The 57,671-nt window shown below is 39.7% G+C and carries 50 protein-coding genes, 1 tRNA gene and 1 rRNA gene (1 of these 52 running past the window's edge); 51 read left to right on the top strand and 1 reads right to left on the bottom strand.

Translation table 11 applies throughout. The features are described from left to right. The 42 genes from KI375_RS23820 to hslO form a co-directional block, all read left to right on the top strand. Window positions 1-1,128, top strand: the 3' portion of a protein-coding gene (locus KI375_RS23820; RefSeq protein WP_212975879.1) for a resuscitation-promoting factor. 171 nt of this gene lie to the left of the window's left edge; only the last 1,128 of its 1,299 coding nucleotides appear in the window; its start codon lies off the left edge, out of view; it ends in the stop codon at window positions 1,126-1,128. Between the two features lie 240 nt (window positions 1,129-1,368). Continuing rightward, a complete protein-coding gene (rnmV, locus tag KI375_RS23815) occupies window positions 1,369-1,926 on the top strand; it encodes a ribonuclease M5 (RefSeq protein WP_212975878.1) in 558 nt (185 codons plus the stop codon). Then, on the top strand, window positions 1,926-2,807 hold the full coding sequence (gene rsmA, locus KI375_RS23810; protein WP_212975877.1) for a 16S rRNA (adenine(1518)-N(6)/adenine(1519)-N(6))-dimethyltransferase RsmA: 882 nt from the start codon (window positions 1,926-1,928) through the stop codon (window positions 2,805-2,807). Before rnmV ends, rsmA begins: the two co-directional genes overlap by 1 nt. A 92-nt stretch (window positions 2,808-2,899) precedes the next feature. Beyond that, window positions 2,900-3,760 carry a sporulation peptidase YabG gene (yabG, locus tag KI375_RS23805; protein ID WP_212975908.1) on the top strand — a complete coding sequence of 287 codons (861 nt, stop codon included), beginning with the start codon at window positions 2,900-2,902 and terminating at the stop codon, window positions 3,758-3,760. Window positions 3,761-4,161: 401 nt separating this feature from the next. Beyond that, window positions 4,162-4,431, top strand: a complete 270-nt coding sequence (veg, locus tag KI375_RS23800; RefSeq protein ID WP_207452987.1) for a biofilm formation stimulator Veg — start codon at window positions 4,162-4,164, stop codon at window positions 4,429-4,431. Window positions 4,432-4,777: 346 nt separating this feature from the next. Then, window positions 4,778-4,963, top strand: a complete 186-nt coding sequence (locus tag KI375_RS23795; protein WP_207452986.1) for a small, acid-soluble spore protein, alpha/beta type — start codon at window positions 4,778-4,780, stop codon at window positions 4,961-4,963. A gap of 525 nt (window positions 4,964-5,488) precedes the next feature. Next, the gene (ispE, locus tag KI375_RS23790) at window positions 5,489-6,340 is read left to right on the top strand and encodes a 4-(cytidine 5'-diphospho)-2-C-methyl-D-erythritol kinase (RefSeq protein WP_212975907.1); all 852 of its coding nucleotides are present in this window, start codon (window positions 5,489-5,491) and stop codon (window positions 6,338-6,340) included. Between the two features lie 321 nt (window positions 6,341-6,661). Continuing rightward, complete coding sequence (purR, locus tag KI375_RS23785) at window positions 6,662-7,495, top strand: pur operon repressor (protein ID WP_212975876.1); 834 nt, start codon at window positions 6,662-6,664, stop codon at window positions 7,493-7,495. A 44-nt stretch (window positions 7,496-7,539) separates the two neighbouring features. Then, window positions 7,540-7,917 carry a RidA family protein gene (locus tag KI375_RS23780; protein WP_374706902.1) on the top strand — a complete coding sequence of 126 codons (378 nt, stop codon included), beginning with the start codon at window positions 7,540-7,542 and terminating at the stop codon, window positions 7,915-7,917. A 141-nt stretch (window positions 7,918-8,058) separates the two neighbouring features. Continuing rightward, window positions 8,059-8,352 carry a septation regulator SpoVG gene (spoVG, locus tag KI375_RS23775; protein ID WP_207453015.1) on the top strand — a complete coding sequence of 98 codons (294 nt, stop codon included), beginning with the start codon at window positions 8,059-8,061 and terminating at the stop codon, window positions 8,350-8,352. Window positions 8,353-8,767: 415 nt separating this feature from the next. After that, a complete protein-coding gene (gene glmU, locus KI375_RS23770) occupies window positions 8,768-10,141 on the top strand; it encodes a bifunctional UDP-N-acetylglucosamine diphosphorylase/glucosamine-1-phosphate N-acetyltransferase GlmU (RefSeq protein WP_212975874.1) in 1,374 nt (457 codons plus the stop codon). Window positions 10,142-10,154: 13 nt separating this feature from the next. Then, window positions 10,155-11,114: a ribose-phosphate diphosphokinase gene (locus KI375_RS23765; protein WP_212975873.1), complete on the top strand. Its 960-nt coding sequence runs from the start codon at window positions 10,155-10,157 to the stop codon at window positions 11,112-11,114. Between the two features lie 609 nt (window positions 11,115-11,723). Beyond that, a complete protein-coding gene (locus KI375_RS23760; protein WP_212975872.1) occupies window positions 11,724-12,263 on the top strand; it encodes a glycerol-3-phosphate responsive antiterminator in 540 nt (179 codons plus the stop codon). Window positions 12,264-12,490: 227 nt separating this feature from the next. Next, a complete protein-coding gene (locus tag KI375_RS23755; protein ID WP_212975871.1) occupies window positions 12,491-13,825 on the top strand; it encodes an ABC transporter substrate-binding protein in 1,335 nt (444 codons plus the stop codon). 189 nt (window positions 13,826-14,014) lie between these two features. Next, window positions 14,015-15,394 carry an ABC transporter substrate-binding protein gene (locus KI375_RS23750; protein ID WP_212975870.1) on the top strand — a complete coding sequence of 460 codons (1,380 nt, stop codon included), beginning with the start codon at window positions 14,015-14,017 and terminating at the stop codon, window positions 15,392-15,394. Between the two features lie 188 nt (window positions 15,395-15,582). Continuing rightward, window positions 15,583-16,209, top strand: a complete 627-nt coding sequence (locus KI375_RS23745; protein WP_212975869.1) for a 50S ribosomal protein L25/general stress protein Ctc — start codon at window positions 15,583-15,585, stop codon at window positions 16,207-16,209. Between the two features lie 544 nt (window positions 16,210-16,753). Further along, window positions 16,754-17,314 (top strand): aminoacyl-tRNA hydrolase, encoded by a 561-nt coding sequence (gene pth, locus KI375_RS23740; protein ID WP_212975868.1) that lies wholly within the window; start codon window positions 16,754-16,756, stop codon window positions 17,312-17,314. Between the two features lie 70 nt (window positions 17,315-17,384). After that, entirely contained in the window at window positions 17,385-17,615 is a 231-nt protein-coding gene (gene fin, locus KI375_RS23735) for an anti-sigma-F factor Fin (protein ID WP_207452975.1), read from the top strand. 376 nt (window positions 17,616-17,991) lie between these two features. Beyond that, the gene (mfd, locus tag KI375_RS23730) at window positions 17,992-21,507 is read left to right on the top strand and encodes a transcription-repair coupling factor (RefSeq protein WP_212975867.1); all 3,516 of its coding nucleotides are present in this window, start codon (window positions 17,992-17,994) and stop codon (window positions 21,505-21,507) included. Window positions 21,508-21,717: 210 nt separating this feature from the next. Next, window positions 21,718-22,254: a stage V sporulation protein T gene (gene spoVT / locus KI375_RS23725; protein ID WP_207452973.1), complete on the top strand. Its 537-nt coding sequence runs from the start codon at window positions 21,718-21,720 to the stop codon at window positions 22,252-22,254. A gap of 256 nt (window positions 22,255-22,510) precedes the next feature. Beyond that, entirely contained in the window at window positions 22,511-23,341 is an 831-nt protein-coding gene (locus KI375_RS23720) for an AraC family transcriptional regulator (protein ID WP_212975866.1), read from the top strand. Between the two features lie 112 nt (window positions 23,342-23,453). Beyond that, a complete protein-coding gene (locus KI375_RS23715; RefSeq protein ID WP_212975865.1) occupies window positions 23,454-24,860 on the top strand; it encodes a sucrose-specific PTS transporter subunit IIBC in 1,407 nt (468 codons plus the stop codon). Between the two features lie 19 nt (window positions 24,861-24,879). After that, window positions 24,880-27,117 (top strand): beta-glucosidase BglX, encoded by a 2,238-nt coding sequence (gene bglX, locus KI375_RS23710; protein ID WP_212975864.1) that lies wholly within the window; start codon window positions 24,880-24,882, stop codon window positions 27,115-27,117. 3 nt (window positions 27,118-27,120) lie between these two features. Then, window positions 27,121-28,572 (top strand): glycoside hydrolase family 32 protein, encoded by a 1,452-nt coding sequence (locus tag KI375_RS23705; RefSeq protein WP_212975863.1) that lies wholly within the window; start codon window positions 27,121-27,123, stop codon window positions 28,570-28,572. Between the two features lie 401 nt (window positions 28,573-28,973). Then, window positions 28,974-29,471, top strand: coding sequence for a PTS sugar transporter subunit IIA (locus KI375_RS23700; protein WP_212975862.1), 498 nt, complete (start codon window positions 28,974-28,976; stop codon window positions 29,469-29,471). Between the two features lie 155 nt (window positions 29,472-29,626). Then, window positions 29,627-31,348: a phosphoenolpyruvate--protein phosphotransferase gene (ptsP, locus tag KI375_RS23695; RefSeq protein WP_212975861.1), complete on the top strand. Its 1,722-nt coding sequence runs from the start codon at window positions 29,627-29,629 to the stop codon at window positions 31,346-31,348. Between the two features lie 302 nt (window positions 31,349-31,650). Next, the gene (locus KI375_RS23690; RefSeq protein WP_212975860.1) at window positions 31,651-33,240 is read left to right on the top strand and encodes a putative polysaccharide biosynthesis protein; all 1,590 of its coding nucleotides are present in this window, start codon (window positions 31,651-31,653) and stop codon (window positions 33,238-33,240) included. Window positions 33,241-33,251: 11 nt separating this feature from the next. Continuing rightward, on the top strand, window positions 33,252-34,709 hold the full coding sequence (gene yabN, locus KI375_RS23685) for a bifunctional methyltransferase/pyrophosphohydrolase YabN (RefSeq protein ID WP_212975859.1): 1,458 nt from the start codon (window positions 33,252-33,254) through the stop codon (window positions 34,707-34,709). 32 nt (window positions 34,710-34,741) lie between these two features. After that, window positions 34,742-35,011 (top strand): RNA-binding S4 domain-containing protein, encoded by a 270-nt coding sequence (locus KI375_RS23680; protein ID WP_212975906.1) that lies wholly within the window; start codon window positions 34,742-34,744, stop codon window positions 35,009-35,011. Window positions 35,012-35,212: 201 nt separating this feature from the next. Next, entirely contained in the window at window positions 35,213-35,515 is a 303-nt protein-coding gene (gene yabP / locus KI375_RS23675; protein WP_212975858.1) for a sporulation protein YabP, read from the top strand. Then, window positions 35,512-36,138, top strand: coding sequence for a spore cortex biosynthesis protein YabQ (gene yabQ, locus KI375_RS23670; protein ID WP_212975857.1), 627 nt, complete (start codon window positions 35,512-35,514; stop codon window positions 36,136-36,138). The genes yabP and yabQ overlap by 4 nt, the downstream gene beginning before the upstream one ends. 18 nt (window positions 36,139-36,156) lie before the next feature. Then, entirely contained in the window at window positions 36,157-36,552 is a 396-nt protein-coding gene (locus KI375_RS23665; RefSeq protein WP_207453772.1) for an FtsB family cell division protein, read from the top strand. Between the two features lie 73 nt (window positions 36,553-36,625). Next, window positions 36,626-37,057 carry a S1 domain-containing RNA-binding protein gene (locus KI375_RS23660; RefSeq protein WP_212975856.1) on the top strand — a complete coding sequence of 144 codons (432 nt, stop codon included), beginning with the start codon at window positions 36,626-36,628 and terminating at the stop codon, window positions 37,055-37,057. A gap of 229 nt (window positions 37,058-37,286) precedes the next feature. Beyond that, window positions 37,287-37,360, top strand: a tRNA-Met gene (locus tag KI375_RS23655). A gap of 672 nt (window positions 37,361-38,032) precedes the next feature. Next, entirely contained in the window at window positions 38,033-40,513 is a 2,481-nt protein-coding gene (gene spoIIE, locus KI375_RS23650) for a stage II sporulation protein E (RefSeq protein WP_212975855.1), read from the top strand. Between the two features lie 161 nt (window positions 40,514-40,674). After that, window positions 40,675-41,409 (top strand): VWA domain-containing protein, encoded by a 735-nt coding sequence (locus KI375_RS23645; RefSeq protein WP_212975854.1) that lies wholly within the window; start codon window positions 40,675-40,677, stop codon window positions 41,407-41,409. Further along, a complete protein-coding gene (locus KI375_RS23640) occupies window positions 41,378-42,325 on the top strand; it encodes a protein kinase domain-containing protein (RefSeq protein ID WP_212975853.1) in 948 nt (315 codons plus the stop codon). The genes KI375_RS23645 and KI375_RS23640 overlap by 32 nt, the downstream gene beginning before the upstream one ends. 147 nt (window positions 42,326-42,472) lie before the next feature. After that, entirely contained in the window at window positions 42,473-43,882 is a 1,410-nt protein-coding gene (gene tilS, locus KI375_RS23635; RefSeq protein WP_212975852.1) for a tRNA lysidine(34) synthetase TilS, read from the top strand. 163 nt (window positions 43,883-44,045) lie between these two features. Beyond that, entirely contained in the window at window positions 44,046-44,591 is a 546-nt protein-coding gene (hpt, locus tag KI375_RS23630; protein ID WP_212975851.1) for a hypoxanthine phosphoribosyltransferase, read from the top strand. A gap of 99 nt (window positions 44,592-44,690) precedes the next feature. Beyond that, on the top strand, window positions 44,691-46,694 hold the full coding sequence (gene ftsH, locus KI375_RS23625; RefSeq protein ID WP_212975850.1) for an ATP-dependent zinc metalloprotease FtsH: 2,004 nt from the start codon (window positions 44,691-44,693) through the stop codon (window positions 46,692-46,694). A 210-nt stretch (window positions 46,695-46,904) separates the two neighbouring features. Then, complete coding sequence (locus KI375_RS23620; RefSeq protein WP_212975905.1) at window positions 46,905-47,669, top strand: type III pantothenate kinase; 765 nt, start codon at window positions 46,905-46,907, stop codon at window positions 47,667-47,669. A 14-nt stretch (window positions 47,670-47,683) separates the two neighbouring features. Next, window positions 47,684-48,559 carry an Hsp33 family molecular chaperone HslO gene (hslO, locus tag KI375_RS23615; RefSeq protein ID WP_212975849.1) on the top strand — a complete coding sequence of 292 codons (876 nt, stop codon included), beginning with the start codon at window positions 47,684-47,686 and terminating at the stop codon, window positions 48,557-48,559. A gap of 208 nt (window positions 48,560-48,767) precedes the next feature. On the opposite strand, the gene KI375_RS23610 is transcribed toward hslO, so the two are convergent. After that, window positions 48,768-50,117, bottom strand: a complete 1,350-nt coding sequence (locus KI375_RS23610) for an ABC transporter substrate-binding protein (RefSeq protein WP_212975848.1) — start codon at window positions 50,115-50,117, stop codon at window positions 48,768-48,770. 522 nt (window positions 50,118-50,639) lie between these two features. On the opposite strand from KI375_RS23610, the gene KI375_RS23605 reads away from it, so the two are divergent. The 9 genes from KI375_RS23605 to KI375_RS23565 form a co-directional block, all read left to right on the top strand. After that, a complete protein-coding gene (locus KI375_RS23605; RefSeq protein WP_212975847.1) occupies window positions 50,640-51,446 on the top strand; it encodes an AraC family transcriptional regulator in 807 nt (268 codons plus the stop codon). A 126-nt stretch (window positions 51,447-51,572) separates the two neighbouring features. Beyond that, window positions 51,573-52,499: a cysteine synthase A gene (gene cysK / locus KI375_RS23600; protein WP_212975846.1), complete on the top strand. Its 927-nt coding sequence runs from the start codon at window positions 51,573-51,575 to the stop codon at window positions 52,497-52,499. A gap of 255 nt (window positions 52,500-52,754) precedes the next feature. Beyond that, window positions 52,755-53,576 carry a dihydropteroate synthase gene (gene folP / locus KI375_RS23595; RefSeq protein WP_244853025.1) on the top strand — a complete coding sequence of 274 codons (822 nt, stop codon included), beginning with the start codon at window positions 52,755-52,757 and terminating at the stop codon, window positions 53,574-53,576. Then, on the top strand, window positions 53,569-53,931 hold the full coding sequence (gene folB, locus KI375_RS23590) for a dihydroneopterin aldolase (protein ID WP_212975845.1): 363 nt from the start codon (window positions 53,569-53,571) through the stop codon (window positions 53,929-53,931). The genes folP and folB overlap by 8 nt, the downstream gene beginning before the upstream one ends. Then, a complete protein-coding gene (folK, locus tag KI375_RS23585) occupies window positions 53,931-54,458 on the top strand; it encodes a 2-amino-4-hydroxy-6-hydroxymethyldihydropteridine diphosphokinase (RefSeq protein ID WP_212975844.1) in 528 nt (175 codons plus the stop codon). The genes folB and folK overlap by 1 nt, the downstream gene beginning before the upstream one ends. Further along, complete coding sequence (locus tag KI375_RS23580; RefSeq protein WP_207453745.1) at window positions 54,410-54,628, top strand: helix-turn-helix domain-containing protein; 219 nt, start codon at window positions 54,410-54,412, stop codon at window positions 54,626-54,628. The genes folK and KI375_RS23580 overlap by 49 nt, the downstream gene beginning before the upstream one ends. An 11-nt stretch (window positions 54,629-54,639) precedes the next feature. After that, window positions 54,640-55,632 (top strand): tRNA dihydrouridine synthase DusB, encoded by a 993-nt coding sequence (gene dusB / locus KI375_RS23575; protein ID WP_212975843.1) that lies wholly within the window; start codon window positions 54,640-54,642, stop codon window positions 55,630-55,632. A 136-nt stretch (window positions 55,633-55,768) separates the two neighbouring features. Next, window positions 55,769-57,256 (top strand): lysine--tRNA ligase, encoded by a 1,488-nt coding sequence (gene lysS, locus KI375_RS23570; RefSeq protein WP_212975842.1) that lies wholly within the window; start codon window positions 55,769-55,771, stop codon window positions 57,254-57,256. 305 nt (window positions 57,257-57,561) lie between these two features. Further along, a 16S ribosomal RNA gene (locus tag KI375_RS23565) occupies window positions 57,562-57,671 on the top strand; the annotation flags it as partial.

Raw genomic sequence — 57,671 nt, 5'->3', positions numbered from 1 at the left:
ACCCATGCTAGCACCGTGGGAGATATTCTAGATGAGCTTGAAGTTCCGGTAAAAGATACGGATTACTTATCTCATTCGAAGGATACAGCTGTAAAAGACCATCTAAAGGTGGTATGGGAAAAAACAAAGCGAGTCGCTGTGAAGATTGATGATGAAGAGAGTGTATACTGGACAACAGCTGAAACAGTAGATGATTTCTTGGATGAAGAGAAAATTGAAATCAATGAACATGATGAAATTGACTTTTCTATGCAGGATGCTATACAAGATCAGTTGGAGCTAAATATAGATCGCGCCTTTCTTTTAACTCTTCAAAATGGGAAGAAAAAGGAAGACGTTTGGACTACTTCGACTACGGTCGCTGACCTTTTAAAGCAACAAGACATTGAGCTTGGTGATTTGGACCGTGTAGAACCGAATTTAAAAGAAGACGTGGAACCTGAATCAGTTGTAAAAATTACCCGCGTTGAAAAGGTCACCGATGTGGTGGAAGAGTCTATTGATTATGCGCTTGTAACCAAAAAGGATTCGGATCTGGAGCAAGGGACTGAAAAGGTTGTTCAAGATGGAAAAGAAGGTCTCTTGAAAAAGGAATATGAAGTAATAAAAGAAAATGGCAAAGAAGTAAAACGTAAACTCGTGACAGAGGAAACTGTGAATGATAGCCAAGACAAGATTGTGGCTGTAGGAACGAAAGTGTTAGTTGCGCAGGTGTCACGCGGCAAAGAAAGCAATACTACTTCTACAACAAGCAATAGCGCTTCCAACAGCACTCCAGAAAAAAGTGCTACGAAAAAAGAAGCCACGAATGAAGAAGCTGCTGCTGCCCCACAAGAGGGAAATGAGATTACAATGAGTGCAACAGCATATACAGCTGGTTGCAATGGTTGTTCTGGTGTCACGGCTACAGGAATCGATTTGAAATCAAATCCTGATGCAAAAGTCGTTGCTGTTGATCCAAGTGTCATTCCCCTAGGCTCCAAAGTATGGGTGGAGGGTTATGGGCATGCAATTGCAGGTGACACGGGTGGTGCAATCAAAGGAAATCGTATTGATTTATTTGTCCCAGATAAAGATCAAGCCTATCGCTTTGGACGGAAAAACGTGAAAGTACGGGTATTGAATTAAATAGATCTAATGAGCAGAGAATTAATTTCTCTGCTTTTTCATGTTAAGAAAATATTTTCTTAACATTTTTGTCCTTTTTGGAAAGGAAAGTTATAATTTAAAAAGCAATTCCTTTAAAAGACGATTATCTTTTGTTCCACTGGCATGATCCAAAAGATAATCGTCAGGAAGATAGGGGAAAACTATCTTACTATATAAGACGTATTAGAATCAAAAACGTTTCACTTTTTTGGAGGAAAAATGAAAATAAAAGAAATAATTGTTGTAGAAGGTAAAGATGATACCCGAGCTATCCATAAATCAGTTGATGCAGATACGATTGAAACGAATGGTTCTGCCGTAACTCGAGAAACGATTGAGAAGATTAGACATGCACAGGAGGTAAGGGGTGTAATTGTTTTAACTGATCCCGATTTTCCAGGTGAAAAGATCCGAAAAATCATTTCTGAACAAGTGCCAGGCTGTAAACATGCTTTTATTGAGAAGCAAAAGGCCATCGCTCATAATGGAAAGGGCCTCGGTGTGGAGCATGCATCCGTAGAAGTGATCCAGGAGGCATTAAGAGAGGCGCAGCCAATGTTAGAGGCGCAACCAGAGGTCATTACCAAAGAGGATCTCCTAGCAGCGGGCTTGATCGGGGAGCCAAGATCAAAAGAACGAAGAGACAAATTGGGCCGATTATTAAAAATTGGTTACACAAACGGAAAACAGCTTCACAAACGTTTAAGAATGTTTCAAATTACAAAAGGTGATTTTGAACAGTCACTGGAGCGGATTTTTCAAGAGGAGCGGACATAATGCAAAAGGATATTGCTACTCCGATACGGACAAAGGCAATTTTAAATAAATATGGTTTTTCATTTAAAAAGAGTTTGGGACAGAATTTCCTAATTGATCCAAATATTTTAAGAAACATTACCGAGGTAGCTGGTTTAACAAAGCATTCAGGTGCTATAGAAATTGGCCCAGGGATTGGCGCTTTGACTGAGCATTTAGCGAGAACGAGCAAGAAAGTCCTGGCATTTGAAATTGATGGGCGTCTGTTGCCGATTCTGGAAGATACGTTATTTCCTTATGCAAATGTTGAGATTCTCCATCAAGACGTGCTAAAGGCCAATCTGAAGGCTGTCATTGCGGAGAAATTTGCAGAGGTACAAGATCTCATGGTTGTGGCGAATCTGCCTTATTACGTAACGACACCGATTATTATGAAGATATTGGAAGAGCAGCTTCCTTTACGGGGGATCGTTGCTATGTTGCAAAAGGAAGTGGCTGACCGAATTGCAGCAAAGCCAGGAACAAAGGAATATGGTTCTTTGTCGATTGCCATCCAATATTACACAATACCTGAAACGGTGATGATTGTTCCTAAAACGGTTTTTATGCCGCAACCGAATGTGGATTCCGCTGTGATCCGCTTGATCAAAAGAACACAGCCAGTTGTTCAAGTATTGAACGAAGAATTCTTTTTTGATGTCATACGTAAATCTTTTGCACAAAGGCGTAAAACAATTTTAAATAACTTATCAAGTGGATTTGGAAAAGATAAAAAGGAATGTATTCTAACTGCTTTGCATAAAACAGATATTGACCCTAAAAGACGTGGTGAAACACTCACAATCGAGGAGTTTGGGAAATTAAGTGATTCCTTATGGGCATTTGTCAATCCAAATAGTTAATTCGTTACATGCACGTGGCAAGCAAACCGTGCATAGCCTAGTAGATAACGAATGCTTATTTTTTGGAGTTGACGACTGTGGTAGAAGTCAATATGATTGTAGGTCGCGCGTCTTATAAATGTGACATTGTTTTTAGAGTAACAGATATCATTGAGGTAGACGGGAAAAAGGTTGCTATTTTATATGGAGAAGATTATCGGCTAATCGCAGATGCACCGCTTACCGATCTTCTTCCAATGGATGAATCGGATCGATTGAAAAGATCGACAACTGTTCGCTCTCTTGAAGATCAATCTTTGGAGTTATTTCGGCAAGATCTAGACTTATTAATGCATGAGCAGGAGTTTAAAGCGACACAAGGGTATCGCCAGGATTTTCAGTATTTCCAATTGCCAGGACGTATTCTCCATCTCGATGGAGATCGTTCCTATTTAGAAAAATGCCTGCATTTATATGAGGAAATAGGTGTCACCGTATATGGTGTTCACTGTAATGAAAAGGAAATGCATCATCAGATAGGAGATTTATTGGATTACTATCGCCCGGACGTTCTAGTCATTACTGGACATGACGCTTATTCTAAAGCTAAAGGAAAAAAAGCTGATTTAAATGCTTATCGGCATTCAAAATATTTTGTTGAAACAGTGAAAGAGGCTAGAAAAAAGGTGCCAAGTCTTGATCAATTAGTTATTTTTGCAGGGGCTTGCCAATCTCATTTTGAATCGCTTATACATGCTGGAGCTAATTTTGCTAGTTCACCACAACGGGTCAATATACATGCATTAGACCCTGTCTATATTGTAGCTAAAATTTGTTATACCCCTTTTATGGAAAGAATCAATGTCTGGGATGTTTTACGCAATACTTTAACAGGTGAAAAGGGGATAGGCGGAATTGAAACAAAAGGTGTGTTACGAACTGGAATGCCTTATAAGCCTGTTGTAGATGAATAACTTTTTGAGCAGGTGGATGAACAAGGGATAGGTAGACCCACGCCGTGTGGGCCTCCGTCCACATGTCTCTGCCGTTTTGATTACATCGCGATAGCCTCCACTTAGCGCATTGCTTGAAGTGGGGGACTTTTAAACATTATCTTAATGCATCCACTCGTTCTGCACAATATCGAGGAATTTTCCTCTTTAAACGCCATTTTCCCCCTTTTTAATCGGTATACTTACGCACAATAAAATTTTACATAACTTTTAAAATTAGGTCCATACTAAAAATGTAGGAAAATGGGCGATATTGTAGATAAAAAAGTGTTGACAACTCAATGTAAAGACTGTTAAAATTAATGATTTATTTGACCATTTTTTCATCTTGTGTTATAATGAACATTAGTGAGGTGGAATCAATGCCAAAAACATTAGCAAGCATTAAACGATCTCTTGATTCAAATTTAGGAAGAAGATTAATGTTAAAAGCCAATGGCGGCCGCAGAAAGACAATTGAACGTTCTGGGGTTTTGGCAGAAACTTATCCATCGGTTTTTGTCATCGAATTAGATCAAGAGGAAAATTCATTTGAACGTGTTTCCTATAGCTATGCAGATGTACTTACTGAAACAGTTGAACTAACATTTTTTGAGGATACAGTGGGAAATTTAGCACTAGGACAGCAGTAAACAATATTGTTTACTGCTGTTTTTTATTAAAAGATAAGAAAGCATAAAATTTTTCTTAAGATTGCTTTAAGGATGGGCAGTTGTTGTCCAGCTCCAGGCGCTATTGGCTCGAAGTTCGCAGGTGCGAGTCCATCGGCGTTGCAACATACAGGATGTACAGTGCAGATGTAGAGATTGTCATCGCAATCTGAGCCTGTTGCCCGGACGTTGCGAACATAGCCGATGTTCTGCATATTAACCTGGTCCAATGAAAGGTAAAACACGCTTTTCTAGATACCACTACTATCCAGGATAAAATTCTCTCTCGATGTTCACAATATAAAGGCGGGTAAAGGAGGAGTTTGTTTTGGGTCGTAGAAAAGGGATCATGTCTGATCAGATGAAAGAAGAGTTGGCAAAAGAACTGGGATTTTATGATGTTGTCCAGAAAGAAGGATGGGGCGGAATAAAAGCCAGGGATGCAGGGAATATGGTGAAAAGAGCCATTGAAATTGCTGAACAACAAGTTTCTAATAAACCTGATAATTTATGATCTGAACTGCCTTGAAGCAAAATACAAATTCCCGTAGCCGGAGCCATGTGCTTCGGCTTTCTTTATCCTTTAAAGAGTGGTGAATGATTCATCTGCAGAAAGAGAAGTTCAAAAATCCTTTCTTATTTATGTTATGTTAAAATAAAGTATCTAGCGTCCTACGTCACAATTTGGTATGATTTATTTTATGCAAATGAACGTAGAAATGATAGCGTGATTCTTACTATGTGGTAAGAAGGTATTTAAGTTTGGTGAATACTGGATCTAACTCTAGTGCCTAGCCCCGAGAAGCTCAAAGGATGTGAGTTCATCGGCGTTGCGACAGGATGTCGCGCCTTTAGCCGATGTTCCGCTTAATAATCTAAGCCAATAAAAGTCAAAACCGGACTTTTCTTGTCTCAGAACATTTGCTTGTCGGAGGGCAACAGGATGTTGGTTAGAAAGGCGTTGAACTTAGCCTTTCTTCCTATGCCAGGTGCCTTGCGCTTTTCAATAAACAGACGGGAAAATAAGCAGGTGAATTTCATGTTGATAAAAGCACCAGCAAAAATTAATTTAACCCTTGATATACTAGGTAAACGATCAGATGGATATCATGAGATCGAAATGGTCATGACGACCATTGATTTAGCTGACCGCTTAGAGTTGGTTTTATTAGAAGAAGATCGAATTGAAGTGGCGTCACAAAGTCGCTATGTTCCAGATGATCAACGAAATTTAGCTTATCAAGCGGCTAATTTGCTGAAAAAGAGATTTCAAATTCAACAGGGTGTAAAAATTTCAATTGATAAGGCAATACCTGTAGCTGCCGGACTAGCTGGTGGAAGCAGTGATGCGGCGGCTACTCTTAAAGGGCTTAATGAAATTTGGGGACTTCATCTTTCGACCGATGAATTGGCTCAGATTGGTTCCGAAATCGGTTCGGATGTTTCCTTCTGTGTACATGGAGGGACGGCATTAGCGCAAGGCAGAGGAGAGAAAATCTCCCCCCTCCCAACTCCCCCTAATTGTTGGGTTATTTTAGCTAAACCAGAAATAGGTGTTTCCACAGCAGAAATATACAAGAATGTGAACATGAAAAATGTTGTTCATCCAAATACAAAAGGCATGATAGCGGCTTTGAATGAGCAATCCTATGAGGGGATTTGTAACCAACTAGGAAATGCACTCGAAGACGTCACATTGAAAATGTATCCAGAAGTGGCTTTGATTAAAGAGCAAATGGAGAAATTCGGAGCAGATGCCGTATTGATGAGCGGGAGCGGTCCTACCGTTTTTGGCCTTGTCCAGCATGATTCAAGGCTTCATAGAGTGTATAATGGTCTGCGCGGATTTTGTAGTCAAGTTTTTGCCGTACGATTATTAGGGCATAAATAAAAGATATCGAAAATTAGATTACCTAAAACAAGTTAAATCTTGTTTGTATCCGTACGATCATGTATATTTGTTATATGATTATTCGTATTTTAAAAAGATGGAAAAGTAACACCAGACTAACTAGTATTTAATTAGCTCAATGCTTAGTAAGCCTTGGGTTCCATCCTATGGACAAGTCAACATTTTATTTTGCTGCTGGCGTTTGCTCCAGAGACGTGCTGCTGCGTGTTTCGTTGCTATAGTGTTTTCCTTGACATAGAACCCAAAAGTTTTCACTTCTAAGTAGGTATCTGCTTTTCCAATTGTGCAGGAGGGTAAAGAATGAAATTTCGTCGCAGTGAGCGATTGGTAGATATGACTTACTATTTAATGAATCATCCACGGGAACTTGTGTCATTGACCCACTTTTCAGGCTTATACCAGGCAGCAAAGTCTTCTATCAGTGAGGATTTGGTGATTATAAAAGAGACCTTTGAAAATAGAGGAATTGGTACTCTTCAAACTGTGTCTGGAGCTGCTGGTGGGGTTAAGTTTATTCCGAAAATCAAACAAGAGGAAGCGGAGAAATTTATTCAACATTTATGTGAGTCCATTGCAGATCCCGATCGCTTGCTTCCTGGCGGTTATCTATATATGACCGACTTATTAGGGGATTCGCAAATTTTAAATGAAGTAGGAAAGTTGATGGCATCAGCTGTATCGGATTTAAATATTGATGTGGTGATGACAGTAGCGACAAAGGGTATTCCGATTGCTCAGGCCGTTGCCCATCATTTAAACGTCCCTTTTATTATGGTTAGAAGAGACAATAAGGTAACAGAAGGTTCAACTGTGAGTATTAACTATGTTTCTGGATCTTCCAAACGTATTCAAATGATGTCACTTTCAAAGCGTAGCCTAAAGGAAGGGTCTCGTGTTTTAATCGTTGATGATTTCATGAAAGCAGGAGGAACGATTAATGGGATGGTTGACCTTCTCAAAGAGTTCAATGCAACGGTCGCTGGGATTGGCGTACTAGTGGAATCAGAGTATCAAGAGGAACGATTGGTTAACAAGTATATATCTCTTGCTAAGTTGGCCAATGTCGATATGAAGGAAAAGAAAATCACTGTCACAAAGGGGAATTACTTCTCTGGACAAGTGGATTTTTTATAAAAATATAAAGAGTTTCATTTTATATAGGGAAAGGGAGAGGATTCATTATGAAAATTGTATCGACTAATCAGGCACCTGCAGCGATTGGTCCTTATTCACAAGGGATCGTTGCGAATCAACTGTTTTATAGTTCAGGTCAAATCCCTTTGACTCCGGAGGGGGAAATTGTTGCTGGTGGAGTTGTGGAACAGACTCATCAGGTCTTCCGGAATCTTCAAGCTGTATTAGAAGAAGCAGGTGCATCGTTGGAGACAGTTATAAAAGCGACTGTTTTTATTCAAAACATGGATGACTTTGCAACAATTAATGAGGTATATGGAGATTATTTTTCATCTCATAAGCCAGCCCGTTCTTGTGTAGAAGTCGCAAGACTCCCGAAGGATGTATTGCTAGAAATTGAAGTGATTGCTCAAGTAAAATAGAGTTCGCCCCTTCTTCTTCCACCTTCTTTAATAAAATAAGTTTACAAATTTTAAAAAAATTTGGGCTATAAAGAAGGAGATTCAAAATTTATGTTGAATACATACGTATGTCGATCTTGGGAGAAGAAGGTGGTGAGCACAATGGAAGTAACCGACGTGAGACTACGACGTGTAAACACGGAAGGTAGAATGAGAGCGATTGCATCGATCACTCTAGATGAGGAATTCGTCGTACACGACATACGTGTTATTGACGGTAATAACGGATTATTTGTGGCAATGCCAAGCAAGCGCACTCCAGATGGAGAATTTCGGGATATTGCTCATCCGATCAATTCGAGTACTCGCAGCAAAATCCAGGATGCCGTATTGGCTGAATACCATCGTTTAGGAGAAGTTGGAGAACCAGAATTGGAAGAAGCTGGAGCCTCTTAAACAGATAAATTTTGATTGGTGAACCCTGCCTTTGTGCAGGGTTTTTGTTTCGTCGATAAGGACTATGGTCATCAGTTCCATGCCAAATCCCCTTCCAAATTTCCCCTATTTCTGCTAATCTCTTTCTTATTTCCCCAATCATGATTATACTAAACATATTGTGTTATTTTTTAGAGGAAGTTCAAAAAGTCCGGTAAAAATGACACTTCGACTAAATACCGGCACGTCCTGTGTCGAACGTCGAAGTCACCACACCACGTGCAAGTTTAGTTGACTTGCTTTTCCTTCGTGCGAATTGGTCCTTTTTATCCTCTTTTTTGAACACGTACTTTTAATAGAAGTATTGGATTTCTTGAAAAATACTAGTAGATAAGATATATTCAATAATGGAAAAAAGGTTATTGGAGGTCCGTTTATGGCGAATAGATTTGCTGTAATTCTTGCAGCAGGACTCGGGACCCGAATGAAGTCGAAATTTTATAAAGTACTTCATCCGGTTTGTGGAAAACCGATGGTAGAACATATTGTAGATAATATTGCGAAGCTTCAAGTAAGTAAAACGGTGACCGTTGTTGGACATGGGGCAGAGCTTGTACAGACACAGTTAAAAGAACGAAGTGAATTTGTGATTCAGGAACAGCAGCTTGGCACAGCTCATGCTGTGATGCAGGCCAAAGAGTTATTGAAGGATAAAGAAGGAACCACGCTTGTCATTTGCGGTGATACTCCTCTTATTAGTACGGGTACTTTAGAAGCATTATTTGCAGCACATGATCAGCAGCAAGCAAAGGCAACGATTTTAACTGCCTATGCAGAGGATCCAACAGGATACGGCAGAGTCATCCGCAATCATACAGGTCAAGTTGAAAAGATTGTAGAACATAAGGATGCCAATGAAGAAGAAAGAAATGTAAAAGAAATTAACACGGGAATGTTTTGCTTTGATAATCATGCATTATTTGCAGCGCTTGAAGAAGTTTCGAATGATAATTCCCAAGGCGAGTATTACTTAACAGATGTCATTGAAATATTGAAGGCTAAGAATGAAGTCGTTTCAGCTTTCCAAACAAATGATTTTAATGAAACAATGGGTATTAATGATCGTTTGGCCCTTTCTCGGGCAGAGAAGATTATGAGAACAAGAATTAATGAGAAACATATGGCAAATGGTGTGACAATCGTGGATCCCGCTAATACGTATATTGATACAGATGTGGAAATTGGGATGGACACCATTGTTCATCCTGGAACGGTGATGAAAGGCAAGACTGTGATTGGGGATGATTGTCAGATTGGGCCAAATAGTGAGTTAGAAAATGCTATCGTTGGTTCTAATACGAACATTCGTCAATCGGTTGTTCATGATAGTTCGATTGGCTCTCATGTTAATATTGGTCCTTACGCACATATCCGACCACAATCAACCATTCATGATGAAGTGAAGATCGGTAATTTTGTTGAGCTTAAAAAGGTTGACTTTGGTAAGGGAAGCAAGGCTTCACACTTAAGCTATATTGGTGATGCTGAAGTGGGTTCTAATGTGAATCTAGGTTGTGGGTCTATCACAGTAAATTATGATGGTAAGAACAAATTTTTAACAAAAATTGAAGACGACGTTTTTGTTGGGTGTAACTCGAATCTTGTCGCTCCTGTCACGATTAAAAAGAATTCCTATATCGCCGCAGGTTCTACTATTACAGATGATGTACCTGAAAAGGCCTTATCGATTGCACGTGCTAGACAGGTTAATAAAGAAGACTATGTCAAGAAACTAAATTTGGATAAATAATTGGAGGCTCAAAATGTCAAATCAATATCTTGACCCAAGCTTGAAAATTTTTTCATTAAGTTCAAACCGTGCATTAGCGCAAGAAATTGCTGATGTTGTAGGATTGGAACTGGGGAAATGTACGGTCCATAACTTTAGTGACGGTGAAATTCAGATTAATATTGAGGAAAGCATACGTGGCTGTGATGTCTATGTTGTACAGTCAACATGTTCCCCAGTTAATCATAATTTAATGGAACTTTTAATTATGATTGATGCTTTAAAAAGAGCTTCCGCAAAGACAATTAACATTGTTTTACCTTATTATGGTTATGCACGTCAAGATCGTAAGGCTAGAGCCAGAGAACCAATTACAGCAAAACTTGTTGCCAATCTAATTGAAACAGCAGGGGCTACTCGCCTTATTACATTAGACTTACATGCACCACAAATTCAAGGCTTCTTTGATGTTCCGATTGACCACTTAATGGGTGTGCCAATCTTAGGGGACTATTTTAAAGCAAAGAATTATTCAAAGGATGAAATCGTCATTGTTTCTCCTGACCATGGTGGTGTTACACGGGCTAGAAAACTTGCGGACCGTCTGAAGGCGCCAATTGCGATTATTGATAAGCGACGCCCGCGTCCAAATGTTGCGGAAATTATGAATATCGTTGGGAATGTAGATGGTAAAGTCGCTATCTTAATTGATGATATTATTGATACAGCGGGAACCATCACTCTTGCTGCAAAGGCACTTGCAGAAAATGGAGCAAAAGAAGTGTATGCATGCTGTACACATCCTGTTTTATCAGGACCGGCTATTGATCGGATTGAGAGCTCTAATATTAAAGAATTAGTAATTACAAATTCTATTGCTCTTCCAGAGGAAAAGAAAATTGATAAGATTAAAGAGCTTTCTGTTGCTTCTCTATTAAGTGAAGCCATTATCCGTGTTCATGAAAATCTCTCAGTTAGCACGTTATTTGATTAATTGTTTGAAATTTAATTGAAAGAAAGGATCAAAACCTTGTTTTTAGGTTTTAGGTCCTTTCTTCCTCTATCTTTATTTATAACGCTTAAAAGCCCAATTGACAGTGAAAATGGATATAGAAAAATGCGAATAAAAGCATCTATAAAAAGTGACTGACATATGGACATTTGGGTGGAGACTATGAGAAAACCCTAATTGGACAAAGGATATGCTTGCATTTTGTGCTGATCCTTTCTTCAATTAGGGTTTTTTTGCTTTTCAAAACAATAAAATCCTAGTTGTGGGTAAACTTGCATGATGTCGTGTTCGATGTCTAGCTCTAAGCGCCATCGATGTGAGGCTCGCTGGAGCAAGTCCATCGGCGTTACGACGTACAGGATGTCAGTTGAGTCGGCGTACTTTCAGCTGATGTTCTACTTTAACCTGGGCCAAAGATAGGCAAAGAATGCCTATCTTTGGCCCAGAACATTTAAGGAGATGTTAGAGGAGGGGATAGCAGATGTGACATCCTCAATACTAGTTTTAATCTTGCTGAAAAAGAGAGAGCCATGCGGGAGCAATAACTAACAGAATGTTAGGATATTTATTTTGAGATAAAGGAGCAGCTATATGTTTAAACAACCTTATATCTATACAATAACAAATTGGGACCAGGCTGACGAATGCCTGAAATCATCTTATCAGACCGTCTTTTTATTAACTGGGAAAATGATGGAATTACCAGAGTATGTTTATCATTTGCAAAATGCAGGCAAGACCGTATTTGTCCATGTTGACTTTATTACTGGGATTGAGAGCCATACACAGGATGGTATGAGTTATGTTGCTGAAGTGATTGCGCCAGATGGTATTATCAGCACACGGAGCCAATCAATTATCCAAGGTAAGAAAAATGGATTAAAAACGGTTCAGCGTATTTTTCTTATTGATACACATGCAATGGAAAAGGCGATTGAGACAGCGATTAAAATTCAGCCAGATGCTATAGAGGCGATGCCAGGCTTGATGCCGCGTGTGATTAAGGAGCTAGTCAATAGCGTCCCTTTTCCTGTGGTGGCAGGAGGTTTGTTCAAAACAAAGGAAGAAATGAACGCAGCTTTGCAGGCAGGAGCAGCAGCTGTTTCAGCTAGTCATATCAGTGATGATTAATAAAATATAAAAAAGGACTTGAATTTGTAAACGATTTCAACGATAATGAGTAATAAGATTTTCGGCGCGGGAATCTAGCGCTAATTATATTAGTTTAATAGAATAATAAAAATCCGGGTGGAGACGAACTGAGACAACCCTAATACGAATTGATATTTGTCAATTCGTATTAGGGTTGTTTTCTGTTTTCCGGATAAAACACAAAACGATGAAGGGATTGAGGGGTAATGAAGAAATCACTAGTTGTTTATCTTGGTTTCATGGTTCTGGTATTAATCGGATGTCAGAACGGTGCTCAAGACACAAGTGGGGATGATAATGATGCAAATGAAGCAGAAGTAGTGGATGAATCTGTATTCGATGAACCTGTTACATTAACGCTTTGGAATAAGGCGATGGGGATTATTGATCAGGAAATGGCCGATGAGTTGTTTGCGCCAGCTCTTGAAAAGTATCCGAATCTTTCGATCGAGATGTTGAAAGATGTCAATATCGAAGAAATGATTGCATCGGGTAAGGTGCCTGATTTGATTGCAACCAGTAATTATAGCTTATTAGAGCAGATTGACATGGAGCTTGCAGGAGATATGTCCGAATTTTTTGAGACAAGTGGTCTTTCTCTCGACCAGTTTAACCCGGCTATTGTAGAAAACTTGAATAGTTTTGCGGAGCTGACAGGGAAGCCAGGAGCTATTTATGGAATGCCTGTTTCTATGAACCAAGGAGTCCTTGCCTATAATAAAGATATTTTTGATCAATTTGGCGTTTCTTATCCAGAGTCGGGGATGACATGGGATGAGGTGATCGAGCTGTCTAAACAAGTGACAGGAAATGTCGGAGGAACAGATTATATTGGGTTCTCTCCAGGAGGGCCGCAAATTATGTCCCGCCCAAGATCCCTGCCAGTTGTCGATGAAAATGACAAGGCAACCATCAATACACCTGAATATCAAGAGATTTTTAGACAGCTTGAACAGTTATACCAGATGCCCGGGGTTGTAAACGAGGAACAGTATAATTATAATTTCAATTTTTTCATGGAAGAGCGGCGCTTGGCGATGGTACCATATTGGTTTGCTGCCTTTACAAGTCGGATTCCTATCATGGAGGAAACTGGAGTAAACTGGGGCCTTACAAGCTTTCCGACAACATCTGAGCATCCAGACCTTGGAAGGGAAATTGACTATCATTTATTTTTAGTGCCTGAAACAGCCGAAAATCGTGAAGCGGCAATGCTCGCAGTGGCAGAGCTTGTGACAGAGGAGGCGCAAACATATCTTGGGAAAGAGGTACTGCGTTTGAGCGTCCTTGATAATGAAGAAATTCGTGGGGCTTATGCAGAAGGAGCGGGTTTATATGAACAAGATGTACTCGATGATATATTTTCTGTTGAGCCAGCCCCAACGCCAACACCGACACGGTATGATGCTGATATTTACTCTGTTTTAGGAGAAGCCCAGCGCAAGCTTGCGATTGACAAAGTAGATATTAATACGGTTCTCCGCGAAGCGGAAGAAGAAGCCGATAAAAAAGTCCAAGAGTTACAAGAAAAGGAGAATTAATCTGATGAGATAATTGTTTAAGGACCATGTTCCTTTTGAGCTGATTATATTGCAATAAACTTCAATTCAAACAACAGCAAAAAGGGTGCACCACTCTTCGGTATATAGAGTGGAGGTCCTGTCTGGAATATATTTTGATATAAAAGCGTTAACCAATGGCGCTTACTTTTAATGGAGAGAGGGAAGAAGATGCCTACATCTTTTAAACCAATAAAATTACTTGTTCTTTTAGGATTGATAGGAATCGTATTAATGGCTTGTTCAAACAATAATGGTAGCAGCGGCGCGTCAGAAATTATTGCCCCTGATTTACAAGATGATTCTGCAGAATCATCGCAAGAAGAAGCAACAAATGAAGAAGAACCCGTTGTGATCACGATGGTGGATCGCTGGGATGAGGAGCGAATGCAGGATCGAATGGGGTTAGTGAACCATAAGATGGATCATGTGTCACTTCAACATATTCAAAGTGATGTAACGTCTGAGAACCTGCAGGAGGTTATGGCTAGTGGTGTAACCCCTGATATTATTACAGGCGGAGGGGTGCATATATTAGAAGATTTAGATATGCTACTTCCTTTAGATGATTTAGTTGAACAGTTTGATTTTGATTTAGACAGTCTTGACCCTGGGCTTGTGGCATATATCAGAGCGCTGGATCCAGCTGGAGAAGGGCGATTAATTGGTATGCCGGATGGAACGGGTTATGCCACACTATATTACAACAAAGAAATCTTTGATCTGTTCGGGGTGCCTTATCCCGATCCAGAAGAGAGTATGACTTGGGACGAATTACTTGATTTAGCGCGAGAAATGACAGGAGAACGGAATGGAATCAATTATATTGGTTTGCAGTTAAGCGGTAGCGACTCTGTTCGCGGCTCTTCCATCTCTTTGCCACTCCGTCAACTAGCCATTAATGCGACTGATCCTGAGACTGGAGAGTCTCTTGTGACAGAAGACCCGCGTTTTAAGCAATACTTTGAATTGCTTTATGAATATTATCGAATTCCTAGTATCTACGAGTGGCAAAAGGATCATGATGGCAATATGTTCCAGGATAATATGGCAGCTATGGCAATTGATTGGCAATCTTTCTTAACTGGGGAATATGGAGAAATGGAGTATACAAGAGAAAATATTGAAATTGCTCCACAGCCAGTTTGGAAAGAGCAGCCAGATACGGGGCATTATCTCGGCACGACACCAATGATGATTAATAAGCATAGTGACAATATTGAGCTTGCTTTTGAAGTGTTGATGGAATACGTCTCGAAAGAAAACCAAACAAGAAGGGCACGTACGGCAGCTGGTGGGCCGGCTTATATTGATGCAGATCTGGAAGCACAATATGGGCAGGATGATCCGGGCTATGAAGGCAAGAATGTCCTAGCATTTTATCAGCGGACACCAGCCGAATACGAACAAGTTAGCCGTTGGGATTCATTCGTTAATTATGATGAAACAATCTTGAAATTAGCAGAAACAGACATTGATGTGAATTCAGCATTAAGAGAACTGGAAGAAGAGATCAATGTTGCTGTTGAAGATGCGAAAGCCCAGCAATAAAATGTTTGAAAACGAAATCTAATTGTGTTCATACTGCTTTTTCTAGAAGGCTAAGACTTACTTTTTAATTCCGCATATTCAGAGTATTTCTGAATTTGAAACCTTTTCATTAGAAGTTTATTTTCTAATGTGGTAGGGTATAGATAGAAGTATAGTATTTTGAATAATTGCGAGAGGTCGTGTCATTAATGGAATCAGTTTTAGCTGCAAATCGTCGTGAACACGGACGTCGTTCACAATTAACAGAAATTCGCGAGCGTGGAGATATACCCGCCGTTGTATACGGTTACCGAGTTGAAAATACACCTATTTTCATCAATAGCATTGAATTTATTAAAACGATGCGTGAGGTCGGAAGAAATGGTGTTATTGCTTTAAATCTAGATGGAAAGAAAACCAATGTTATTCTGCATGAATATCAACAAGATCCAATTAAAAATGAAGTAACACATGCCGATTTTCTAGCGGTTGATATGAAACAAGAAATGGATGCTCTTGTGCGTGTTGAACTAGTTGGGGAAGCGGAAGGTGCTAAGCAAGGTGGCGTCACCCAGCAAGTCCTGTACGAACTAAGTGTGACAGCAACACCAAGCAATATCCCAGAAGTTTTCGAGGTGGATGTTACGGATCAACAAATCGGTGACACTATAACAGTGGGAGATATTAAAGATAAATATAATATCACGATTAATCATGAAGAAGTAGAAACAATTGTCACTGTACAGCCACCGAGAGAAGAAGAGGAAGAATCTACTGATTCAGATACTCAAGCTGAACCGGAAGTCATTGGTGAAGACAAGTCTTCTGAAGAATAATATAAACAAGGATTTTGATTATATAAAAGTGAGACTGCGCAGCCGAAGCAAGGCTGCGCTTTATCGCTGTGCTCTTTTAAAAGTTTAAGAAAGATAAAAGATTTGGCTAATGGCGGATCTACCTTGAACCAAGGTGCTTACGCTTTCGTTCAAAGATAAGAAAGCATAAAGTCTTTCTTAAGATTGCTTCGAGGCTCGCAGGAGCGAGTCTATCGGCGTTGCGCCAGGACGGCGCGAATTTAGCCTTTCTTCCTAGTTCAAGGCGCTTGCGCTTTTGTTCTTGTTAAGGAAACTATAAAATTGTTGCTTGTGGATAACTGTTTACCTTGTGGTTGGTGTCTAGCTCCAGGCGCCATCGGCTCGAGGTCAAATAACCTGAGCCAATGAAAGGCAAAGAACGCCTTTCTTTGTCTCAGAACATTTTCTTGTCGCCGATAGGCGGGCGCCTTGCGCTTTTCTTGTTAAAAAGGCAGTTCTCTTAGGAACGACTTTCCTGTATAATAAAGGGAATGGTCATTGTGTGATATATTGGAGTGTATAAAAGATGAAATTAATTGCTGGATTAGGAAATCCGGGTCGATCATATAATCGAACAAGGCATAATATTGGCTTCGAAGTGGTAGACCACTTGGCTGATCGATATGGTATCCCGCTAACAAAAGCAAAATTTAATGGGGTGTATTCTTTGCTTCATCATAATGGAGAAAAGATTCTTCTTGTAAAACCTCTCACCTTTATGAACTTATCGGGAGACTGTATCCGCCCTATGATGGACTATTTTGATATAAAGCAAGAAGATTTATTAGTGATTTATGATGATTTAGATTTACCGGTAGGGAAGATTCGTTTACGACAAAAGGGAAGTGCTGGTGGCCATAATGGCATAAAATCAATGATTGCCCATTTGGGTACACAAGAATTTAACCGAATTCGCGTGGGGATTAATCGTCCGCCTACGGGCATGACTGTACCGGATTATGTATTAGGGGAATTCCATAAAGAAGAATGGCAATACATGCAGCCTGTGATTGATAAGTGTGCGGATGCTTGTGAGGCTTGGTTTGAAAAGCCCTTTCTTGAAGTGATGAATCAGTTTAATATCTAATGATGAATAACTCTTTACAAACCTGTTCATACTATATGAACCGATTGTTTTTGTAAGGAGGCGCATTTTTATGAAGGTTCAGTATTTTTGCCGTCATTGTGCTACAGAAGTAGGGAAAATTGATGGTGAACTACTTACCGAGGAAGAATTAGGTATTCATCAATTAAATGAAATTGAAAGACAAGAAATGATCACTTATAGTGGAAATGGAGATATCCAAATTCAAACTATTTGTGAGAATTGCCAAAAGGCTTTTGAGAAAAATCCTGATTTGCATCAGTATGACTTTTTTATTCATTAAACGCTTTGGACTGTTATCCAAAGCATTTTTCTGTTAACAAAATCAGTTTTTTTACATTTAGTACTTTATACATTTAGCATTTGGGCTAACAAGGGCGCTAGTTTGGATTTAGCTCCAGTGTCTAGCCCTACGAGGTCAAATAACCCTGAACCTATGAAGGGAAAAAGCCTCTTCCCAGGTTCAAGAACATTTGCTTGTCGGAGGCCAACAGGATGTTGGTCAGAAGGGCGTTGCGACGTACAGGAGGTACTAGTGCAGACGAAGCGACAGGACGTCGCGTTTGCGTCTGCCGCCAGGACGGCGCGAATTTAGCCTTTCTTCTTACATCAAGGTGCTAGCGCTTTTGTTCAAAGCTTTTTAGAAAAAGGAGTAAGGTATGGAAGCATTAACAAATTTAATTTCACAACAAACAGAAATACAATCAATTTTATCAGGAATAGATGAGAATTTAGAAGAACAGCTTGTTTCAGGATTAACTGGTTCTGCAAGATCCGCCGTTATTGCATCTGTTGCGAATAATACAGAGAAGTCAATCATTGTCGTGACACATAATCTTTTACAAGCACAGAAGATATATGAGGATTTGCAGCAATTAATGGGTGAGGAACGTTTATTTCTTTATCCGGCTAATGAATTGATTGCCGCAGAAATTGGTATCGCAAGTCCTGAGCTACGTGCGCAACGAATTGAGACCCTGAATTATATGGCATCTGGTCAGCCTGGTGTTTTTGTTGTGCCTGTTGCAGGTCTGAGGAGAATTTTGCCTACTCCAACTGAATGGCAGAAGCATTTACTGGCTATTGAGGTCGGCGGAGAATTAAATGTAGAGAAAGAGATACTACGATTTGTAGAAATGGGATATCAACGGACAGATATGGTAAGTGCTCCAGGTGAATTTAGTATGCGTGGGGGAATTATTGATATTTACCCATTAACTGAAACAGATCCGATTCGAATTGAATTGTTTGATACAGAAATAGATTCTATTCGAACCTTTTCTTTGGAAGATCAACGGTCAAAGGAAAAGAGAGAAAGGATATTGATCGGCCCTGCTACTGAATCACCTGTTGGCAGCGCACAACTAAAGGCGATTGCCACAAAATTGGAAGAGTCCCTTGCCAAGTCTTTAAAAAAATTGAGAAGTCAAGATGCAAAGGAAAAAATGGCAGAGAAGATTGGGTATGACTTAGAACAATTGCGGAATGGGCAGAAGCCAGAGCAATTTTTCAAGTACTTGTCTTTTGATTATGATCCAGCAGCAAGTTTACTAGATTATCTTTCTACCAATGATTTACTTATCTTTGATGAGATGAGTCGTATTCAAGAAATGAATGAAAGATTGGAAAAGGAAGAAGCAGAGTGGTATACATCCTTATTAGAACAAGGGGAAATGGTGCACGATGTTCCTGTATCATTCCAGTTCTCAGAATTAATGACTACCCATCGATCACAGCCTAAAATTTATCTTTCAATGTTTTTGCGCCATATAGCGAATACCAATCCACAAAATATCTCCAATATTTCTTGTAAACCAATGCAAAACTTCCATGGTCAAATGCATGTGTTAAAGGGAGAAGTAGATCGCTGGCATCATAACCAATATTCCGTTATTTTTTTAGCTCCTAACCAAGAAAGAGCCGAAAAGCTACATTCGGTTTTAGAGGATTACGAAATAGAAGCAGCCGTTGTAAAGGAACCCTCAATAAGGGACTCCGGAATTCAAATTATGATCGGTTCACTGACGACAGGTTTTGAATTACAAGGATCCAGAATGGCTGTTATTACGGAAGAAGAAATTTTTAATAAAACAACAAGAAAAGTAAAAAGAAAGCAAAAGTTATCAAATGCTGAACGAATTAAAAGTTATTCTGAATTACAAGTAGGCGATTATGTTGTTCATGTTAATCATGGGATTGGAAAATACCTTGGTATTGAAACACTTGTCATTAATGGGGTGCATAAAGATTATTTGCATTTAAGGTATCAAGGCAGTGACAAGTTATATGTACCTGTAGAACAAATTGACTTAGTGCAAAAATATGTCGCCTCTGAAGGAAAAGACCCTAAAATCTATAAATTAGGCGGCAGTGACTGGAAACGTGTTAAAAAGAAAGTGGAAACATCTGTTAAAGATATTGCAGATGATCTGATTAAGCTATATGCAGAAAGAGAAGCGGCCAGAGGCTATGCTTTTTCGCCAGATGGTGATATGCAAAGAGAGCTAGAAACCTCTTTCCCTTATCAGGAGACAGAGGATCAGTTGCGTTCTATTGTGGAAATTAAGCGAGATATGGAGAAGGAAAGACCGATGGATCGACTTTTATGCGGAGATGTAGGCTACGGAAAAACTGAAGTCGCCATTCGAGCAGCTTTTAAAGCGATTATGGAAGGAAAACAGGTCGCGTTTCTTGTGCCAACGACAATATTAGCCCAGCAACATTTTGAAACAGTGAAAGAGAGATTTCAAGACTATCCTATCAATATTAGTTCCCTTAGCCGATTCCGAACGAGAAAACAACAAACGGAAACAACAAAGGGCTTAAAAAATGGAACGATCGATATTGTAGTTGGAACACATCGGCTTTTATCTAAGGATGTTCAGTTTGCAGACTTAGGGTTATTAATTGTGGATGAAGAACAACGTTTTGGTGTAACCCATAAGGAAAAATTGAAACAGTTAAAGGCTAATATTGATGTATTGACCCTTACAGCAACGCCAATCCCAAGAACTTTGCATATGTCAATGCTGGGAGTACGAGATTTATCTGTTATCGAAACACCACCGGAAAATCGCTTTCCAATCCAAACATACGTGATGGAGTATAATGGCTCCCTTGTCAAGGAATCAATTGAACGGGAACTTGCCAGAGGAGGCCAAGTCTATTTCTTATATAATCGTGTCGAGGATATCGAGAGAAAAGCAGAAGAAGTCTCTTTACTCGTACCTGATGCGAGAGTGGCCTATGCCCATGGGCAGATGACAGAGACAGAATTAGAATCAGTGATTCTTAGCTTTCTTGATGGAGAATTCGATGTATTAGTAACAACAACGATTATTGAAACAGGTGTAGATATCCCAAATGTGAATACATTAATTGTTCATGATGCTGATCGGATGGGTCTTTCCCAACTCTATCAATTAAGAGGACGAGTCGGGCGTTCCAATCGCGTTGCTTATGCGTATTTTACGTACAGAAGAAATAAAGTGCTGACAGAAGTCGCAGAAAAAAGATTACAATCAATTAAGGAATTTACCGAATTGGGTTCGGGCTTTAAAATTGCTATGCGAGATTTGTCAATTCGAGGTGCCGGAAATCTGTTAGGATCTCAGCAACATGGATTTATTGATTCAGTAGGTTTTGATTTATACTCACAAATGCTGAAGGAAGCGATTGATGAGCGCAGGGGCGAGATTACTCAACAACAGCCGCCGGCATTTGAAGTGGAATTAGAACTGGATGCCTATATTCCGGATACTTATATTAAGGACGGACGCCAAAAAATTGAGATGTACAAACGTTTTAGAAACATTGATACATTAGAAGAACTTGGAGAACTGCAAGAAGAAATGATTGATCGCTTTGGCGATTACCCAGAGCAGGTCGAATTATTATTTACGGTGGCTGAAATGAAAGTATATGCAAAAGAGGCCAAACTGGAATCGATCAAACAATCCAAATCCGAAATTGCTATTCACATGTCAGAGACAGGTACAGGTGAAACCGACGGCTCGAAGGTATTTAAGATTTGTAGCCAATTTGGCAGAAAAGTGGGTCTTGGTATGGATGGCTCTCAATTAAAAATAACCATCCAAATCGGGAAAATGAACCAACAAGAATGGCTGGAAATGGTTAAGAAAATAATGAAAGAACTAAAAACTGCTAGTCGTTGATATTACAAAATAAAACATTTTTGCATACCCCGACCAAAAAAATAAGTGAATTTATGAATAGAACTTTTCATCTGAAAGATACTAAATTTAACAACCGTTGGAAATGAAAGCAAAATAGCAGAGACACTTCCTTAATTGGTAAAGATTTGCCAATCATGACTATCGGATTGTGTTTCTGAAAATCATCAGATGAAAGTGAGGCAACATAAGATGAAAGCAACTGGTATCGTTCGTCGAATCGATGATTTGGGAAGAGTGGTTATCCCAAAAGAAATCCGCAGGACCTTAAGAATTCGAGAGGGGGATCCACTTGAGATCTTTGTGGATCGAGACGGCGAGGTTATTTTGAAAAAATATTCACCTATTAGTGAATTGGGGGATTTTGCTAAGGAATATGCAGAAGCCTTATTTGAAAGTCTAGGCAGTTCTATTTTAATTTGTGACCGAGACAGCGCCATTGCTGTTGCTGGAATTTCTAAAAAGGACTATTTGAATAAACATAATGGTGAAGTGATTGAGAGATCGATGGCGGATCGTACTTCCCGGATTGAAAAAAATGCCGGAAATACGATATTAGTGGAAGGAAATCAAGAGGAACTTACCTCCTATGCTGTTTCACCGATAATTGCGAGCGGTGATCCGATTGGCGCGGTCGTTATCTTCTCTAAAGATCGCACAATTGGCGAAATTGAACAAAAATCCGCCGAAACAGCCGCCAGCTTTTTAGCAAGGCAAATGGAATCTTAATACGAAAAGCGAAAGCGCCTGTCCAGCGACGTACAAATTTAAAGGCTTCTGACGAGATAAAGGAAACACGATGAACTTGAAGGGTGAATCGATGTTGACTTATCGTAGGAAGAAGCCGTAAATTTGCTAGTCACTAGGCGCTGTAGCTAGACAATAAGAAAAACGCAAAACAAACTTCGGGTCCTCCTTAGTCGATTGTTCGACGAAAAGAGGACCCTTATTATTTCGGTTATGTCCGAAGGGGAGACATTTGATTTTGAATAATTTATACGAATACATTGAAATCAATCAAAAAAAGTCCATTAAATTCTTTTCATTTAAAGCAAAAGATACAGAAAGAATTATTCCTATGCATTGGCATCATAGCCCTGAATTTATTTTTTGCAGAGAAGGTAGCTTAAAAGTTTGGTATGAAGGAAGAAAGGTTATTATGAATAGTGGTGATCTGCTATTTATTAATTCGGACACACCACATTCTACCCAAAGCATTACCCATAATCATGTGTCTATTATACAGTTCCCGGAAAATTTTCTTAAGGAAGAAAAGGTCTCAATCCAGTTAAGTACTTGTGAAAGCCATGAGCAATCTGAAATATTAGATGAAATTAGACAGCTTATAATCGACATTAAAGCGTATCATTTATCGCAGAATGAGTATGACTACTTAATGGAACGCAGTAAAGTACTAAACTTAAAATATTTGCTGATTACCCATTTTGCTTCTAACAATAACGAAAAAGATAAACATCAGGAACGAAAGCAATTAAAGCAGCTTGAAATTGTTGTAGAGTATTTAAAAAAACACTATAAAGAAAACCCTAGTCTAAAAGAAACAGCCTCTGCTTGTGGTTATTCAGAAGCCTATCTCTCGCGTCTATTTCATTCAATCACTGGACAGACATTCTTAGATTTCAAAAGAAACCTTTGTTTAGAAAAGGCCATTGTGCTTATGGATACGACTGATAAGACACTTACACAAATTGCATATGAATCAGGATTCTCAAATGTAAAGTCATTTAGGAACTATTTCCAATTAACCATGAACATCAATCCTAAACACTATAAAAGGTCAAAAAATGACCCTTAAATAGTAAAAAAGTGCAACGCCCTATTTGCGTATTCCTATTATCATTGTTGATATAGGTCATTTAAATAGCATGAATTGACATAAATACTATTACAGAAATGGGGTAAAAAAAATGAGTAATACTGATTATCAAAAAATTGCTCAGGATGTCATTGAAGGCGTCGGCGGGAAAGACAATATTATATCGATGGCCCATTGCGCGACTCGGCTAAGGCTAATTGTCAAAGACCGCGATGTGATTGATGACGAAGTAATTGAGGAGATCGATATGGCTAAGGGCGTCTTCTTTACTTCTGGACAATACCAAATTATTTTTGGAACCGGTACCGTGAATCGGGTCTATGAAGCAATGCTTAAAGAAGGAATCTCTGGTACGACAAAATCAGACTTAAAAGAGATTGCTTCAGACAAAAAAGATGACAATATCTTCTTGAAAATAATTCGTCTTTTTGGAGATGTATTTGTACCAATTATTCCAGCGTTGGTCGCTACCGGATTATTTATGGGGGTAAGGGGGTTAATTTTACAGCCTTCGATCCTAGCGTTTTTCGGTTTAACGCCAGACAGTATTTCAGATAATTTCATTACATTTACTGAAATCTTAACAGATACTGCGTTTGCTTTCTTACCAGTACTCGTTTGTTGGTCGGCGTTCAAAGTGTTTGGAGGCTCTCAATTATTAGGAATATTATTAGGGTTAATGCTTGTCAACCCTAGCCTGCCAACTTCATGGGATGTTGCACAAAATGTAGAAGAACCAATAAAATTCTTCGGATTTATAAAAGTTGCTGGTTATCAAGGCTCAGTCTTGCCCGCATTTATCGCAGGAGCATTGGGTGCGAAGATCGAAACATTTATCCGGAAAAAGGTACCAAATGCACTCGACCTAATTCTTACACCCTTTTTAACATTACTTATCATGATCGTTCTAGCCTTTTTCCTAATTGGACCTGTCTTTCATGAAGCAGAGTTATTATTATTAACTGCTGTTACGTATATTTTAGAATTACCATTCGGAATTGGTGGTCTAGTTTATGGTGGTATCAATCAACTTATTGTTGTAACAGGATTACATCATCCATTGAATTTAATTGAGATCCAAATGCTTGCAGATACAGGCAAAAACCTAGTTAACCCAATTAGTTCGGCCTCTATTGCTGCGCAAGCTGGGGCTGCATTTGCAGTTGCAGTAAAATCAAGGAATATAAAGACAAAGGCGATTGCTTTTCCATCAACCTTTTCTGCTTTATTAGGAATTACAGAACCAGCAATCTTTGGTGTGACACTACGTTATGGAAAACCGTTTATTATGGGATTAATTGGTGGAGCTGCAGGCGGATTTGTTGCCGGATTACTTCAATTATCAGCAACAGGGATGTCGATCACAGTGATTCCTGGACTTTTGCTTTACTTAAATAACCAAATTTTTGGCTATGTTTTAGTGTGTGTGATCGGATTCGCTGTAGCCTTTATCCTAACGTATCTTTTTGGGTTTAAAGATAAACAAAAAACGAATTAATTAGGAAGGATTTTTACTGATGGAAAAAAATGGACTTCTAGCTCTGATTGATTCTCTTTCTGTTGAGGAAAAAATTGGTCAACTTGTACAACTAACTGGAGATTTCTTTGCGAATGGGACTGAGACCACTGTTACGGGTCCGATCAAAAAATTAGGACTGCACGAAGAGTATAATATTTATCATACGGGTTCCATCCTAAATATTACAAGCGCTGATGAAATAATAAAAATTCAAGATAAATATCTTAAAAACTCAAGCCATAAAATTCCTTTGCTTTTTATGGCTGATATCATTTATGGATTTAGAACGATCTTTCCTATTCCATTGGCCCAGGCTTGTAGCTGGAACTTCCCTTTAATTGAAGAAGCAGCTTCTGTAAGTGCTAAGGAGTGCTATGAGGAAGGGGTACATGTTACGTTTGCCCCTATGGTCGATATTGTAAGAGATCCTCGGTGGGGACGCGTCATGGAGTCTCCAGGAGAGGATCTCCTAATAGCCGAATTATACGCCCAGAGTGTCGTAGAAGGGCTTCAGGGAAGTTCGGAACAGACCACGATACCGGAAGATAAAATTGCCGGTTGTGTAAAGCATTTTGCTGCCTATGGAGCTCCTGTAGCAGGACGTGAGTATAACGCAGTTGATATGTCTGAACACATGTTGCGAGAAGTATATCTACCGAGTTACTTAGCAGCTGTGAAAGCAAAAGTAAAGCTTGTAATGACCGCTTTTAATACACTAAATGGGATTCCTTCAACCGGAAATGAATGGTTAAATACAAAAATATTACGAGATGAATTTGGATTTGCAGGTGTTCTGATCTCCGATTATGCGGCTGTTGAAGAATTAATCACTCATGGATATGCAAATGGTGCGCAAGAAGCCGCTCAACTTGCTTTAAAAGCTACGGTTGATATTGATATGAAAACTTCTGTTTTTGCAAATGAATTAGCAGCCGCCGTTCAATCCAATGAACAAATGATGACATTGTTAAACGAAGCGGTATATAGAATTGTCAACTTGAAAAATGAACTTGGTCTATTTGAAGATCCTTATAGGGGATTAAAAAATAAGTCAGCGGGAAGCAGTAGTATCTTAAGTAAGGAACATAAGGAAACAGCCTTAAGGCTTACTGAAGAATCAATTGTTTTGTTAAAAAATGATGGCATCCTCCCAATTGAAAAAGATAAAAAGGCAGCGATAATCGGACCTTATCATGATGAAACTTCTACTTTAGGTATGTGGGCAATAAAGGGCGATGTAAAAGATACCATTACTTTAAAAGAGGGGATCGATAAGATTTCCAAGAATGACCATAATCAATTTTGCAGAGGTTCACATTTATTAGAGAAGGGTTCAACAAAATCGCTTGGAAAATTTGAAGAGCAAATCCCTAATGAATTAAGCAGTCAGGATGAATTAATAGCAGAAGCAGTAAAAGTAGCTGAGAATGCAGATGTTGTGATATTGGCATTAGGTGAAAGCATCTATCAAAGTGGTGAAGGTGGATCACGTACAGACCTTACACTTCCTAGACCCCAACAGGAATTATTCGAGGCTATCAGTGTATTAGAAAAACCACTCATTACCATCATTTATAGTGGCCGCCCATTGATCCTAACGGATGTTGAAAAACACTCAAATGCACTTATTCAGGCATGGTTTCCTGGTACTATGGGTGGGGAAGCCTTAGCGAATATACTTTACGGTGTGACGAATCCATCAGGGAAGCTTTCAATGTCCTTCCCAAGAAGTATGGGACAAATACCAGTCTTTTATAGTGAGTTAAGCACAGGTAGACCAGACTTAGCTGAAAATGGTTATTATCGCTTCGCTTCACGTTATATTGATGAATCTAATAAACCATTGTATCCCTTTGGTTATGGAATCTCGTATACAAACTTTAAATATAAGAATCTTTCTCTCAATAAGAAGCAGATGAACAAACATGATGAATTAGTTGTAACGGTTGAAGTGGAGAACATAGGAAATTATGATGGAGAGGAAATCGTCCAACTCTATTTAAGAGATCACTTTGGCAGCACTGCAAGACCTGTTAAGATTCTGAAGGACTTTAAAAAGGTGTCTATTGAAAAGGGTGAAACGACAACCATTTCGTTTACAATCGTCGAAGAGCAACTAAAAATCTATCGCAGTGATTTGAGTTATGCTAGTGAGATCGGTCAATTTGATGTTTTTATTGGCTCAAGCAGTGAAGACTTACCGTTAAAAGCAACCTTTGAATTGGTGGGCGAGTAAGAAATGCTAAATGAAGACAAAAGGCTTCGATTGCTGGCAGAGGAAGAAGTGGAGAACAATAAAGCGTTAGTAGAAAAAGACCCGTACCGCCTCCATTATCATGTGATGCCGCCGGTTGGTTTATTAAATGATCCAAATGGGTTTATTCAGTGGAACGGAATATACCATCTCTTTTATCAGTGGATGCCATTTAAGACAGGTCATGGTGCAAAGTTTTGGGGGCATATTTCATCCAAAGATCTAGTTCATTGGGAAGAGCAACCTATTGCGCTAACACCTTCAGAATGGTTTGAAAAAAACGGCTGTTATTCAGGAAGCGCAATTGAACATAACGGGAAGCTTTATTTGTTTTATACCGGCAATGTGAAAGATGAAGACGGGAATCGACAAACCTATCAATGCTTGGCCATCAGTGAGGATGGTATCGACTTTTCTAAAAAAGGCCCGATTGTACATCTTCCAGATGAATATACAGCCCATTTCCGCGATCCGAAGGTTTGGCAGCAAAATGGAGCGTATTTCATGGTTGTCGGTGCTCAGACAACTGAATTAAATGGGGCAGTGGCACTACTACGTTCTGAGAATCTTACTGATTGGACACATATGGGGATATTAGCAGGAGGCGGAAAAGGGACCCTAGGGCAATTCGGCCATATGTTCGAATGTCCGGACCTTTTTAACCTGAATGGAAAAGACATATTAATTTTCTCTCCCCAAGGGCTGTCTGCTCAAGGATTCAAATATCAAAACGCCTATCAGTCAGGATATGTAGTAGGAACATTTGATCCGGAAACGACAAGCTTTCAACATGGGCCTTTCGATGAATTAGATCGTGGTTTTGATTTCTATGCTCCTCAGACCACCCTAGATCAAAAAGGAAGAAGAATATTATTTGCCTGGATGGCTGTACCAGATCAAAATGAACAAGAGCATCCGACAATTCCCTATAAATGGCTTCATAATATGACCCTTCCACGTGAATTAAAATTAATCGATGGGAAAATATATCAAAAACCGGTAAAAGAGTTAGAACAGTTACGGGTAGGGTCGCCTGATTCCCATTATCTGGAATTAGTACAGGAAACCATTAACCTAACAGGTGTACATGGAAAAACGCTTGAACTGATGATTGATCAGATAAACGTTGTAGAGGGAATCTTTTATATTACGATTGGTGGAACAGCAAGATTAATTTATTCAAAAGAGGATAGAAATTTCACCCTAGAACGACAGAGCTATGCCGACGGATTACCGGAGAAGCGCCAATGTCATGTTGAGGCACTAGCTTCACTCCAGATATTTATTGATACATCTTCAATTGAAATATTTATAAATGGCGGTGAGGAGACATTCACTGCCCGGTTTTACCCTTCTCTACTAGATGACTCTATTCTTTTTGGGGCATCGAGTAAAAGTCAGGCAACTGTACAAAAGTGGACACTAGCAAACCAATAGATTACAGAAGATGTTCAAAAAGTCCGGTAAAAATGACACTGCGAGATAAAGGAACTACCGACACGTCCTGTGTCGAACGTCGAAGTCACCATAACACGCGCAAGCTCGTTGGCTTGTTTCTACGCTCCTTGGAAAAGAAAACCACTTTTCCTTCGTGCGATGCGGATTCAGGGATGCTTTCCTTGTGCTCATGTATTAGGGAAAGGATTTTCCGTTAAAATCGCCCGCGTCCTGTGGGCAACACGGAAGTCAGTACATCCTTTACAAGAACTGCACCGCCTAGAACTTTCGACGTACAGGATGTACTAGTGTCGGCGTTGCTGACAGGACGTCAGCGCCTTTAGCCGACTTGGTCCTTTTTATCCTTCTTTTGAACACGCACTTACATGGAGGTTTGAAAAATGTTACGAAAATTATTTGGGAAAGAAAAACCAACAGAGGAAATACTGAAAGCCCCAGTCAATGGAAAAGTCGTTAGTCTGGAGGATGTACCTGATCCTGTATTCTCACAGAAGATGATGGGCGATGGAGTCGCCATTGAACCGAAAGATGGCCAAGTTGTTTCACCAGTAGAAGGGGAGGTTATTCAGGTATTCCCTACGAAACACGCGATCGGATTGAAGGGAAAGACCGGCATTGAAATTCTGATTCATATCGGTTTAGAAACCGTTCAAATGGAAGGCGAAGGATTTGAAACGTTCGTCAACCAAGGCGATAAGGTCAAGGTAGGAGATGTATTAGTCCGCTTTGATAAAAACCTGATTGAGGAGAAGGCGACGAGTTCGATCATCCCAATTGTCCTGACAAATGGCGATATTATTGAGTCGGTAGATCATTTTGAAACCGCGGATGCGGAAAGTGGTGTAACAGACTTATTGAAAATAACGGTTAAGAATTAAGGCCATTCTGATATAAATTGAAATCTTCAATTAACGGAGCTTTTCCTTCATCTCCTACGAAATCAGAAGATCAAAGGCTAAATTCGCGACTACCTGTCGCCTGAACAAGTCATACGGGATAAAAGAAACATCGAAAAAAGGAGGCTTGATGCTGAATGAGTACTGATTTACAAGGAATAGGCGCATCAGCGGGTATTGCTATAGCCAAAGCCTATCGTTTGCAGGAGCCTGAACTGACGATTGAAAAGCGGGAAATTGCAGATCAAGAGGCGGAAAAACAACGATTTGAACAAGCCATCGAGCAGTCTAAAGCAGAGCTTGAAACGATTAAAGACCATGCGAACCGCGAATTGGGTGCCGATAAAGCAGACATTTTTGCCGCTCATTTACTTGTGTTAAGTGATCCGGAATTGCTCACTCCCGTGTTGGATAAGATCGGGTTAGAGGGAATCAATGCGGAGGTAGCCATGAAGGAAACCGCGGATCAGTTTGTTTCGATCTTCGAATCGATGGATAATGATTATATGAAAGAACGTGCCGCTGATATTCGGGATGTTACAAAACGTGTGATTGCCAACTTATTAGGTGTGCAAATCCCCAATCCAAGTCTGATTTCGGAGGAAGTTGTGGTCATTGCCGAAGATTTAACCCCTTCGGATACAGCCCAGCTCAACCGCCAATTTGTCAAAGGTTTTACCACTGATATTGGAGGGCGTACTTCTCACTCCGCCATTATGGCTCGATCGATGGAAATACCAGCAGTTGTGGGTACAAAACAAGCAACCGCCCGGATTGAAAATGGAATGATGGTAATTGTGGATGGCTTGGATGGAGCGGTTTTGATTGATCCTTCCGCTGAAGAGATGGCTTACTATCAGGAAAAAAAGGCAAAATACGAAGCACAGAAAGTGGAATGGGCAAAACTGGTTCACGAACCAACTATATCGAAGGATGGCCAGCATGTAGAGCTTGCCGCCAATATTGGGACACCGGATGATATAAAAGCTGTGTTAGAAAATGGCGGCGAAGCTGTCGGGCTATACCGAACAGAGTTTTTATACATGGGCAAAGACCAACTGCCTACAGAGGACGAGCAGTTTGAGGCCTACAAAACTGTCTTGGAAAAAATGGCGGGGAAATCAGTGGTGGTTCGTACCCTCGATATTGGCGGAGATAAAAAACTCTCTTATTTACAGCTGCCAAAAGAGATGAACCCGTTCTTAGGCTTTCGAGCCATTCGCTTATGTTTAGAAGAACAGGACATATTCCGTACCCAACTCCGGGCCTTACTCCGGGCAAGCCACTATGGAAACTTGAAAATTATGTTCCCGATGATTGCTACGATTTCCGAATTAAAGGAAGCCAAAGCAATTTTGCAAGAGGAAAAGGCACAGCTGGTTGCAGAGGGTGCCGAAGTATCCGATTCAATCGAAATCGGCATGATGGTCGAGATCCCATCCACAGCTGTGCTGGCAGATCAATTTGCGAAAGAGGTTGACTTCTTCAGTATTGGCACCAATGACTTAATCCAATACACAATGGCAGCCGACCGTATGAACGAACGTGTAGGCTACCTGTATCAACCATACAATCCCGCAATTTTACGTCTCGTCTCCATGGTGATTGATGCCGCCCATCAAGAAGGAAAATGGGTAGGGATGTGTGGGGAAATGGCCGGCGATCCCATCGCGATTCCCCTATTACTTGGTCTAGGGCTTGATGAATTCTCCATGAGCGCCACCTCGATTCTACCGGCGCGATCACAAATAAAAGAGCTAGAAAAAGAACAAGCAAAGACGATAAAAGAGACGGTTTTATCCATGAACACGTCAGAAGAAGTCATCGAATTTGTGAAAAAGACATTCCCTAGCGAATAATACCCAAAAAAAGGCAGATGTGAACATCTGTCTTTTTTTGAGGTTTAGAAAACCAGAATTAGCCCCTTTAAATCAACAAGATCATGACTAGTTGATGAGAGTGGAAGGCGGCCTGGGGATTAGCGTGACAAGTGAGATCTCGCCGAAGCTAAGCGTCTGCCTGCAACGAAAAAGGCTCTCACATTGTGATTAACGATTAAAAGTGGAGTAGGAACGAGAGAAATCCTTGTAAATAAGGCTTCAAAACCGAAACATGTTATAATACTTTTTATTTAGTATTTATTGAAAGGCGAGATTGTCGATTGTCAACACAAACAACTAATCATTATATGAAGGGAGCGTTTATTTTAACGATCGCTGCCTTTATTGTCAAAATTTTAAGTGTCGTATATCGAGTTCCTTATCAAAACATTGTGGGCGATGTTGGTTTCTATATCTATCAGCAAGTGTATCCGATTTATGGAGTAGGAATGATCTTGGCTACCTCGGGTTTTCCTGTCATTATTTCTAAATTGGCTGCTGAGGATGGGACTGGAGAGCGGGCATATTTGGCCCATCGCATGCAGGCTGCTCTGATTACACTTCTTTTTGTGGGGATTGGTTTATTTTGCTGCTTTTTCTTTGGGGCTTCTCTGATAGCGCAATGGATGGGAGATCCACAATTAACTGCTTTAATTCAAATGACGGCTTTTATGTTTCTTCTTCTTCCCTTTTTATCGATTAGTCGTGGATATTTCCAAAGTACAGGAGATATGCGCCCTACTGCAACGAGCCAAGTAATAGAGCAAACAGTGAGAGTCGTCATTATTATGATGTCGGCTATTATTCTAACATCCAATGGGTATTCGCTGTATGAAGTTGGAACAGGGGCGATTGCAGGGTCCTTAATTGGTGGAGTAATTGGAGTAGGAATCCTGCTTATGTATATGGTAAAAAGAAAAACATATTCTTTATTTTTTATAAAGGGTTTATCCTGGAAGAAGCTTTACACCACAGCCCAGATTGTCCTTGTGCATGGCGCTGTTTTTTGCCTTAGTGGGATGGTCCTTATTTTATTTCAATTTGTGGATTCATTTAGTATTTTTTCTTTATTGAGAAATTCCGGGATAGAAATTGAGGAGGCTAAAGCGTTAAAAGGGATTTTTGATCGAGGACAACCGCTTATTCAATTAGGAACGGTCGTCGCCTCTTCCTTTTCCCTCGCACTCGTACCCATCGTGACAGCCGCTTGGATGAAGGATGATGAACAAACCATCCAGATAAGATCAGGCAGTGCCCTGAAAATTACGCTTGTAATCGCAGTTGGAGCTACTATCGGACTTATCAATATCATGAAACCAACTAATACGATGTTATTTGCCAACGATCAAGGTTCAGCAGTACTATCGGTTCTATCTATTTCTATTTTGTTTAGTTCTTTGATTTTGATTTGTACAGGGATCCTACAAGCGTTGGGCCAAGTATTTATTGTAGGAAAGTATATTTTAATCGGCCTAATCGCCAAAATCATCGGCAATTATATAGGAGTAGCTTTATTAGGAACAATGGGAGCTTCCCTATCAACCGTTATCGGTTTAGCTATTACGGCCATTTTATCCATTCGTAAGCTACAGACACGAGTTTCTATTCTTCTGCCAACGGTCAAAAAACTCCTTCCTTCCATTTGCTTGGCTGCGCTAGGAATGACACTCGTTTTACAATTATGGTTATTTTTGTTTTCCCTTTTTGAAGTGGGGCGTTTGCTCAGTATCGCTCTATCTTTATCAAGTGTTGTTCTTGGAGCAGGTGTCTATCTTTGGATCATTTTAAAAAGTGGAAGCTTGACAGAGGAGGAGCTTTCTTTTTTCCCTTTTAGTAGCAGATTAAATCATCTTAATTCAAATAGAAAGTGAGAGGTTAAAGAGTGAATAAAGAAATAACCGTAGTCGGGTTAGGTTCTGGAGACTTGGATCAACTGCCTTTAGGCATTTATAAATTATTAAAACAAGAGAAGCATTTCTTTTTGCGAACGAAAGAGCATCCTGTTGTAGCAGAATTAGTAGAGGAAGGATTTATCTTTGAATCATTTGATGATATCTATGAAAAGCATGGGGACTTTACGAGTGTGTATGATGAAATTACCCAGTTCCTATTGAATAAAGCGGAGAATGAACAGATTGTTTATGTGGTTCCAGGGCATCCACTTATCGCAGAGAGAACCGTCCAACTTTTATTGGAACAGGCGCCGCATAGAAATATAAAGATCGAAATTCAGGGAGGGCAAAGCTTTTTAGACCCCTTGTTTACATCTTTAAAGATAGATCCTATTGAAGGATTCCAGCTTCTAGATGGAACATCGTTACAGAGGGACGAGCTTCAAATCCAGCAGCATATCATTATTGGTCAAGTGTACGATGCTTTTGTTGCGTCTGAAGTAAAATTAACGCTTATGGAGAAATATCCAAGTGATTATGAGGTTTCTCTTGTTACGGCAGCGGGAAGTAAGATGGAGAAGATCAGGAAGCTCCCATTGTATGAATTAGATCACGGTATTACATTGGATAATCTAACCAGTTTATATGTTCCGCCCATTGCCGAGCAGGAACAGGCATATAAGGAATTTTCCACTTTGCGGCAAATTATTGCGGATTTACGAGGACCCAATGGCTGCCCTTGGGACCAGGAGCAAACCCATCTTTCGTTGAAAAAATATTTAATTGAAGAAGCTTATGAACTATTAGCCGCGATTGACCAAGACGATATCGAGAATATAATTGAAGAGCTGGGGGATATTTTACTGCAAGTTATGCTTCACGCCCAAATTGGGGAAGACGAAGGCATGTTTTCGATTGAAGATGTGCTAGAATCGATCTCAAGAAAAATGGTTCGTCGTCATCCTCATGTATTTGGTGATGTTGAGGTACGTGATGCTGCGGAAGTTACAGTAAATTGGGACAAAATCAAAGCAACGGAGAAAAATAGAAATGAATCTATTTTAGCCGAAACGGCAAAAGGCTTACCCGCTTTAATCAAAGCTTATAAATATCAAAAGAGGGCAGGGAAACTAGGGTTCGATTGGGGAGTAGCACAAGAAGCTTGGGAAAAAGTTAAGGAAGAAATGCAGGAATTCGAGGTGGAGATGGCGAAAGAAGATAGACAAGAGCAATTAAAGGAATTAGGGGATCTTTTATTTTCAGTTGTGAACGTTTCTCGGCTATTGAATATATATCCTGAAGAAGCACTCGAAAGAACAAATGAAAAATTTGCCCGCCGCTTTTCTTACATAGAAGAGAAGGTAAGGGAAAGTGGAAGGGGATTTGAGGAATATACCCTTGAACAACTTGACCAGTTTTGGGATGAGGCAAAGGGGAAAGGATTTTAAAATTATATAAAGAGGTGAAGTCATTGGCAACCATGCGTTTAGATAAATTCTTAAAGGTTTCTCGGCTAATAAAAAGACGAACGCTTGCTAAGGAAGTGGCAGATAAAGGGAGAATTCTGATTAATGGACAACAGGCAAAAGCAGGCTCCAATGTAAAGGTAGGAGATGAATTAGAGATTCGCTTTGGCCAAAAGCTTGTATTCGTACAAGTGACAGAGCTTCAAGAGTCCACCAAAAAGGAAGATGCCGCAAGTATGTACAAGATTGTAAAGGAAGAAAAAATAACGACAACAGATCAGTGAAAACACGTATAAAGTGAAACATCGATTATGGGGTTTTTCGATGTACAGGATGTGCTAGTGGAGACAGGGCGATTTTTATCGCGAACCTATAGCCCGTTAATTTCGAGATAAAAAGATAGATACTCTGGTAAGGGCTTGTTCTATTTCCTCATTCTCTCTCATATGTATGAAGTAAAATGAGTACGAAAATGAGGGATGAAAATGAACCAATATCATGAACCTATGGCAAATAAGGCCCCAACACCAGAACATGATTTAACCATGCGAGGAAGAAAGCTACTTGATATAACCGGTGTGAAACATGTGGAAAGTTTTGATAATGAGGAATTTCTTTTAGAAACCACAATGGGCTATTTATCCATCCATGGTCAGAACCTACAAATGAAGAACCTCGATGTTGATAGAGGAATCGTCTCCATTAAAGGGAAAATATATGATCTCGTTTATCTTGATGATCATCATGGGGAGAAGGCTAAAGGGTTCTTTGGCAAGTTGTTTCGATGACTTTATCTACACAATTTTATACCATGCTCGCGATGATTAGTATGGGTGGTTTTTTTGGTGCATCGCTCGATACGTATCAGCGATTCCTAAAAAGAGGTAGTCGTGGTAAGATTATTGTTTTTATTAACGATATATTATTTTGGATTTTGCATGGTGTGATCGTTTTCTATGTGTTATTCCTTGTCAATTATGGTGAGGTGCGCTTTTATCTTATTTTAGCTATTTTATGTGGCTTTGCGGCTTATCAGGCATTGATGAAAGGTTTTTATCTTCGTCTATTAGAAGGGATCATTTCCTTCATAAAAGCGACCTGGTCCTTTATTCTAAAATTATTCTTTTTTCTTATTTATCGACCCATTAAAGCGATTCTCTTCCTAATTTTTACTATTTTGTTAGGAATTGGCCGTTTCGTTTGGGTTCTTGTAAAAGGGGTCGGAATCGTGTTATTATGGATAGCAAGGATAATATGGTATCCGTTTACCCTTTTAGCAAAAGGTATTCTTTTATTGTTACCTAAGACATGGGTAACAACATTACAAAAATTATTTCATTCTATAACTCGCATATGGATTAGAATCGTCCATATTGTTCAAGGCTATATGAAGAAGTTTTTCAAAAAATAACGGTGAGGAGGCCTCAGGATGGGAATGAAAAAGGTTGCTTCGTTGGAAACTACTTATATGAAACAACAAGAAGTCACAATGAGGAAGGCGGCAAGAAGAAAAAAGCTTCTTATTCGCAGGCTAACGGCATTCCTTATCCTGACAATCGCCCTGTCTTATTTGGTGATATCTTCTCTTGTTTCTAAAAATTCCATGTTAGCTGAGAAACAAGCGGAAAAAGCGAAATTGGAACAGAGCCTTGCCACTTTGGAGAAAAAACAAGCCTCGCTGGAGAATGAACTTGTAAAGTTAAATGATGAAGAGTACATAGCAAAACTTGCGCGAAGAGATTACTTTCTTTCTGAGAAAGGGGAAATCATTTTTAACCTTCCGGAAACCAAAAAGAAAAAAGAGAAGGAAAAGGAGTCTTATTGACACTTTTTTCAAAAGTTAGCTATAATATAAGGTAAAGGTTACTTTTATACTTTTAAGGAGGATAAATTTTTTTATGTCGATCGAAGTAGGCAGCAAGGTACAAGGCAAGATTACAGGCATTACTCATTTTGGGGCGTTTGTGGAATTACCCGGTGGCTCTACAGGACTTGTTCATATCAGTGAAGTGGCCGATAATTATGTAAAAGATATTAAAGACCATTTAACCGTTGGGGATGAAGTCCTTGTGAAAGTGTTAAATGTTGAGAAAGACGGTAAAATTGGCCTGTCTATTCGGAAAGCAAAAGACCAGCCGGCGAGTCAATCCCATTCAAATTCAAATTCAAATCACCGTGACAATCATCGTCATAACCGGACGAATGAACGTGTGAAGGAAAGCTTTGAGAGTAAAATGAATCGTTTTCTAAAGGATAGTGAGGATCGCCTATCTTCATTAAAGCGTAATACGGAATCAAAACGTGGCGGACGCGGTGCAAGACGCGGTTAACTTGTTGTCTGTTTTATATAAAGTGGTCTATCTGTTCGTCGAGAATAGATGGGCTATTTTATTTTTATAGGGAAGCTGCATGTCTCGTTGAGCTATGGTTGTTTAGATGGAAATTTTTGTATACAGCATTTTAGCCATTAATAGTCTCTTAATGCATGAGATAAATAATAATTGACAAGTTTCTTAGAAAATTGTATCATAGAATCTGTGCCTTTGGCATGAGTAACTTGGCGGTGTAGCTCAGCTGGCTAGAGCGTACGGTTCATACCCGTGAGGTCGGGGGTTCGATCCCCTCCGCCGCTATACAGAAAAGCGGAAGGCGGTTGCCCAGGGGCGACAAGCAAATGTTCTGGAATTCAGGAAGGGCGGTTTTCCCTTCTGAAATTCCAGGTTATTTGACCTCGAGCCCCTACCGCCTGCAGCTAGACAAAAAGAAAAGCGTAAGCGCCTGTCCAGCGACGTACAAATTTAAAGGCTTCTGACGAGATAAAGGAAACACGGCGAAGGATGAGCCGATGTTGACTTATCGTAGGAAGAAGTCGTAAATTTGCTAGTCGCTAGGCGCTGGAGCTAGACAAAAAGAAAAGCGTAAGCGCCTGTCCAGCGCTGTTTTATCCAACAATCTATTGGTCATAAATACAAGTTTCTTGTTTCAACAAGGGCTTGTATTTTTTTTGCATTTTATCTCACATTAACGGGCAAAAAAACCCCTGTTTATTGTAGTTTCACTTTATCCGTATATGCTCTATAAAGCGAGACTGCCATCAGTAAGGGTTTAGACTTTCTTTGAAATTTCCTAGTCTTGAAGTGGGGGTCTTACGGATGGTTGCACCGGGATAAATTTCTAATCATCTGGGATTTTGCCTCATTTAGTCGAACTTTTCTTTCAATTCCCTCCCTAGAAATGACAAAGTTTTAGAAAAGCCTCCTTTATAATAGAGCCAATCATAACTTTGTGTGGGGAGTGCGATTAAAATGGATAAAGGTGGAAGAGGTTTTGCAGAATCATCTATTCAGAATTCGACTTTAAGTGGAACGAAGTTTGATATGTCAAATGGCTTCAAGAAGGTAGCGCAGAAATTGGAGAATCTGATTTTGCAAAAGGGCTTAGCTTTATTTTTGGTTGCCTTGCTTTTGGGACGAGCTCTTATTTTGTCACAATTGACTCCTTTTATATTGCCGTTTTTTGCTGTTGTCTATTTATTAAAAAAGGATAAGGCTCCGATCGTATTATTTGGCCTTTTAGCAGGGGCGTTAACACTGGGGATTGGAAATGCGGTTTATACATTTGGTCTATGTTTAATTTATCTCATTAGTCTTAAGCTACTTTCTTTGATTGTTCAACCCAGTGTAAAAATGTTACCATATGGTGTTTTGTTGATTTCCCTTTTTGTAAAATGTGGTTGGGTCTTTTTTCAAAATGGACAAACCATTTCACAATTTGATGCTTTAATGGCAGCTGTAGAAGCAAGCTTAAGTTTTGTACTAGTCTATATTTTTATGCAAAGTATTCCATTTCTTACATCTAAAAAGCGAAAAAAGTCGTTAAAAACAGAAGAAGTTGTAAGTCTTATTATTCTACTGGCCTCAATTATGACAGGCACGATTGGCTGGACAGTGTATGATCTATCTGTTGAACATATTTTATCGCGTTACCTTGTAATTCTCTTTGCCTTTACAGCAGGAGCGACAGTAGGATCGACTGTGGGCGTTGTAACCGGACTCATTTTTAGTTTAGCCAGTGTCAGTAGTCTCCTGCAGATGAGCTTACTCGCTTTTGCAGGATTATTAGGTGGTTTATTAAAAGAAGGAAAGCAACTGGGTACAGCCTTTGGCCTAATGATTGCCACGTTATTAATGGGTTTGTATGGAGAGGCGAATTCTCCCTTACTTGATACAATCTATGAATCCGGCATTGCTATTTTTCTTTTATTGATTACACCGAGGAGTTGGTCTGAAAATATCGCGCGTTATATCCCGGGTACTACTGAGTATACGCAGGATCAACAAAGATATGCGAGAAAAATCCGTGATATTACAGTAAAAAGGGTCGAGCAATTTTCTTCTGTTTTTCAGGCCTTATCCAATAGTTTTTCACAGACGGAAAAAGTGAGTGAATCTGAAAAAGTAGAACAAGAGTTTGATTACTTTCTAAGTGATGTGACAGAGAAGACCTGTCAAATGTGTTATAAAAAATCTCAGTGTTGGGGTACTGACAACTTTGATACAACTTATGATTTAATGAAGAACATTATGCATGAAATGGATGAAAATACAGGAAGTATTCCAAATACGCTTAATCAACAACTAGAACGACAATGTAATCGCTCGCAAAAGGTGAAGAATGCTATTCATCAAAGACTGAATGTTTATCAGGCAAACCAACAATTGAAGCTGCAAGTAAAGGAAAGTAGAAAGCTCGTTGCGGAGCAATTGTTAGGCGTGTCAGAGGTGATGGGCGATTTTGCCAAGGAAATACAAAGGGAGCAAGCCAATCATCAAAAACAGGAGGAAATTATTTTAGATGCTTTACAGGATTTTGGAATTGAAATTGAAGAGGTTGAAATTTACAGTCTCGTACCAGGGAATATCGATATTGATATTACCTTGCCGGGCCAGAATGTCCTAGGGGAATGTGAAAAAATCATTGCACCACTCCTTTCTGATATTTTAAATGAAACAATCATTGTTCAAAAGGAGGAACAAGGATCCTTTGACTTTCTGTATGCCACATTTCGCTCTGCTAAGACATTTGTCGTGGAAACAGGCGTGGCTCATGCGGCAAAGGGTGGTGGTTTTTTATCTGGGGATAGTTATTCGATGATCGAGTTAGGCCCTGGGAAATTTGCTGCTGCCATTAGTGATGGGATGGGAAATGGCGAGCGGGCTCATCATGAAAGCAGTGAGACATTGCAATTATTACAGAAGATTTTAAAGTCTGGGATAGAAGAGAAAGTGGCAATCAAATCGGTTAATTCCATTTTATCCTTACGATCAACGGATGAAATTTTCTCAACTTTGGACTTAGCGGTAATTGATTTACAAGATGCGCAAACGAAATTTTTAAAAATCGGATCCACCCCGAGCTTTATAAAAAGAGGCAAGCAAGTATTGAAAATTGAAGCGGCCAACCTGCCTATTGGAATGATCCAGGAATTTGATGTAGATGTTGTGACAGAGCAATTAAAAGCGGGAGATTTACTGATAATGATGAGTGATGGCATTTTTGAAGGGCCAAAAAATGTAGAAAATTATGAAATATGGATGAAACGAAAGTTACGTGAGATTGAAACAGAAGACCCCCAAGCGATTTCTGATCTCATCATGGAAGAAGTGATTCGCACTTGCTCAGGGACGATTTCAGACGATATGACCATTATGGTATTAAAAATAAAACATAACACACCTAAGTGGGCGGCGATTCCAGTGAGGAGCAGAGGAATGAAAATCTCTTAAAAATTGTATAAAATTTCCTTTTTGAGGCGAGGATGTTAAAAACAGGAGCCCGAAGGATGTGGGGCAGAATGGCGTTCCAACGTACATGGATGTACTAGTGTAAGTGAGGAAGCTAGATGTGCGCCTATATGCCTGTTTAATTGCCAAATGGAGGGGAGCTTATGACAAAAAGTCCTTTAAAGCAGATTTTACTGATTACAGATGGATGTTCCAATCAAGGAGAGGATCCAATTGCGATCGCGGCCTTAGCAAATGAAAGTGGGATTACAGTCAATGTCATTGGTGTTGTTGAAAATGAATCAATTGAACAAAAAGGAGTTCAAGAGATTGAAGGCATTGCAGCTTCTGGTGGTGGAATTAGCCAGATTGTGTATGCAGAACAATTATCGCAAACAGTTCAGATGGTAACTAGAAAGGCAATGACTCAAACCTTACAAGGTGTGGTCAATAAAGAGTTGCGGCAAATCTTAGGGAAAGAGACGGATATGGAAGAACTCCCGCCAGATCAACGTGGGGAAGTTTTGGAGGTTGTTGATGAGCTTGGTGAAACCTCCGATATCGAGGTTCTAGTTTTAGTAGATACAAGTGCCAGTATGAAGACGAAACTCCCAACCGTAAAAGAGGCTTTATTAGATTTATCCTTAAGCCTAAATGCACGTATGGGTCATAATCGTTTTGCTGTCTTTATATTTCCTGGGAAAAGAAAGGAAGTTGAAAAGCTTCTAGATTGGACACCAAATCTAGAGTTATTAACATCAACTTTTCCAAAATTGGCTGTTGGCGGTATTACCCCAACTGGGCCAGCTTTACGCGAAGCCATGACCTATTTCAAGAAAAAGCGTTCTTTGAGAGGACTGCTATCGAATGATGATGAATACATGGAAGACTCAATGTGAATTTCCTCCTGGCACAGTTGTAACAGGAAAATGGCGTGGTGGAAATTATCAACTTATAAGGGAACTTGGTTCTGGAGCGAATGGGATTGTGTATCTAGCTAAAGGAACGAAAGGGCATACTGCATTAAAAATGAGTATGGATAGCCTTTCAATTACATCAGAGGTCAATGTTCTGAAAGCTTTCTCTAAGGTCCAAGGGGATTCCCCAGGGCCTTCTTTGCATGAAATGGATGATTGGGATAGTCCACGAGGGAAAATTCACTTTTATACAATGGAATATATACAAGGTCCGAATCTACTTTCCTTTATTCGTAAAAATGGACAGACCTGGGTAGGGATTTTGATTGTGCAGCTTCTAGATACATTGGAGAAGCTCCACCAGGAAGGATGGACATTTGGAGATCTGAAGCCGGAAAATTTAATTGTATCAGGTCCACCACCTAGAATCCGTTTTATTGATGTTGGTGGTACGACGATGAATGGAAGGGCAATTAAGGAATTTACGGAGTTTTTCGATAGAGGATATTGGGGATTAGGTTCTCGAAAAGCTGAACCAACCTATGATTTATTTTCTACAGCTATGCTTTTTATCCATATGTATTATCCTAAGAAATTTACTAAAGTCGGGGATGGAAAAAAACAATTGATGCAACAAATTAATGCCCATTCCGAATTATCTCGTTTCAGTCCTGTTCTTCAAAAGGCTTTATTTGGCCAATATGATTCTGCAAAAAGAATGAAGGGAGAGCTGCTTAGTATATTATCTGAAAAGAGGAATCAAGCACCATCCTATGCAAGGCGACATGCTACAAGGCAAAAGAAAAAGAAGAAATCAGGCTCTTTGAAGGAGACCATCATGGTTTTGTTGCTTACAATTGTTCTTTATGCTCTATATATCTATAGTTACCTTCTATAAAATGTCTCACAGCTTTATGAACGTTTTACAGATACAACTGGAGCTCATTGGAGTGAAATGGTAACATAATTAGGAGTGTTTATGTGATGGAATAATAAAAAGAGGATTTTGGCAAGTCGCACTTTTCTTGTAAAGGGATGGAAAAACATGTTGCAGTTTGAACGAAAGACAGAGGCTTTTATCCAGAAGCATGGACTGGTTGAAAAGGGAGACTATTTTGTAGCTGCGGTATCAGGGGGACCAGATTCTCTTGCAATGGTTGACTTCTTTATTACACGGAAGGAAAAATATGGGATTCAATTGGCTGTTGCGCATGTTGATCATATGCTAAGAGGGGAAGAATCCCATCAAGATCTTTTATATGTAAGGAAGTATTGTGAGGAAAGATCAATCCCCTTTCATAGTACCGCGATCGATATTGCGCAGAAAATGAAAATGAACAAATCCGGTATGCAGGAAACGGCAAGACTGTATCGCTATCAGTTTTTAAGGGAAGTAATGGAAGAGGTTAATGCAAATAAACTTTTGACCGCCCACCATGGGGATGATCAGATAGAAACTATTTTGATGAAATTAACCAGGGGGGCAACAGGACAAGCAAGAGCAGGCATTAGCATCAGGCATTCTTTTGGAAATGGAGAGATCCTCCGTCCGTTGCTTGCCGTCTCAAAGCAAGAAGTTGAGGCATATTGCCATCATTATCAACTTGAGCCAAGGCTAGATCCAAGTAATAAGAAGAGGGATTATACAAGAAATCGGTTTCGTTTGGATGTTCTCCCCATTTTAAAAGAGGAAAATGAACAGGCATTAGAGCATTTTCAACGTTTTCATGACGATTTGACGGAGGATGAGTCCTATTTACAGAGTCAAGCAAAACAGCGATTTAATCAAATATGTCGAGTCGATGAAAATCAAGAAATTCATTTGCATATTCCTGCCTTTTTAGTGGAACCTTTGCCTTTACAAAGAAGAGTGATTCATCTAATATTAAATTATCTTTACCAATATAAGACACATGATATTTTAGCTGTACATACTGATTTGATCCAGCAGTTAGTAAGATCCGAAAATCCATCTGGAAGACTTGATTTTCCTAGAAAGTTGAGGGTTATTCGTTCTTATGCATCCTGTCGTTTCACTTTCAGTGAAGGAAGTGAACTTCAGTCACCTTATTATTTTGAGTTATATGTGGGGAATAAAGCAATTTTACCTGATGGTGGAAGCCTGGAATTAAGGGAGACGAAAGACTGGCTAATAAAAGAGGATTCAAATTCATTTTTGTTAGATGAGCAAGAAATTCAACTTCCGTTAATTATTCGGACTAGAAAACCAGGTGATAGAATAAGGTTAAAAGGAATGAAGGGAAGCAAAAAGATTAAGGACATTTTTATTGACCAGAAGGTTTCTTTGGAAGAACGGAAGGTTTGGCCGATTGTAGTTGATTACACTGGCAAAGTCCTGTGGGTCCCTGGTTTGAAAAAGTCTAGTTTTGAAGGGAAATCCCAAAATAATCATAATTATGTTCTACTATATGAGGATGTTCAAAAAGTCCGGTAAAAATGATACTTCGAGATAAAGGAACTTCGACTAAATACCGACACGTCCTGTGTCGAACGTTTGCGATTGACTTCAGTGTAGTCGCCGACTTGGTCCCTTTTATCCTCCTTTTTGAACAAACATTAAATGATCATACCCAAACAATTTCAGGGGGCAGGATGAAATGAAAAATGATATTAAGGAAATTCTTATAACAGAAGAGGAAATTAACGAGAAAACTTCAGAATTAGCTGCACAGCTTACGGAAGAATATGAAGGTCGTTTCCCACTCGCAATCGGAGTCCTAAAAGGAGCTGTTCCTTTTATGACGGATTTACTGAAGCGAATAGATACATATTTGGAAGTGGACTTTATGGATGTATCCAGCTATGGCAGTGGAACAGTCCCCTCGGGCGAAGTGAAAATTTTGAAAGACCTAAACACCCCTGTTGAGGGAAGAGATATTCTAATCATTGAGGATATTATTGATAGTGGGTTAACTTTAAGTTATTTGGTGGATTTGTTTCGGTATCGAAAAGCAAAATCGATTAAAATTGTCACCTTGCTAGATAAGCCATCGCGTAGAAAAGGAACAATTACAGCTGACTATGCATGTTTTACTGTTCCCGACGCCTTTGTTGTTGGCTATGGACTTGATTATGCGGAAAAATATCGTAATCTCCCCTATATTGGGGTATTAAAACCAGAAATATATGAAAAAAATGAATGAGGATAAAAAAATGATTAAACCAATGTGGAATAGTTGTAAAAATGCAAATAGCTATGATACTATTGAAGATAGTTTTTTTACTGTGGGAGGAGGTAAGGGATGAACCGGGTTTTGCGAAATGTCATTTTTTATGGACTCATCTTTCTTGTATTAGTTGGAATTTTGAGTTGGTTTAAAAACGGTAATGAAGTGACAGAACCTATTACGTATAATGAATTTGTAGCGCATTTGGAAAATGGAGATATTGAAAAATATACAATGCAGCCTGAACGAGGCGTTTATGAAATTAAAGGGCAGTTGAAAGGTGCGGAAGATGGAGACTCCTTTATTACATACGTAATGAATAGCCCCGCGATGCTTGATCGCATTGATGCAGCCTCAACTGATTTGGAAGTACAACCAGCAAAAGAGACGAGTGTTTGGGTCTCATTCTTAACTGGGATAATTCCGTTTATTATTATCTTTATTTTATTCTTCTTCCTGTTAAATCAAGCTCAAGGTGGCGGTAGCCGCGTAATGAACTTTGGGAAGAGTAAAGCAAAGTTGTATTCTGAAGAAAAGAAAAAAGTTCGCTTTAAAGATGTAGCAGGTGCGGATGAAGAAAAGCAAGAACTAGTAGAAGTAGTGGACTTTTTGAAGGATCCAAGAAAGTATACTGAATTGGGAGCAAGTATTCCAAAGGGGATTTTGTTAGTTGGTCCACCTGGAACAGGTAAAACCTTACTTGCACGAGCAGTAGCTGGAGAAGCTGGAGTACCATTTTTCTCTATTAGTGGTTCTGACTTTGTGGAAATGTTTGTCGGTGTAGGGGCATCGCGAGTTCGTGATTTATTTGAGAATGCGAAAAAGAATTCCCCTTGTATTATCTTTATTGATGAAATTGATGCAGTTGGTCGCCAGCGTGGTGCCGGCCTTGGCGGTGGGCATGATGAACGTGAACAAACATTAAACCAATTGCTTGTTGAAATGGATGGATTTGGTGAAAATGAAGGAATTATCATTATCGCTGCTACGAACCGTCCAGATATTTTAGACCCAGCACTATTACGTCCAGGACGTTTTGATCGACAAATTACAGTGGATCGACCAGATCTAAAAGGTCGTGAAGCAGTATTACGTGTTCATGCGCGTAACAAACCTCTTGATGATTCGGTTGATTTAAAGTCGATTGCCATGAGAACACCGGGTTTCTCGGGAGCAGATTTGGAGAACTTATTAAATGAGGCGGCTTTAGTCGCTGCAAGAGTCAATAAGAAGAAAATTGATATGGACGATGTCGATGAAGCAACGGATCGTGTGATTGCAGGTCCTGCAAAGAAAACCAAGGTAATCTCGAAGAAAGAGCGAAATATTGTCGCTTATCACGAAGGTGGTCACACAGTTATCGGCTTGGTTTTAGAAGATGCAGAAATGGTTCATAAAGTAACTATTGTTCCACGTGGTCAAGCTGGCGGTTATGCTGTCATGCTTCCTAAGGAAGATCGTTATTTCATGACAAAGCCAGAATTGCTTGATAAGATCACTGGTTTGTTAGGTGGACGTGTTGCGGAAGAAATTACCTTTGGTGAAGCTTCTACTGGTGCTCATAATGACTTCCAACGTGCAACAGGGATTGCACGAAAAATGGTTACTGAATTTGGAATGAGTGAAAAACTTGGTCCGCTTCAATTTGGTCAAGCACAAGGTGGCCAAGTGTTTCTAGGTCGTGATATTAATAATGAACAGAATTATTCTGATGCCATTGCTTATGAGATTGATTTGGAGATTCAGCGCATTATTAAAGACTGTTATGATCGTGCGACGAAGATTTTAACAGAAAATAATGATAAGCTTAAATTGATTGCCAAAACTCTTTTAGAAATAGAAACCTTAGATGCTGAACAAATTCGTGGTTTGTACGAAGATGGTAAGCTTCCAGAAGGTCGAATTGACAATGGTGATGATGTAGATCCTGCTATTAATATTCAACCCAAAGAAAAAACAGAAGAGGACTTGACGATCACGGAACAGCGTGAAGATGACCCAGTTTCTGGTCAATCGGGTAAATTAGGCCCAAGTCGCCGTCCAAATGAAACGAACGATGATGATACAAAAAATGAATAAGTAAAATAGTGATGAAGGAGGGTCTAAGGACTCTCCTTTATTCTATGCTGAGGACTATCTAGGCTCGTAAAATATTACCTGTGAAAAAATATTTCCGACAATGTCTCCGGTCAAATATTGGTGAATAGCAGTCGATAAAATATCCCCTCTTAAAGGATTTATGGTATGATGTTTTCGAGCAAAAGTCCTATTAAAAAAGTGGTGAATCAATTGTTTTTAGTCTTAGATGTAGGGAATACCAATATTGTGCTTGGTGTATATCATCGAGAACAGTTAAAATACCATTGGCGAATGCAAACCAATCGTCATAAAACAGAAGATGAATATGGAATGGATATTAAAATGTTATTTCAACATGAAGGAATCCAATTTAAAGATATTCAAGGCGTGATTATCTCTTCTGTTGTGCCTCCATTGATGTTTACACTAGAAAAGATGTGTGAGAAATATTTTCATGTAAATCCAAAGATTGTCGGCCCGGGAATTAAAACTGGATTAAACATAAAATACGATAATCCTCGTGAAGTGGGAGCAGACCGAATTGTCAACGCGGTTGCGGGAATTCATGAATACGGAAATCCGCTGATCATTGTAGATTTTGGAACTGCGACAACCTTTTGTTATATCAATGAGAAAAGTGAATATATGGGTGGCGTTATTGCTCCTGGGATTGGTATTTCAACAGAAGCCCTTTATAATCGGGCCGCAAAGCTTCCGAGAATTGAAATTACCCATGTAGACGAAATCATTGGCAAAAACACGGTCGCAGCGATGCAAGCTGGTATTCTATTTGGATTTGTAGGGCAAGTCGAAAGCATTGTTCAACGAATTATTGATACATGTCAAACAAAGCCAACAGTCATTGCAACTGGAGGGCTTGCTAATTTGATTGCAACAGAAACTGAGATGATCGATATTGTGGATCCTGATTTAACATTGAAAGGTCTACAATTAATTTATAAACGAAACGAATGAAAGGTGGCCTTTTAATGGAAGACTACTTAGTGAAGGCAATAGCTTATAATGGTCAAGTCCGTGCTTATGCGGCCATTACAACAAATACGGTTAACGAAGCCCAGCGGAGGCACCAAACTTGGCCAACAGCATCGGCAGCTCTTGGTCGAACAATGACGGCTGGCGTGATGATGGGTGCGATGTTAAAAGGCGAGAATAAAATAACCATTAAAATTGAAGGGGGCGGACCAATTGGTATAGTACTTGCAGATGCTGATGCGAAAGGGCATGTGCGTGGCTATGTCACAAACCCTCAGACACATTTTGAATTAAATGATATAGGGAAATTGGATGTGAGACGTGCTGTCGGGGTTGATGGAACATTAACGATAGTGAAAGATGTCGGGCTGAGAGATCATTTTTCCGGCCAAGTGCCTCTAGTATCGGGAGAAATAGGGGATGATTTCACTTATTACTTTGCTAAATCAGAACAAACGCCATCTTCTGTAGGTGTTGGAGTCCTGGTAAATCCCGACAATTCCATTTTAGCTGCAGGTGGCTTTATTATACAAATGATGCCTGGGGTAGATGAAGAAACAGTCACCGACATTGAACAGAAATTACAATCGATTCCACCAGTTTCAAGCTTGGTAGATGAAGGGTATTCTCCAGAGGAAATGTTGGAGAGTTTCTTAAAGGATGTCAACATTCTAGAAAAGCAGGCTGTTGATTTTCAATGTACCTGTTCAAAGGAACGTCTATCCAATGCCATTGTTAGCTTAGGCAAAGAGGAAATTCGTGCTATGATTGAGGAAGATGGGGAAGCGAATGCCCAATGTCACTTTTGTAATGAATCATATCATTTTACAAAAGAAGAATTAGAAGAATTAGAAGAAGAAACACAAAGGTAAGAAAAATTGCCTATTTAAGATTTACGTTCTTCTGATTCTCAACGAATAGTTCAAAAAAACGTTCACGCGGATATCAAGGTGCGTGAACGTTTTTTCTAACGAATTAACTGACTCCAATGATTGAAGCTTCTCTTTAGACTAGTAGAAAATTGCCAGTACACAAATATTTTCAGCAAAAAACGAACAATGATATTTGTGGATCAAAAGGCTACTCGGACGCCTGCATGTCATTCACTAGTTTATTGGCTTCTTCTTGTGCCTCCCGCAACACTGTGTTTACATCTTTGTTTTCCAATGCTAATTTCTTCCTGACGTCCTTCATCAATTCGTCAAGTTCACTGTTATATGGAGCTGGTTTACGATCTGGAGATGGATCAATTGAGAAAATGTCCTGTAGATGTTTCCCTTCATACAAGTTTGAACCCGCAGCGTACGACTCGCGAATGTCATCATCTTCAAGCACCGTTACCCGATTTACTTGCTCACTTAAATAAGACTGTGCTTCTTCTGATACCATTTCCACGGCGACTTGTATAGCGGCTTCCCGGTTTTCCGCTGTTTCGGGAACAGCAAACAAGTGATAATCAGTATTCCGACCAAGATCAGGGGTGCTAGAAAATGATGGGAACGTGGTAACATCCCAATCTAAACCGGCTTCTTCCATGGCTGGGATCCGACTTGTATACGGAATTACCCAGTACGGAAACATTGCCAATCGCCGTTCTTCGATAAACTTGTTTATCCCCCCATACCCGTAATTCTCTTCATTCTCCCCGATCAATCCAGGTATACTGTATGCTTGCTCAAATACATCAAACACTTCTTTAAATCCGTCTGTCATCATATCCACTTCACCGTTGTCATCGACATACGATAAGGAATGTGCTCGAAGGGCCTCGTGCACCCATCCTGGATCAAAGCCGATGTAGTCGACCCCATCCCGATTTCCTGTTACTTGTCTCGCCAAATTGATCACTTCATCCCAAGTCATACCGGGCTCGGGATAATCTACTCCAAACATGTCAAAAATTTCTTTGTTATAGACCATTAAGCCGTAATTTAGCGAGATCGGCATTCCATAGATAGCATCAGGTGTATCGAAAACCTCGGCCTGCTGCTTTAGATCTTGTACAATCGCTGGATTAATACGTCCCCAATCAAAATCTTGACGATCAAGGAACTCCGACATATCGCCAGCCAATTCCAGATCAATCCGATCATACAAGCCAGGGTTGCTAGTAGTAATGATATCCGGTACCTCTCCGGCTGCGACCATGTCATCTAAATTAGCATTCTTCAGTAATTCAAAAGAGACGTCCGGATATTTGTCAGTGACAGGTTTGAACATTTCAGCAACTAAATCGTCATCGATCAACCCCATCGCTTCATTATAGATTGTAATCGTCACTGGTTCCTCCAGCACGTTCTCGTTTGTCTTCGATGCCTCGTTTCCCGTGGAGCCTGCATCAGACTCCGTGCCAGCTTTATTCTGACAGCCAACCAGTAGAATTAAGGTGAGTAATATCGCTAAATGTCTCCACCTCACAAGAGTTTTCATCTGTTATCCCCCATTCTGTGAAATCGCATACATGTTATATGCCTTTACAAGCTTACCAAATTTGCGCTGATTGTAAATAAAGGATACGATTAAGACATACACTTTTCTGCTAAAACACCTAAATCTTGAAAACTTAAAAGTTTTTGGGATATTAACTAACGATATTTTTACATTTTTAACTATTAGTGCGTGTTCAAAGAGTCCGATAAAAAGGATCAAGTCGACTAAAGGTGTTGACGTCCTGTCAGCAACACCGACAGTACTACATCCTGTACGTCGAAAGTTCAAGGCGGCGTAGCTTTGAGGAACGGACTAGTACAGGAGGTACTGACTTCCGTGTTGCCCACAGGACGTGGACGATTTTAACGGAAGTTCCTCAGTTTTAATACGTGAGTACCGGAAAAGTAAGCCAACGAGAAATTCGATGCGTCAATTTTGTTGGGCTTTTTGAACAACCTCTATATTAGAACTATTGAGCGCAGCTGCCGAGAGACTATCTAAAATTTCAGGAGGAAGACATACGTGGAACCAGAGGTCTTGTTATGCGGTTACTCCTACCATAAGAGGACGTTTGAATACAACATATTTAAACAGGAAGGTGTAAAGAGTTATCTGATCCGCCTGCAAACAGAAGGGACTGCTCTTGTTCTTGCAGATGATCAGACGATTAATACCGAGGCGGGAAGCCTTCTATTATTGCCACCTGGCACGATATATGAGCTTCGAGTAGAAAAAAGTGAAGGAATTTCTAATAAACGTGAACACCCGAACCACATCATGAGTGGAGATCACTATTTATTTTGTCAGGGGTCCTGGATAGAACGCTGGTGGGGACGTTATCCAAAACCTATATGCGTCAATATCGAATTGCAAGAGTCCCTGCTTACACTATGGCGGACGCTGACGTTGGAACAACGCCGTCAGGACAAGGATAACGAACTGATCTCTTATTTACTGCGAGCACTCTGTCTGCATTTGGATCGCGCGATTAAAGAAACTACACCTTCTTATCGCCTGATCTATACCGCATCCCGAATGAAGCGCTATATAGAAAGGCATGTGAGTCATCCGTTCACAGTCGAGGATGTAGCCAGGCATGTTAACTTAAGTGCATCACGAGCTGCCCACGTATTCAAAGAGTATTATGGCAAAACGATCATGTCCTATGCTTTAGAAATTCGTCTGTCCGGGGCAGTTGATCGGATGAAGCATACGACGATGACACTGGAGGAAATCGCCCACAACAGTGGGTTCCGTAGCTACACTTATTTTCACCGTGTGTTCAAAGACAGATTCGGCTTATCGCCGTCTCAATTTCGTAATCAATAAGCGGAAAAGTGAACTCAAAAACCCCTAGAAGAACATGATTTTCACCTATCACTTTATTGACTTTATGTGATCAGCGTGGTATCCTAAAATAAACCTATAAAAATACTAGGAATTAGAGGTGGGAAGATGGCAAATATAGCGAATTCGATAACCGATCTCATTGGAAATACACCGATTGTGAAACTAAACAGATTAACAGATGAAAATAGTGCAGATATCTATTTAAAATTGGAGTATATGAACCCTGGAAGTAGTGTAAAAGATCGTATTGCTTTAGCGATGATCGAAGCAGCTGAAAAAGGCGGAAAGTTAAAAGCGGGCGACACAATCATTGAGCCAACAAGTGGAAATACAGGAATTGGTTTGGCAATGGTTGCGGCTGCAAAGGGATATCGCTCCGTGCTTGTTATGCCAGATACGATGAGTATGGAGAGACGTAATCTATTGAAAGCATATGGTGCCGATTTGATTTTAACTCCTGGAGCAGAGGGAATGAACGGAGCAATTAAAAAGGCAAATGAGTTGGCGAAAGAGCATGGTTATTTCATTCCTCAACAGTTCGAAAATCCGGCTAATCCGGAGATTCACAGTTTGACAACTGGACGAGAAATTGTTGAGCAAATGGGTGATCAACTTGATGGTTTTATAGCAGGTATTGGTACAGGTGGTACAATTACAGGAGCTGGCGAAGTTTTGAAGGAACACTATCCAACTATCAAAGTCTATGCTGTAGAGCCAGAGGATTCTCCAGTTTTATCAGGAGGAAAAGCGGGGCCGCATAAAATTCAAGGAATCGGCGCTGGATTTGTTCCAAAGATTTTAGACACTAAAGTTTATGATGAAATCATTAAAATTAAAAATGAAGAAGCTTTTGAGTGGGCGAGAAGAACAGCGCGCGAGGAAGGCATACTAGGCGGTATTTCTTCGGGCGCCGCAGTAGCGGCAGCTTTAAAGGTAGCAAAGGAACTCGGTAAGGGTAAGAAGGTGCTAGCTGTTATTCCAAGTAATGGAGAACGTTATTTAAGTACTCCTCTTTACCAATTTGATGATTAAATAAGAAAAGACTTGGTGCTTCGTGCACCAAGTTTTTTTCACGTCCGAAGAACCCCATTCACGTCCGAAGAACCCCATTCACATCCGAAGAACCCCATTCACATCCGAAGAACCCCATTCACGTCCGAAGAACCCCATTCACGTCCGAAGAACCCCATTTATTTTAAACAACCTTACGCAGGAGTTCTTTTCAAAAATAACTTTTAAGGGTAGACTGATGGTATATGTTTGAATGAGAAGGTGTTTGAGTTGAAAATAAAATGCGGGAAACATACATTGGATTTTACAAATAAAACGCTTATTATGGGGATTTTAAATGCGACACCAGATTCTTTCTCAGATGGTGGGCGTTTTAATAAAGAGGCACAGGCGCTACAACATGTAGCGGAGATGGTAGAAAATGGGGCCGATATGATTGATATTGGTGGAGAATCAACAAGACCTGGACATAATCCAGTATCTGGTGATGAGGAAATAGCTAGAGTGGTTCCGATTATTGAAGCTTTAGCAGATAAAGTTCAGGTGCCTATTTCCATTGATACATATAAAGCATCCACTGCAGAGCGGGCTGTAGCGGCGGGTGCAACAATAATCAATGATATTTGGGGAGCAAAAAAGGATCCGGAGATAGCTAGTGTTGCTGCGAAGAGTGGAGTACCGCTTATTCTCATGCATAATCGTGACAATCGAAACTATACCTCTTTTATCCGTGATGTACTTCAAGATCTATATGAAAGTATTTCTATTGCAAAAAAGGCTGGGGTTCGGGATGAGAATATTATTTTAGATCCCGGGATTGGTTTCGCAAAGGATTATAACGAGAACATTGAGATGATGAGAAATCTAGATAAATTAGTAGGGATTGGTTATCCAGTCCTATTAGCGACTTCTCGTAAAAGAATGATCGGTGAGGCTCTAGATCTACCTGTTGATGAACGAGTGGAAGGTACAGGTGCTACAGTCTGTTATGGGATTCAAAAGGGTTGCCATATGGTGCGTGTCCATGATGTAAAGGAAATGAGTAGAATGGCCGCTATGATGGATGTTTTAGTCCAAAGGGGTGAAAATAATGGATAAGATTTATTTAAATGAGTTAGAATTTTATGGTTACCACGGTGTACTTCCGGAGGAGAACCGATTAGGGCAAAGATTTGTTTTAAATCTGATTATAGAAAGTGATCTTAGAGAAGCAGGTCAGAACGATGACCTAGCTCAAACGATTAATTATGCGGATGTTTATGAAGATTGCAAGCGAATTATGGAAACAGAAAAATATGAATTAATTGAAGCTGTTGCAGAGAAGGTAGCGTCTGTTTTGTTAGATCAATATCAATTAATCCAGCGTGTTACGGTAAAGGTCATAAAGCCAGACCCCCCTATTCCAGGACATTACCATTCAGTTGCTGTGGAGATTACAAGGGAGAAAGTGTAATGGAAAATGTGGCATTTATATCTTTGGGATCAAATATAGGAAATCGACTAGGATATTTAAACCAAGCGATCCAAATTTTAAGGAACTATCCCGAACTTCAAATTGAGAAGCTTTCCTCCATTTATGAGACAGAACCGATCGGATATACAGACCAAAGTCAATTTCTTAATATGGTCATAAAGCTGTCAACCGCCTTATCGCCACATCAATTACTAACTCTTTGTTTAGAAGTGGAACGGGAGATTGGACGAATTCGCGAGTTTAAGTGGGGTCCAAGGGTTATCGATCTTGACATTTTATTGTATAATAAAGAAAATATTATGATGGAGGATTTACAAATTCCCCATCCGCGTATGAATGAGCGGGCTTTTGTCCTTATTCCTTTAATGGAAATTGACAGTAGTCTTGTCCTTCCAAGTTCAAACGCCCCTTTAGTTGAAGTTCTGAACGAAATACCTGATAAAGAAGGAGTTCGGTTATGGAAACAGATAAATGGGGAAGACGCATTCGCGCCTTTCGAAAATTAAAAGGTTTTACACAAGAAAGGCTTGCGGAAAGCTTAGGAATTTCCGTTTCCGTTTTTGGAGAAATTGAACGCGGCACCCGTTTGCCGACTGATCATATGCTACGTAAAATATCAGAGGTACTGGGTGTTTCTGTTGAGGAACTTACACCAGAAGATGAGCGGATGGAATAGGAGAGTTATGGATGTTAAAAATAGCTGATATTGAGATGAAGAACCAAGTTGTTCTCGCACCGATGGCGGGTGTTTGTAATTCGCCCTTCCGCTTAACCGTAAAAGAATTTGGTGCAGGACTCGTTTGCGCTGAGATGATCAGTGATAAAGGGATCGTTCATAAAAACGAGAAAACGATGAATATGCTTTATATGGACGAGCGCGAGAAACCTTTATCTCTACAGATTTTTGGTGAAAAAAAGGATACTTTAGTAGAAGCGGCTCGCTTTGTTGATCAAAATACAAATGCTGATATTATTGATATTAATATGGGATGCCCCGTGAATAAAATTATTAAATGTGAAGCGGGAGCTAGATGGCTTCTTAATCCCGATAAAATCTATGATATGGTTTCTTCTGTCGTGAAAGTAGTGGACAAACCAGTCACAGTCAAAATGAGAATTGGCTGGGATGAAGAACATATCTTTGCGGTTGAAAATGCACAAGCCGTTGAAAATGCCGGTGGTTCGGCTGTTTCCATGCATGGTAGAACACGAGTGCAAATGTATGAAGGAGAAGCTAATTGGGATATTATCCGTAAGGTAAAACAATCAATCAACATACCCTTAATTGGGAATGGAGATGTGAAAACACCTGAAGATGCAAAAAGAATGCTAGTTGAAACAGGTGTAGACGGTGTGATGATCGGACGGGCGGCGCTTGGAAATCCGTGGATGATCTATCAAACCGTTAAATATCTAGAGACTGGTCAATTAATTGGTGAACCCTCTGTTCAGGAAAAGATGGATGTGTGTAAGCTACATCTAGATCGCCTAATTTCCCTCAAAGGTGAGAACATAGCAGTGAGAGAAATGAGGAAACATGCTGCATGGTACTTAAAGGGAATTAATGGAAATGCAAAAATTAGAAATGCGATCAATCAATGTCTTACCCGAGATGAGTTAGTGCAATTATTAGATTTTATATCTGAAGATGCGGCGATAAGCGATAAGCAAGCGGGATAACAGAGCCATACTGCCGGTAGACGCTGGCAGTTGTTTTTGTGTAAGAATCAGATGATTGATTTCATTTTTCGTATAAAGAGATAACTGTAGCTTTAATGGAAAAATTAGAGTTTTAAATTAGATTGGAGTGTTTTTAATGAGTCAAGAAGAATTGAATGACCAATTACAGGTGAGACGTGAAAAAATGCAAACCTTGAGGGAGAACGGCATGGATCCCTTTGGGAAACGATTTGACCGCACCCATGATACAGAATCGATTAAGAGTTCTTACGATGAATTTTCTAAAGAAGAATTAGAAGAAAAAGCAATTGAAGTGATAATTGCTGGTAGGGTGATGACGAAACGTGGAAAGGGAAAGGCTGGGTTTGCTCATATTCAAGATTTACAAGGGCAAATTCAAATCTATGTGCGGAAAGATAGTGTGGGAGAAGAACAGTATGAGCTTTTTAAGTCCGTTGATTTAGGTGACCTGGTTGGCATTACAGGTACAGTGTTTAAAACAAAGGTAGGAGAACTATCCGTTAAAGTGACGGATTTTACTTTATTAACGAAAGCTTTACGGCCGCTACCTGATAAATTCCATGGATTAAAAGATGTTGAACAGCGCTATCGTCAACGCTATCTTGATTTGATTACAAACCAGGAAAGCAAGGAAACATTTATTAAAAGAAGTAAGATTTTGCATGAAATCAGGCATTATTTAGATGAGGAAGGGTACTTAGAAGTAGAAACACCGATGTTACATGCGATTGCAGGTGGGGCGGCAGCACGTCCATTTGAAACCCATCATAATGCCTTAGATATGCCGTTTTATATGCGAATTGCGATTGAGCTCCATTTGAAACGCCTGATTGTTGGTGGATTAGAAAAAGTTTACGAAATTGGTCGCGTGTTTAGAAATGAAGGTGTATCGACTAGACATAATCCAGAGTTCACCATGATTGAACTTTATGAAGCATACGCCGACTATGAAGATATTATGGAATTAACGGAAAACCTTATTGCACATGTGGCAAAAGCAGTTCTTGGTTCAACAACAATTCAATATGGGGACTATGAAGTTCATTTAGAACCAAGATGGCGCCGTCTACATATGGTGGATGCTGTGAAGGAATATACAGGTGTTGACTTTTGGAAAGAAATGAGCGACAACGAAGCAAAACAATTGGCAAAAGAAAATGGGATTGAAATAACTGAGCATATGACCTTTGGACATATTGTCAATGAGTTTTTTGAGCAAAGAGTTGAAGAAAAACTTATTGAGCCAACGTTTATATATGGACATCCAGTCGATATCTCTCCTTTGGCAAAAAAGAATGACGAAGATCAGAGATTCACAGATCGATTTGAACTATTTATAGTAGGTAGAGAACATGCCAATGCCTTTACCGAATTAAATGATCCTATTGATCAAAGGGAACGCTTTGAAAGCCAGTTGCTTGAGCGTGAGCAAGGTAATGATGAAGCGCATGAAATGGATGAGGATTTTGTGGAAGCATTAGAATATGGTATGCCACCAACTGGTGGACTTGGGATAGGGATTGATCGTTTGGTCATGTTATTAACTAACGCTCCATCTATTCGTGATGTTCTTTTATTCCCGTTAATGAGAAAGAAAGATTAACTGTTTGCCCATTACCAGAGGCATGGTAACGTAGTTTTGTCCATGCCTTTGAAATATTTTTGAAAAATAATTAAAATAAATGTTGCATACTTAAAAAAACGATGGTATATTAATAATCGTTCCTTAAAACAAGGAACAAAGAAATTAAAAAAAGTTGTTGACATTGGGAATGCGATTTGGTAACATAGAAAAGTCGCCAATAAAGGCAACGAAGTTTGATCTTTGAAAACTGAACGAAACGAACGTCAATAAATATTGGATAAATGGTTCTAAACCATTGCCAGCAAATGAGTAGGAAACAACACTTTTATGAGAGTTTGATCCTGGCTCAGGACGAACGCTGGCGGCGTGCCTAATACATGCAAGTCGAGCGGATCAGATAGGAGCTTGCTCCTTGACGATTAGCGGCGGACGG

The organism is Bacillus sp. J14TS2 (genome assembly GCF_018333015.1).
Taxonomy (GTDB): Bacteria; Bacillota; Bacilli; order Bacillales; family Bacillaceae_C; genus Lederbergia.
This window is presented reverse-complemented; position numbering and strand designations above follow the sequence as displayed.

Bases quoted from the DNA above. Each gene is read 5' to 3' on its own strand.
- rnmV (WP_212975878.1), top strand. From the start codon at position 1,369: ATGAAAATAAAAGAAATAATTGTTGTAGAAGGTAAAGATGATACCCGA.
- rsmA (WP_212975877.1), top strand. From the start codon at position 1,926: ATGCAAAAGGATATTGCTACTCCGATACGGACAAAGGCAATTTTAAAT.
- yabG (WP_212975908.1), top strand. From the start codon at position 2,900: ATGATTGTAGGTCGCGCGTCTTATAAATGTGACATTGTTTTTAGAGTA.
- veg (WP_207452987.1), top strand. From the start codon at position 4,162: ATGCCAAAAACATTAGCAAGCATTAAACGATCTCTTGATTCAAATTTA.
- ispE (WP_212975907.1), top strand. From the start codon at position 5,489: ATGTTGATAAAAGCACCAGCAAAAATTAATTTAACCCTTGATATACTA.
- purR (WP_212975876.1), top strand. From the start codon at position 6,662: ATGAAATTTCGTCGCAGTGAGCGATTGGTAGATATGACTTACTATTTA.
- spoVG (WP_207453015.1), top strand. From the start codon at position 8,059: ATGGAAGTAACCGACGTGAGACTACGACGTGTAAACACGGAAGGTAGA.
- glmU (WP_212975874.1), top strand. From the start codon at position 8,768: ATGGCGAATAGATTTGCTGTAATTCTTGCAGCAGGACTCGGGACCCGA.
- KI375_RS23765 (WP_212975873.1), top strand. From the start codon at position 10,155: ATGTCAAATCAATATCTTGACCCAAGCTTGAAAATTTTTTCATTAAGT.
- KI375_RS23760 (WP_212975872.1), top strand. From the start codon at position 11,724: ATGTTTAAACAACCTTATATCTATACAATAACAAATTGGGACCAGGCT.
- KI375_RS23755 (WP_212975871.1), top strand. From the start codon at position 12,491: ATGAAGAAATCACTAGTTGTTTATCTTGGTTTCATGGTTCTGGTATTA.
- KI375_RS23750 (WP_212975870.1), top strand. From the start codon at position 14,015: ATGCCTACATCTTTTAAACCAATAAAATTACTTGTTCTTTTAGGATTG.
- KI375_RS23745 (WP_212975869.1), top strand. From the start codon at position 15,583: ATGGAATCAGTTTTAGCTGCAAATCGTCGTGAACACGGACGTCGTTCA.
- pth (WP_212975868.1), top strand. From the start codon at position 16,754: ATGAAATTAATTGCTGGATTAGGAAATCCGGGTCGATCATATAATCGA.
- fin (WP_207452975.1), top strand. From the start codon at position 17,385: ATGAAGGTTCAGTATTTTTGCCGTCATTGTGCTACAGAAGTAGGGAAA.
- mfd (WP_212975867.1), top strand. From the start codon at position 17,992: ATGGAAGCATTAACAAATTTAATTTCACAACAAACAGAAATACAATCA.
- spoVT (WP_207452973.1), top strand. From the start codon at position 21,718: ATGAAAGCAACTGGTATCGTTCGTCGAATCGATGATTTGGGAAGAGTG.
- KI375_RS23715 (WP_212975865.1), top strand. From the start codon at position 23,454: ATGAGTAATACTGATTATCAAAAAATTGCTCAGGATGTCATTGAAGGC.
- bglX (WP_212975864.1), top strand. From the start codon at position 24,880: ATGGAAAAAAATGGACTTCTAGCTCTGATTGATTCTCTTTCTGTTGAG.
- KI375_RS23705 (WP_212975863.1), top strand. From the start codon at position 27,121: ATGCTAAATGAAGACAAAAGGCTTCGATTGCTGGCAGAGGAAGAAGTG.
- KI375_RS23700 (WP_212975862.1), top strand. From the start codon at position 28,974: ATGTTACGAAAATTATTTGGGAAAGAAAAACCAACAGAGGAAATACTG.
- ptsP (WP_212975861.1), top strand. From the start codon at position 29,627: ATGAGTACTGATTTACAAGGAATAGGCGCATCAGCGGGTATTGCTATA.
- KI375_RS23680 (WP_212975906.1), top strand. From the start codon at position 34,742: ATGCGTTTAGATAAATTCTTAAAGGTTTCTCGGCTAATAAAAAGACGA.
- yabP (WP_212975858.1), top strand. From the start codon at position 35,213: ATGAACCAATATCATGAACCTATGGCAAATAAGGCCCCAACACCAGAA.
- yabQ (WP_212975857.1), top strand. From the start codon at position 35,512: ATGACTTTATCTACACAATTTTATACCATGCTCGCGATGATTAGTATG.
- KI375_RS23665 (WP_207453772.1), top strand. From the start codon at position 36,157: ATGGGAATGAAAAAGGTTGCTTCGTTGGAAACTACTTATATGAAACAA.
- KI375_RS23660 (WP_212975856.1), top strand. From the start codon at position 36,626: ATGTCGATCGAAGTAGGCAGCAAGGTACAAGGCAAGATTACAGGCATT.
- spoIIE (WP_212975855.1), top strand. From the start codon at position 38,033: ATGGATAAAGGTGGAAGAGGTTTTGCAGAATCATCTATTCAGAATTCG.
- KI375_RS23645 (WP_212975854.1), top strand. From the start codon at position 40,675: ATGACAAAAAGTCCTTTAAAGCAGATTTTACTGATTACAGATGGATGT.
- KI375_RS23640 (WP_212975853.1), top strand. From the start codon at position 41,378: ATGATGATGAATACATGGAAGACTCAATGTGAATTTCCTCCTGGCACA.
- tilS (WP_212975852.1), top strand. From the start codon at position 42,473: ATGTTGCAGTTTGAACGAAAGACAGAGGCTTTTATCCAGAAGCATGGA.
- hpt (WP_212975851.1), top strand. From the start codon at position 44,046: ATGAAAAATGATATTAAGGAAATTCTTATAACAGAAGAGGAAATTAAC.
- ftsH (WP_212975850.1), top strand. From the start codon at position 44,691: ATGAACCGGGTTTTGCGAAATGTCATTTTTTATGGACTCATCTTTCTT.
- hslO (WP_212975849.1), top strand. From the start codon at position 47,684: ATGGAAGACTACTTAGTGAAGGCAATAGCTTATAATGGTCAAGTCCGT.
- KI375_RS23610 (WP_212975848.1), bottom strand. From the start codon at position 50,117: ATGAAAACTCTTGTGAGGTGGAGACATTTAGCGATATTACTCACCTTA.
- cysK (WP_212975846.1), top strand. From the start codon at position 51,573: ATGGCAAATATAGCGAATTCGATAACCGATCTCATTGGAAATACACCG.
- folB (WP_212975845.1), top strand. From the start codon at position 53,569: ATGGATAAGATTTATTTAAATGAGTTAGAATTTTATGGTTACCACGGT.
- folK (WP_212975844.1), top strand. From the start codon at position 53,931: ATGGAAAATGTGGCATTTATATCTTTGGGATCAAATATAGGAAATCGA.
- KI375_RS23580 (WP_207453745.1), top strand. From the start codon at position 54,410: ATGGAAACAGATAAATGGGGAAGACGCATTCGCGCCTTTCGAAAATTA.
- dusB (WP_212975843.1), top strand. From the start codon at position 54,640: ATGTTAAAAATAGCTGATATTGAGATGAAGAACCAAGTTGTTCTCGCA.
- lysS (WP_212975842.1), top strand. From the start codon at position 55,769: ATGAGTCAAGAAGAATTGAATGACCAATTACAGGTGAGACGTGAAAAA.